Genomic DNA, 53,787 nt, shown 5'->3' with positions numbered 1-53,787 from the left:
GCGGGAAGAACGCTTTGCCAAGAGCCCGCTGGGTGGCCGCGCCGCTGCACTGGTGTGGCTGCGCAAGGGCGTGGTCGCCACGCGCATCAGCACGACTTACGGCATCGCGATCACGTTCGAGGACACCGATCCCGCGCTTGCAGCCCGCGTCGCCAACACCTTCGCGCAGCAATACACCGTCGGCGCACTCGACGCGAAGCGGCAGGCTGCACGGGCGACCACGACCGCCATCGCCGAACGGCTCGAACAGCTGCGCCAGCAAGCGCTCGGCGATACGGCGGCGGTGCAGCGCTACCGCATCGCCAACAACCTGCTTTCGACCACGATGGGCACGCTGACCGAGCAGGAAATCTCCAGCTACAACCAGGCCGTCACCACCGCCCGCGCAGAAGCGAGCGAGGACGGCGCGCGGCTCGATGCAGCGCGGCGGCAGCTCGCGCTCGGCGTCAGTGCGGGCGGCGTCGGCGAAGTGGCGGTATCCCCTGCGATCGGCTCCCTGCGTGCACAGCAAGCGAGTGCGGCGACCGAACTGGCATCACTCACTGCGCGCTACGGCCCGCGGCATCCTGATGTGCTGCGCGCCAACGCGGCTCTCGGCGCGATCGACACGCGGATTGCGGACGAGACACGGCGGGTCATCTCCAGCCTTGAGGCGCGGGCGCACGTTTCGGAGCATCGGCTGGCGTCGCTTTCCGGATCGCTGCAGCAATCGCGCGGGATGCTGGTGCAAAACAATGCCGCAATGGTGGGCCTGCAAGATCTCGAAAAGCGCGCCGAAACTTCCAACGCGCTCTACGAAAGCTACCTCAATCGCTTCAAAGAACTGACCGCGCGCGAAGGCACGGAACAAGCCGACGCCGATCTGCTGCATCCTGCCGCCGTGCCGCTGCGGCCGACGAGCCCGAACGTGGCGCTCAACCTCGTGCTCTCGGTCGCGCTCGGGCTCGGGCTCGGCATTGCGGCGGCTTTCGCTGCGGAAATGACTTTCAGCGGCCTCACCACCGGCGATGATATCGAGCAGCGGCTGGGCGTGCGCTACCTCGGCTCGATCCCCACGCTCGGCTCGGTCTGGCGCGGGGAGGAGAAGGTGCCTATGGCGGCGCTGCTGGAAGATCCGCGCTCAGCCTTTGCCGAAAGCTTCCGCTCTCTGCGCGCCTCGATCGCGATGAACACCTCGCAGGCGCGGATCATCGCGCTGACTTCGGCCCTGCCGGACGAGGGCAAGACGACGACCTCGATCTGCCTCGCCCGCTCCATGGCGCTTTCCGGGGACCGCGTGCTGCTGATCGATGGCGATCTCAGGCGCCAGGGCGTCAGCCGGTTCCTGCGCGGCGATGCCGGCAGGCCGGGCCTGATGGATGTGCTGGGAGGCACGGCGCCGCTCGAAGCTGCACTGGTGGTGGACCCGGCAACCGGGCTCAACATCCTCCCGCTCGCTGAAGGCAGCGACAAGGCGCCCGAACTGCTGACCGGCGAGGAAATGGACCGGATGCTGGCAACTGCGCGCGAGATGTTCGACGCGATCATCATCGATACCGCGCCGGTGCTGCCCATTGCCGATGCGCGGCTGATGCTGCGCAAGGCCGACGCCTCGGTCTTCGTGGTGCGCTGGCGCAAGACGCCGGAGGCCGCCCTGCGGTCCGCATTGCGACTGCTTCCGGACGACCGGGTGCAGCTTGCCGGCGTCGCGCTCACCCGCGTCGACATGCGCAAGCAGGCCCGCTTCGGCTATGGCGACGATGCGTTCTACCACTCGTACAAGCGCTACTATGCCTGAGGCAGCGCCCCCCATGGAGGCACCTTCGCCGGCGGCCGAGAGCGGCTTCCTCCTGCAACGTGCCGATTTCGCCAGCCCGGCTCCGGTGCTCGAACGGCCACGCCGCCCTGCGCTGATCCGCCCCGGCGCCGTGCTGCCAGCCGATCCGCGCAAGCGCTTCAAGCGGGTTGCGATCATCCACTACTGGCTCGTCACCATGCGCGGCGGCGAGCGTGTGCTGGAGCGGCTGCTCGAGCTGTTTCCCCAGGCCGATATCTTCACCCATGTCTACGATCCCGCCGCGATGTCGGCCACGATCCGGGCGCACAAGGTGCGCACCAGCTTCATCCAGAAGCTGCCGGGCGCGAAGAAGCACTATCAGGCCTACCTCCCGCTGATGCCCATGGCGCTCGAGCAGCTGGACCTGCGCGGCTATGATCTTGTGATCTCCAGCGAGAGCGGCCCCGCCAAGGGAGTGATCCCCGCGCCCGATGCGCTGCACCTCTGCTACGTCCACTCGCCGATGCGGTACTTGTGGGATCACTACCATGATTACCGCGAAGAGGCGGGCTGGCTGCGCCGCGCGGTCATGCCTGTGCTGTGCCACGGCCTGCGCCAGTGGGACACGAGCTCCGCCGCGAGGGTGGACCGGGTGCTCGCCAATTCGAACTTCATCCGTGAGCGCGTGGCCAAGGCGTGGCGGCGCGAGGCCGATGTGGTTCATCCACCGGTCGATCCGGCCCTGTTCGCGCCTTCGGACGATATCGATCCGGGCTATCTCTGGGTCGGCCAACTCGTGCCCTACAAGCGCGCGGACCTCGCCATCGATGCGTTCAACGCGCTCGGCCTGCCGCTCACCGTGGTGGGCGATGGGCCGCAGGCTGCCATGCTCAAAAGGCGCGCCGGGCCGACGATCCGCATCATCCCCCGCCTCAGCTTCGACGAGCTGCGCCGAGCCTATGCCCGCTGCCGCGCGCTGGTGTTCACCGCGGAGGAGGACTTCGGCATCGTGCCTGTCGAAGTCATGGCGTCGGGCCGTCCAGTCATCGCCTATGGCCGGGGCGGCGCGCTTGATAGCGTCGTCGAAGGTCGCACCGGCCTGTTCTTTGCCCAGCAGACCACCGACGCGCTGATCGAGGCCGTGCAGCAACTGGAGCGCTGGCTCCCCCACTTCGATCCCGCCGCCGCAATCGCGCGCGCCCGCGATTTCGCGCCAGAGCGCTTCGATGCGGGCGTGCTGGAGGCGCTGGCATGAAGCTTCAACCGCTGAACCGCTTGCGCACCCTGCTCACCGCGCTGCGGCTGCGGCTGCGCGGCGATGCGCCGGGCAAGCGGTTCTTCGTCCACAGCGGATTGCCCCGCATCGAGGGCCGCGGCCGCATCTCCATTGCCGAACGCGTCAACTGGAACTGCCATGGCGCCCCCGTCGCGGTCGAAGTCGGCCCCGGCGCGCTGCTCGAAATCGGCGCCCGCGCGTTCCTCAATGCCGGGGTCGAGATCGTCTGCCACCATTCGGTGCGCATCGGCGAGAATTGCCGCATCGGCCCGCGCTGCGTCCTCGCCGATACGAACCACCACCCGGTGCACGAGGGCCAGCCCGTGCGCGTCGCGCCGGTAAGGCTCGGGCGCAATGTCTGGCTGGGGCGCGGCGTCACGGTCCTGCCCGGGGTCTCGATCGGCGATCATGCCGTGGTCGCGGCTGGTTCGGTGGTGTTCGCGGATGTGCCCCCGCGCGAGGTGTGGCGCGGCAATCCCGCCGCCTACGTCAAGCCAGTGCGCGCCGCAGACGGGTACGTCAGGCCATGAGCGGAACGGCCATCAGCACGGAGGCACAGCCGTGGAACTGACATTCATCGGCGCGGCACAGGTTCTCATCGGCCTCACGCTGTTCGTTGCGGGTTCGGTTGAGGCCATGTTCGCCTTCGCGCTCGTCTCGGCCATGTTTGGCGGGTCTGCGGCGCTCCAGTTGCCAGTGCTCGGCAACTCGTCGATCCCGCCGATCCAGTTCGCCCTGCTGTTCGTCGCCATGCGCCTGCTGGTGCCGGGCGCCGGGCAGATGGCCGCCGTGGGCCGCGCCCTGCGCGCCAATGGCTGGCTGGTATGCTTCGTCATTTACGGCGTCGCCATCGCCTTCATCGCGCCGCGCCTGTTCGCCGGGCAGCTTGAGGTCACCCCCCTGCGCGGCCGCGTCGAGGCGCGCTATGTTTCGACGTTTGCCTATGTCTACGCCGTCCGGCCACTGATGCAGAGCCCGCAGAACCTCACCACCGCCGTCTACCTTGTCGGCACGCTGATCGCCGGCATCGCCAGCTTCGTCGCCTGCGGGCGGGAGCGGGGCCGCGCGATGCTGGTGCGCACGCTGGCGGCAGTCGGCATCGCCCATGCGCTGACGGGCTTCGCATCGGTGGTCATCCGGGGCACACCCGCCGAAGTCGTCCTCGCGGTGTTCCGCAATGCGGCCTATGCGCAGCTCGATCAGTCGTACAACGGCTTCGTGCGGATGACGGGGCTCCTGCCCGAGGCCTCGACTTTCGCCAACTACGGCCTCGTCCTGTTCGTGTTCTCGTTCGAATGCTGGCTGCGGCGGATCGATCCGCGCTGGACGGGCCCCGCCGCCGCACTCCTCGCCACCGCCCTCGCGCTCAGCACATCGAGCAGCGCCTATGCCGGCCTCCCCGCCTATGGCGCAATCGTGGCGGTGCGCTCGTTGCTGTTTCCCGGCGCACTGCCCGCAGACCGCGCGCTGTGGATCGGCGGCGCGCTCCTCGCTCTCGTCTCCGCTGGCTGCGCGGTGATGATCTGGCAGCCGCACTTCGCCGATTCCTTTGCCGACATGATCCGTCACATGACCATCGAAAAGAGCGAGACGCTCTCCGCGCAGCAGCGCCGCTTCTGGGCGTGGCAGGGGCTCCATGCCTTTGCCGAAAGCGGCGGCATCGGCATTGGCCCCGGCAGCTTCCGCTCCTCCAGCCTTGCAACCGCCGTGCTTGGCTGCACCGGCGTGATCGGCGCGGTAACCTTGCTCCTGCACATCCTGTCCGCCTTCAGCCCGCTTCGCCATTCGACCTGGGCCCCGATCGAGGACAAGGCCCTTTCCACCGCAGCCGCTTGTAGCTGGGCCATGATAATGGGCGTGGCGATTGGCTCGATCGCCTCGCCCACCTGCGATCCGGGCACAGACTTTGCGATCATGAGCGGCGCCGCACTTGCGCTGCGCAGGATGCAGGCTTCAGCCGCCCTCACCGTTCCGGCTACGAGCCCAGCCACCGGCCCAGCCCCCGGCCCTATCGCCGAACCGCCCGTCGCGGCGCATGACAGGCCGGCCCCATTCCTCCTTGCCGGAGCAGAAGCCCCGCGCGGCTTCATGCTGCCAGAACCGCTCGTGCTCGACAGCGCGCTGGAACTGGCGTGATGGCGCGCCTCACCCGTTGTACTCCGGACCGACCGCCGCAAAGCGATAGCCCCCGCTTAGCAAGAAAGCCCGGATGGCCGGATCGGCGCTGAGCCCCGCTGCCGTCGCTGCGGCGCTGGCCGCGCCCTCTGTGTCCCCCGCCAGCCAGGAAACGCGAGCCAGCGCTGCCCACCACGGCTGATACCCCGCCGTGCCATCCATCGCGCGCAATTGACCTAGCGCTGCATCCCACGCCCCGTTTTCCGCATGGGCAACTGCGCGGGCGACCATCACCCCGGTCGTTGGCGCGAAGCCGGCAAGCACATCGTAAAGCCGGGCCAGCGGCGCGGTAAAGCGCTCACCCGTCATGCGCTGGTGCGCATGAAGCGATTGGATTGCGGCCTCGGTCTGGAACCGCCCCGGCGCGGCAAATGTCGCCGCCCGGCGGAGCGCAGTTTCCGCTTCAAGCACCATGTCCCGCGACCACAGCTGCGGATCCTGCGCATGGAGCGGTACGAAGCTGCCATCCGCCGTGCGGCGGGCTGGCTGGCGCGCTTCGCAATAGCAGATAAGTGAAAGCAGCCCCAGCGCCTCGGGCTGATCCGGCATCAGCTCAGCAATCAGCCGCGCAAGAAACAACGCCTCGCCGCGCAGGCCTGCGCGGCGGGAATCCGCACCAAGCGTATCGTCCCACGCCGTGCTATAGGCCGCATAGATCGCCGAAAGCACGCCATCGAGCCGCTTCGGAGCATCCTCCCGATCCGGCACTGCAAAGGCGATCCCGGCGTCGCGGATCTTGCGTTTGGCCCGCACCAGCCGCTGCCCCATCGTCGCGCCGCTGACCAGAAACGCCGCCGCAATCCGGGAAGCATCAAGCCCCAGCACTGTCTGCAACATGAGCGGCGCTTGTGCATCGGGATCGATCGCAGGATGTGCGCAGACGAACAGCAAGGCCAGACGCTCGTCGCCAAACGGGCTGGCGGCAAAGTCCTCCCGTTCCTCGGTCAGCAATGCAAGAACATCGGCCGCGCGGGAGGCCGTCTCCGCCCGCGCCCACTGATGGCCGGCGGCGCGGCGGGCCACGGTCAGCAGCCAGCCTTCGGGATTGGCAGGCACGCCTTGGTCTCCCCATTGAGCGAGAGCCGCCGCAAAGGCCTCCGCCAGCGCATCCTCCGCTGCCGCGATATCCCGCGTCCGCACCGAAACGAGCGCCAGCAACCGGCCATAGGACGCGCGCGCTGCCCGTTCGGCCACCAAGGCAGCAGAGGGGCGGCGCGCAGCGTCCATCCGATCAGGCCGTGGGCCCCGCCATGACCGGGCGGATCTCGACCGACCCGCCGCTGGCGCAAGGCGCGCGCGCTGCCCATTCGAGCGCGGCATCGAGATCGGAGGCCTCAAGCACGACATAGCCGCCAAAGGCTTCCTTGGTATCGGCAAAGGGGCCATCGACGACGTGGCGCGTGCCGTTCTCGATCCGCAAGGTCGTGGCGGTTTCGGGTGGCTGGAGGCCATTGCCGCCGACCATCACACCCGCCTGCGCCATTGCGCCCATATAGGCGTTCCAGGCACCCCAATAGGGCTCGGCAGCGACCGGATCATGGCGCTTGGCGCGCTCTTCGGCGGTTTCGTGGAAGAGGAGAACATACTGCATGACGGGTTCCTTCATCGGTCTGGCCGGATCATCCGGCAAGCAGCTGTGGCTGCCTGAAGGGGTGTGCGGCGAGGGAACGCAATTTCGACAGGCGAGTGAAGAAAAGTATGGGTGAAGCCCTCATGTGGGCAAGGGCCAACGCCTGAATCGATTTTCCTACACACCCCGTCTTGAGGCATCCTTTCTGCCGCCCCAGCGCATGCGGAGGTCTATGCCGTGTCCCGGATTATTTCGTATTTTCAATGCGAAGGCCGCCGTCGATGGGGTGGACAGTTTTGGCTCAGGACTGTGTCAACTGTGTCAACTTCTCCCATTCCGGGACAGGCGGGGTATGGCTTGACCGCTGGCGGGCGCGGTGCTGCACTGGGCAGAGAAGCAATCCGGCAGGAGGCAGCATGATCACGGTTACACGCATCGATCCGGTGGGCACGGCGCACCGCATTGCCGTGCGCGGGCACGAATTCGTGACGGACATGACGCCGGAAGCGGGAGAGGACAACGAAGGGCCCGATCCCCACGAGATCTATGATGCGGCGCTCGGCGCGTGCAAGGCGCTGACGGTGCTCTGGCTGGCGCAGCGCAAGGGGATGGCGCTGGAGGACATCGAAGTTGTCGTGACGCGCGATGCCAGCCGCGAGCGGGAAGGCGTCTACCGCCTCCGCACCGCGTTGATGCTGACCGGCGACTTGTCGCGCGAGGACCGCGACACGCTGCTGGCGGCGGCAAAGAAGTGCCCGGTGCACAAGCTGATGAGTGAAGTGACGACCGAAATCGAGACCGCGCTGGTCGAACTCTAGACCGTCTGCGCGCGGGCCAGGCGGCGCATGGCTTGCGGGGGCTGACCGAACGCACGCAGAAACGCGCGGCGCATCCGTTCGGGATCGTGGAAGCCGAGCGTGGCCGCGATGTGCTCGATGGGCTGAGGGCTGCCCTCGACCCGCTCACGGGCAACTTCAAGGCGCAGGCGCTCAACGACGCGGGCCGGGCTGACCCCCATTTCGCGGGTGAACGCGCGCGAGAAGTTGCGCGGACTCATCGCGCAGCGTTCGGCGAGGATTTCGACGGTAAGGCGTTGATCGAGGTGGCTGCGTATCCATTCGAGCAGCGGCGCGAACGGCGTCTGCTGCCCGCCGAGATCAGCAAGCGCGGAGAACTGGGATTGGCCGCCGGGGCGGCGGTAGTAGACGACCATTTCCTGCGCGACGCGGCGCGCGGTCTCCTCGCCAAGATCTTCGGCGATGAGCGCGAGCGCAAGGTCGATGCCGGCGGTGATCCCGGCAGAGGTCCAGACATGGCCGTCGCGGATGTGGATGCGATCAGGCTCGACAGCGATCGCTGGGAACAGGCGCGCAAGCTGCTCGGCCCGGCGCCAGTGTGTGGTGGCGCGGCGGCCATCGAGGAGACCGGCGGCGGCGAGGAGGAACGCACCCGAGCAGACGCTGCAAACGCGCCGCACTTCGACCACCCGGCGCAACCACGCGCTCGTGGCGCCGTGGTGCATGGCAGTACGGCTGCCATCGCCGCCCGAGACAATCAGCGTATCAAGCGCGGGCGCCTCGGCAATCGATATGGTTTCGAGTGGGACACCGGCCGAACTGCGCACCGCACCACCCTCGGCGGAGAGCAGAACAGTGCTGTAGGAACCGGAAACGAAACGCTCAGCAACCTCGAAGCTGGTCAGCGGGCCGACCACGTCGAGGATCTGGAAGTCAGCGAAGAGGAACAGACCGATTACGCGGAGCATGGCCTGAAATGAGGGATCATTGTCATTTCGTCAAGAAAGCCTGCGCGCGATGAAGGGGCAACTGAGAACGGAGATTGCCATGACCCAGACGCCATTCCGCATCGTGTTCGCCGTGTATCCGGGGATGACCCAGCTCGATTTCACTGGTCCGCACCAGTTCCTATCGCGCGTGCCGGGAAGCGAGACGGTGGTGGCCAGCCGCGATGGCGGCGATGTGCCCGCGGAAGGATTGGTGTTTGCAGGCACGAGCGTTTTGGCCGAGATCGAGGCCTGCGATCTGATCTGCGTACCGGGCGGGGTCAACGCGAGCGAGGTGGCGCTCGATGCGGCATTCGTGGGCGAAGTGCGCCGACTGGCACTCGGTGCACGGTATGTGACCTCGGTCTGCACGGGTTCGCTGATCCTCGGTGCGGCGGGTCTGCTCACGGGCAAGCGCGCGGCATGCCACTGGGCGTGGCGGCACCTGCTGCCGCTCTACGGCGCGGTGGCGGATGGCGGGCGCGTGGTGCGCGACGGCAATGTCATCACCGGCGGCGGTGTGACGGCCGGGATCGACTTCGCGCTTGCGGTGGTTGCCGAGATCGGCGGTGACGAGCTGGCACAGACACTGCAACTCGGCCTCGAATATGCCCCTGCCCCGCCGTTTGATGCGGGCCGTCCGGAGACGGCGCCAGCAGCTGTCCTCGCCGCCTATCGCGCGCGGATGGATCCGATGATGCCCCAGCGCGAGGCGCAGACCCTTAAGGCAGCGGCGCGACTGGGGATCGCCCTCGCCTGACAGGCCTTTCTTTCGTTACCCAAATCCCTTGCAATTCGTTGAGGTACAGTCGAGGGGCGGGGCATGGTCCCCCGCTCGCTCGATCGACTGCTTCATCCAATCATCGGCCCGACAGCACGCGGCAGGATCGCCGCCCTGCTTGGGGCTACGCTGCTTAGCCTGGTGGCGATTGCCTTCGCCAAGGCGGGTGAGGAAGCCCAACGCGCCTTTGGCTTGCTGGTGGCGGCCGCGTGGTGGGCGCCGCTGATCGTGACGCCGCTGGCCTTCGCCGGGATCGTGGCGCTGACACGCGCGCATTGGCCTGAAGCCAAGGGATCCGGCATTCCGCAAGTGATGGCAGCGGGTCGGGCACCAGGAGCGACATCGTCGGTGCGGCTGGTGTCGCTTCCCGTGGCAGGGGCGAAGTTCGCGTTCACGATCCTGATGCTTTTGGCTGGCGCCCCGGCAGGTCGCGAAGGGCCAACCGTGCAGATCAGTGCCGCGATCATGGCGGCGGTGCATCGCTGGATGCGTGTACCGGTGACGACGGGGGTAGTGATCGCGGGCGGCGCGGCGGGCGTGGCGGCGGCCTTCAACACACCGCTGGCCGGGGTCGCCTTCGCCATCGAGGAACTCGCCTCCGCCTTCGAGCAGCGCGTCGCGGCGCTGGTGATGGTGACGGTGATGGTATCCGGCCTCATCAGCCTCGGCGTGGCGGGTGACTACGTCTATTTCGGCGCGATGTCGCAGCAGTTGCCGCTCCGCGCGACAATACTGGCGGCACCGCTGGCAGGGATAACGGGCGGCCTGCTTGGAGGTGCATTTGCCAAGGCGCTGGTTGCAATGGCGTGGTCGCGGCACCGGGCGTTCACGGCGATCCGCGCGCGGCCAGTAAGCTGGGCGTTCGCCTGCGGCCTAACGGTTGCGGTGATCGGCATGGCAACCGGCGGTCAATCATGGGGCACCGGCTATGACGCAACGCGCAGCCTGCTCGGCGGCGAAGCTCATTCCTTGCTGTTCGGCCCGGCGCGGTTCGTCGCCACGCTGGCAACGGCGCTGAGCGGTGCGCCGGGCGGGATCTTTGCACCGACACTGTCGGTCGGCGCAGGACTTGGGCAATTGCTGGCGCAGATGTTCCCGCGCGACGAGGCTGGCGCCATCGCGCTGCTGGGGCTGATCGGCTATTTCGCAGGGGTGGTGCGTGCACCGCTGACCGCGGTCATCATCGTATCCGAAATGACCGCGGACCGTTCGATGATCCTGCCGCTCTTCGCGACAGCGCTTATCGCGGATCAGGTGAGCGCGATGGTGTGCCCGCAAAAGCTGTATCACGCACTCGCGCGGCAATTTGCCCCGCGGCGAGCCTAGGCACCCTTCTTCGCGGTGAGCGCATCCCAAGTGGCCCACGGGATATCGCGGCCAGGCCAGGCCACCTTCTTGAAGGGCCACTTCCTCGCGATCCAGCGGTGAGCCCAGGCTTCGAGTTCCTTGTCGAATCCGGCATCATATTCCGCCTTGGTGACCCAGATGCGGACGACGGCATCATAGCCGGCCGCGGGGCTCGGCGCGACATAGATGCAGCCCCGCTCGCGCGTTCCGTCAGGCGTTAAAACGGAATAGGCAAAGCTCTCACGGCGCTGGAAGCGACCGGCTTCGGTCTGCATGTCGAGCATGGCGTCCGCATCGCTGATGCCCGCGTGGGGCCATTCTGCGCTCCGCGTAAAGGTCTGCTGAAGGTGCTCTACCGAGGACATGTAGGCATCAAAGTCGATCTTCACGAGATCGGGGCCAAGTGGCTGAAGGCGGAAGCCGGGCCCCACCGCGCTGGTTGGCACGGCAAAGGTGGGGGCAACGAGCGGTGAAGCCGCTTGCACGGGCAGTGCAGAGAGCAGGAAGGCAGCAGCAGCGGCGGCGGCGATGGTAAGGCGCTTCATCGGATCGGATCCCCCTTGTTGCACCTGCGAAGGTTTCACGGGTTACTGCGGGGAGCAAGCGGCATTTGGGGTCAGGCAGGCCTTGGCGTCGCAGCAAGAAGCGCAGCGGCACGGCGCAAGGACGGAACGACACGCCAAGTCGCGAGGCACCAGCCGGCCGCCCCGCAGGCCAGCGGAAGTGCGAGCGCGGCGAACGGCGCGGCGGCTCCGAACAGGCGGTCTGCCGCGAGGGCCGCGCCGAATGCTCCGCCAAGCGGCAGGATCACGAGGCGCGCGGCTTCGGCCAGCGCGGGCCGATCGCGGCGCTGGAGCGCGGTGAAGGCCATCGCCGCAGCAGCCAGCAAAGCCACCAGAGTTGCCGCGACGGCCGCCCCCGGTGCGCCATAAGGGGCGGCGAGGATGGTGAGCCCGGCAGTCGCCAATGCGGCGGCAGACTGGACGGCGAGTACCTTGCCCTGCCTGTCCGTGACGATGAGTTCGGCGGTGGCGACCGCTGTCACCAAGGCGGCCATGCGCGCCACGCAGAATATCGCGACGACCGGCGCTGCAGCAGCCCATGCCGGGCCCAGCGCAAGCGGAACCACGCGGTGCGCGAAGAGGGCGAGGAGCGCGAGCGCCGGCCAGCCGAGCACCGCAAACAGGCCGGCCAACCGTGGCCAGGCACCGGGGCTGCCCTCCCCCTCCCCCCGCGCACGCTCTGCCGCGAGGGTGGTGAGCGCAAGCATCCCGGCAGGCTGGACGAACATGTCCGCCAGCGCGGTGACCATGCGGTTGGCCGCGCGATAGAGCCCGGAGGCAGCGGGGGACAGGACAATGCCGAGCACGAGATCGCCGCTGTAGTTGGCGAGGAACGTGACCAGCACCGAACCGAAGCGGCTGGCCGACCAGCGCAGCGCTTCGGCCACCAATCCGCGCTGCGGCATGGCGAGCGCAAGCCGCGGCCCCAGCGCGCCCAGCGCGAACGCCATCAGCAGCGTGCGCGCATAAATCTGCAGAACAAGCGCCCAGAGGCCCCAACCCGCTGCCAGCAAGGCAATCGCAGCAAGGCCCGCGCCAACTTCGGCAAGGACGGTGATCGCATAATAGCGCCGCACCGCGCCGGAACGCAGCATCAACGATTCCGCAAAGGCCGCGAGCGCGCCAAGCAGCACCGAAGGGGCGAGCGCGAGGATGACCGGCGCGACGCCGCCGCCCTTGAACACGAGCGGCGCGGCAAGCCCAAGCGAGGCCAGTAGTGCGATCCAGCCCAGCGCGACGAGCACTGTGGCGGCAAGACAGGCGCCCGCGCCGCGCCGCTGATCGGCATCGTGCGGGAGCTTGAGCAAGTATTCGAAGGGCCCGGTATAGAGCATCGTCCGCGCCAGCATGACCAATGCACCGGCAATCGCGAACACCCCGAAATCGGCAGGCTCGAGGTGGCGGGTGGCGACGAGCGTGACCGCAACCATCGCGAACTGCCCGCTGACACGCGCGGCCATGGCGATGACCGCCGTGCCGCCTCCAGCGCGGGCGAAGCGGAGCAGACGCGCCTTCATCAAATGGAGCTCATGTTTTCCGGGCGAGTTCGCGCAGGGAGGACAGCAGCATCCGCCCGGCACGAGCCCAGGTGTAGCGCGCAGCGCGGGCGTAGCCGGCGGCAACCAGCGCTTCGCGGGGCAGGCGGGTGATTGCGCGCCGCCAGGACTTGGGATCATCCGGATCGGCGTAGAGCGCCGCATCGCCGCAGATTTCCGGCACCGCGCCGCAGGGCGCTGCAATCACCGGACAGCCGCAGAGCATTGCCTCAACCGGTGGAAGGCCAAAGCCCTCGGTGCGCGAGGGGAACAGGAGAACGGCTGCGCCTTCGTACAGCGCACGCAGAGCGGCATCGTCACAAGGGCCGGCAAACACCGCATCGGTAGGCGGGACCAGCCCGGCATCCTCCAACGCGCAGCGCGGCGGACCGACCACGACGAGGCGCAAGGGAGCCAGCGCGCCATCGGCAAAGGCAGCAAAGACCACGGCGTTGTTCTTGTAGGCCTTGGGGCTGCCGAACATCACCGCATAATTGCGCGGGGAAAGGCCGAGGCGAGAGAGCGCGGCAGGATCCGGGGCGACCTCAAGGATATGATCCGCGCCATTATGGAGCACTTCGGCCCCTGCCTTGCCGGTCACACCGCCGCGTGCAAGTTCATCCGCCGAATAGGCCGAGACGGTGAGCACCCGCGCGCTGGAACGGGCCATCAGCGGAGTGAGCAGCCGATACCCCACGCGCTGGCGCCAGGGATAGGAACTGTCGCCCCGGAGGAACTGCGCATCGTGCAGCAGGGTCAGCTTGGGTCGGTGCGCAACGGGCGCGAGATTGGCGAGATTGACGAGGAGACCGCCCGCCGCGAGCCGGGGCAGGCGCAGTTGCTCCCATGCCTGCGACGCGGGCTGGTCATCCTCGATCAGCTGGATGGCGGAGAGCGGCAGGCCATCCGCGCAGCCCTTGGGCACGATCAGCGCGCAAAGCGGATCATCGGGCGCAGGGGTAGTCGCGAGGAGATCGTCCACCTCTGCGATCAGGCGCGCGGCGACACGGTGGACGCCGTTAAGCCCCCCGGCGCGGAACTTTCCATTAAAGACGACGCGGCGCAAGCTGGGCCTCACATCCGCTCGATCTTGCGCGGATCGATGCGGCCCAGTGCAAGATCGGCCAGCGCGCGCAGGTTTCCGGCGAGGCGACCTGCGCGATCGATATGCGGTTCGGGGAACGGCGCGCGCAGGAGATTGGCGGCAAGGTTCTGCCAGAACAGGCGCTTTGCCAGCCAGCGCGGGATCGTGCCCTTGCGCAGCAGGTACACGATGTTGGCGACCTGCGAATAGCCAAGGCGGCGGCCCGAAGTGCGCCCGCCGCGCACTCCCAGATGGACGCCGGTGACGCGGCCCGAGGATACCAGCCGCCCACGCCGGGCAAGCTGCATGGTGAGATCGATATCCTCCTGCCAGCCATAAAGCGGCAGCGCCTCGTCAAACCGCAGGCCGCGCATCAGCGACATGCGGAGCGCCATATTGCAGCCATAGAGCGCCTCACGCGGGATCACCGCAGGATCGAGCCCGGAGGCATCACTCTCGATCAGATCGAGCGCCTGCTGCGCCGTGAAGCCACCACGGCGCACCCCATCGGCGACGAGGTTGCCGGTGATGCCCGCTATTCCCGGATCGGAGGCAAACAGCGCTTCGATCGCGGCGCAGTAGTCCGCCGCCATGACGAAATCATCGTCGAGGAACAGGACCACATCGGTCCGCTCGTCCAGCACTTCGAGCGCGCGGTTGCGCTGGCGGCACAGGCCCTTGGGCGAGAGGATGAGTTCGGGGCGCATCGCGCTTTCGCCCGCATCGCCGAAATCCGCCTGCGAAGGCGCGACGATCACCACGCCATCCGGCAGGCGCGTCTGCCGCGCGATGAGATCGACCATTTCGCGCAGCAACGCAGGCCGGCCGACCGTGGCGATAGCGATATGGATACGCAGCATGTGCGGCTTGCCCCCGAGCCTTGCGCCACTCCCTCACGAGTGGCCCGGACGGTTTAGCCAAGGCCCCGCCGCTCGCCCACGAGGGTTGTCTCCGAACCCGACCCGTTAGCGGGCGCGGGGGAGCCGCCGGTGATGGTAGAAAGCGGCATCCCTACCGCAGGACCCCGCGCGCGCATGAACCAGCCGACCACCCGTCGCCCCGAAATCGTCATCAACGGCCGCTTCCTGATGCAGCCCGTCACGGGCGTGCAGCGCGTGGCGCGCGAACTGACGCGCGCGCTGGACCGGTTGGTGGCGGAGGACGGTCTGCCGGTAGCCCTGCGGCTGGTCTGCGAACCCAGCGCAGAAGTCGATGATCTGGGGCTGCGCGTGACGAAGGTGGAACGCGCAGGAAGCCGGTGGGGCGGACATGCGTGGGAGCAGCTGGTGCTGCCGGGCCGGGTGCGTGGTGGGCATCTGCTGTGCCTTGGCAATACCGCGCCGTTTGCCTCGCTGCATGCGGGGCAAGGCGTGACAGTAATGATCCACGATCTGTCGTATCGGCAGTTTCCCGGCGCCTATCGGCTGCACTACCGACTGGGGCACCGCTTCATGCTGCCATCCCTGCTGCGCCGCGCCCGGACGATAATCACCGTTTCGGAGCGGGAGAAGGCAATGCTGGCAGCGCTCCGTCCGGAAGCGCGTGGACGCATCCGCGTGGCGCAGAACGGCGGCTGGAGCAGCAGCGCAGCGTCTTCTCACGAAGCTGCACCAGGTGATGTCGCGCCGACACGCGGCTACATGCTGTTCGTCGGCTCGCTATCACGTAGGAAGAACATTCACGGCGTTCTCTCTGTGGCAGTGCAGCTGGCACGCGAGGACGGTGTTGGCACCCTGATCGTCGGCGGTGGAAGCGATATCCTGTCCCCCATTGCCGGAGAAATACCAGCGGATGTGGCGCATCTCGTGCGGTTCACCGGACCGGTGACGGAGCTTGATGCGCTCGGCCGGCTCTACCGCAATGCCGGGTGCCTGCTGTTCCCCTCGTTTTACGAAGCGAGCCCGCTGCCGCCGATCGAGGCGATGCATTTCGATTGCCCGGTGGTGGTCTCAGCGATCCCGGCCATGACCGAACGCTGCGGGACGGCGGCGGTCTATTGCGATCCGCACGATGTGGACGACATGCTCGCGGCGGTGCGCCGGGTGCTGGCAGATCCAGCTCCGCTCGCCGCCAAGGGCCGGCTCCATGCCGCGCACTGGACATGGCGGGATCAGGCGGCGGGCGTGCTGGATGCGGTGCTGGGTACAAATGCCCGCCGGAGCGCGATGGGCGATCCGGCGGGCGAGGCTCCGGGGGAAGGCGGTTTGATGCTGGCGGGCACGCCTCAGCAGGCACCCCGGCCGCGCAGCACCGAAGGCACAGTGAGCAACAGGATGGTGCAGTTGAGCGCCAACGAGCGCGAGCGAGCATAAGCGAGATCGAAGGCGACGCGGCGGCGGTAGCTCGTCTCGTCCTGCCGCTTGACCTGCCATAGGCCGGATATCCCCGGCTTGAGGCTGCAATAGACCGGAAAATGGCGGCCATAGCGCACCGCCTCCGCCGCCGTGATCGGGCGCGGACCGACGAGGCTCATCTCTCCGCGCAGCACATTGACGAGTTGCGGCAGCTCATCAAGGCAGTTGCGGCGCAGGAACCTGCCGATGGGGGTTATGCGCGGATCACTGCGCAGCTTGTGCGTTTCAGCCCATTCCGCACGCGCGGCGGGGTCCGCCTCGAGCAAGCGGGCAAGGCGGGCGTCGGCATCGACCTTCATCGAACGGAACTTGAGGCAGCCGAAAGCACGCCCGCCCTGCCCAAGCCGCTGATGCGCGAACAGCAGCGGGCCGGGATCGAAGAGCTTGATCGCGAGCGCGACCGCCACCAGCACTGGCAGCAGCAGCATGAGCGCCCCTCCGGCGACCACGAGATCAAGCAGCCGGATCGCCCGCGCATGCCGCGTCACCGGCGCCACATGGCGTGATGGCAACAGCGGCTTGGGTGGCCGCGGCACGACAGAGAGTGCGCGCGGAGGTGGAACAGGCCGCGCGGCAGGAGCAAACGCGGCAGAGGCGGTTTCGGATGCCCAGGGATCGGCCTGGGCTGGCATGAGGCTGTTCACTGCTCCGGTCTCCATCGAGGCCCGCACGCCGGAAGGGGGCGGCAGTCAGGGCATGATGCAGTGCAGCGCCGTATCGGTCAGGCGAGGATGCCCCCGGGACGGTTGGATAAGCGAGCAACGAAACGCTTGACGAAGTGCGCTCAGGCGAAGTGGCTGGCGCCCCACAGAATGGCCGCCCATAGGAATGCAGAGCTGGCGATCGGGAAGGCAAGTCGGAACCAGCCGGGGTACAGCTCTTCGGCCTGTGGCTCCTCAGGCTGGGTCAGCTGGAGCAGTTCGGCCTGCAGCTGGTGTACGGGCGAAGCCGCCGGAACTGCCAGTTCATCGATCAGTCGGGCGCTCGGCGGGGGCAAAGCCGATGCGTGCTGAGCTTCCGGCACAGCCATCCCCGGCGCGGTCGAAACGGCAGGATCGGCGATCTTACGGCGCGGCTGAGCAGCGGACATGGGGTACCTCCGCGCGGCAGAGTAGTGCGGGGAGGTGAAGCGAGCCCTTCGCGAATCTATGTATTTTTACTTAAGTATTTGCAGCGCAACGAAAAATCCATTGCGCTGCACAATCATCTCCATCTCGGAGCAGTCTACGCGCGGTCTGCCTGGCTGAGCAGTTCACCATCGACCGGGTAGCCCGCATCCGCAGGAATCACCAGCCAGCGCTCGCCATCGCGCAGTTCGATCCGCGGCGTGACGGTGACGATGGGCGTCGCCAGAGCATGTTCGCGCGCGGCGTGGAAATGGCTGAACTGAGCCAGTCGCTCGAGATTGCGCCGCGTCGGGAAGATGATCTTGATCGCCTTCTCATCGGCAAGGCGCAGTGCCTCGGCCGCGCTGGCCCAGAACAGGTGGCGATTCTCCGTGGTGTCGGCCGTAACGTCCACTGCGCCAGTGCCAAGATCGGCAAGATAGAAGCGCGTATCGAACACGCGCATGTTACGGTGCCGCGGCCACCACCGCGCAAAGGGGACGAGGGCGTCGAAATCGAGCTCCCAGTCGAACGCTTCAAGCACATCGGCAAGACGCCCCGTATCCAGCAGCAAGCGGCGCGCGGCAGCAGCCCGCTCCGCATCGATCGCACCGACGAGGCCGACAGCGAGGCCGGTTTCCTCCAGCGTCTCACGCACGGCGGTGATCCGTCCGGCCGCATCGGCGGGATCGAGGGCAAGGCCGGTGCGCGCCATGAAGGCTTCGGCGAGGTCACGGTCCGCCGGATCGACCTTGCCGCCAGGAAACACGGTCGCCCCGCCAGCAAAGGCAAGGCTGCCCGAGCGTTCGACCATCAGGATATGGGCTGGCCCGCCTGCCGGATCATGACGGAAAACCACAAGGGTGGCAGCCGGAGTGGCGGGGGCAGCATCCGCATGTTCGCCCATGTCGTCTAGTTCGTCCATTTACCGATCATGCTACAGCCTGCCGGGGCTTGCCAAGCGCCACGGCACACCTTTGCCGGGTTCTCCCCCAAAGTGAGAGGCCCCTGTCGGCAGTCTTTACAGGTGAGTCACTCGGCAGCGTGGCCATTGAGGCCGGATTGCTGCTTTCTTGAGGGCTTTGCGAGTTTGGCACGCCCTATGCATAGTACCTGTTGTCCTGAGAGTGTCTTCCCAGAGGCGGAACCGCCCCCCCGGTCTCCCGGTTCCGCCTCTCCAGGCTCCCCACCGCCTGACAACCCCGCGCGCGGCTCCACCCCCCACCCGCGCGCGGGGCCGGACCTCCTCCCCCACACCGGCTCCTGAAACGCAAAACGCGGCCCCGCTTGTGGCGGAGCCGCGCTTTCCATTTTTCAGCGGTGCTGGATCAGATGATCAGTTCAGGCCAGCGCAACCTGCGCGTCGACCATCAGCTGCTGGAGCTCACCAGCCTGATACATTTCCATCATGATGTCGGACCCGCCGACGAATTCGCCCTTAACATAGAGCTGCGGGATCGTCGGCCAATCAGAGAAAGACTTGATTCCCTGACGGATTTCCATGTCCTGCAGCACATCGACCGAGGCATATGCGACGCCGAGGTGATCGAGGATCGCAATTGCCTTGCTCGAAAAGCCGCACTGCGGAAACAGCGGCGTGCCCTTCATGAACAGGACGACGTCGTTGGTGCCGACGATTTCAGCGATGCGTTCGTTGGTGGACATGGGGATGGCCTGCTTTCGTATAGGGATTTGAAGATCAGGTGGGGACGCCGGTGGTCACTTGCAAGGCGTGAAGCACCCCGCCCATCCGCTCACCCAGTGCGCCATAGACGGCCTTGTGCCGCGCAACGCGGCTGAGGCCGGCGAACGAGGCTGCGACGACATGGGCGGCATAGTGATCGCCATCGCCGGCGAGATCGGTGATGGTGACTTCTGCATCGGGAATCGCGGCACGGATCAGCGCCTCGATATCAGCCGCGGGCATCGGCATCAGGCGTCACCCACGATTTGACGGCGCGCCTCGATCGCCTGCTCGGCGAGCGCTGCACGAATCTCGGACTCGTCAATCTCGACCTTGGCCATGGTCAGATCGCCGAGCAGCTTGCGCACGACGTCCTCGTCACCGGCTTCCTCGAACTCCGCCTGCACGACGGCACGGGCATAGGCCTCCGTTTCCGCAGCATCGAGCCCCATGCGCTGCGCAGCCCAGTGGCCGAGCAGCTTGTTGCGGCGGGCCTGAATGCGGAACAGGGTCTCTTCATCGTGGGCAAACTTGGCTTCTTCGGCGCGTTCACGGTCCTGGAACGAGGTCATGTCTGGTCTTTCCTGTGGCTCGCGCCCGCCTTGAGGGCGGGCTGCTTCACTCCCGAGGGATAGTGTCGCGCGCGCGGGGCCGCAAGGGTGCGTGGCGCGAAATCGGCGCGCTATTCCAGCGCAAGCCCTGTCCATTTGGCGAGGAACGCGAGCACGTCCGCCCCGCTGGCAATGACCTTGTCGATCGGCTTGCCCGGCCCGTGCCCCGCCTGCGCCTCGACCCGCAGGAGATGCGGGCGAAGCCCAAGATCCGCAGCCTGCAGCGCGGCGACGTACTTGAAGCTGTGCGCGGGCACCACGCGGTCATCAGTATCGGCCGTGGTAACGAGAATCGCCGGGTAATCCGCGCGGGGGCGGATATTGTGATAAGGCGAATAGGACCGGAGCACACGCCAGTCCGCTTCGCGCGAGGGGCTGCCATAGTCGTCAACCCAGAAGCGGCCCGAGGTGAAGCGATCAAAGCGCAGCATGTCCATTACCCCGACATCGGGATTGGCCGCCGCGAACAGATCGGGGCGCTGGTTGATGACTGCCGCGACAAGCATGCCGCCATTGGAGCCGCCCTGGATCGCCAGCCCGCCCTTGGCCGCGATGCCTTCCTTGATGAGGTATTCGCCCGCCGCAATGAAATCATCGAAGCTGTTCTGCTTGTTGGCGAGACGGCCGGCATCGTACCATGCCCGGCCGAATTCGCCGCCGCCGCGAATGTTGGCTAGCGCGAAGACACCGCCCGCCTCAAGCCAGGCCATGCGCACCGCCGAATAGCCGGGGGTGAGCGCGACATCGAAGCCACCATAACCATAGAGCAGCGCTGGTGCGGCCGTGCTCGAAGCGGCGAGGCTGCGCTTGCGCACGACGTACATCGGGACGCGTGTGCCATCCTTCGAAGGAAAGCTGCGCTGCTCGACCACATAGTCGTCCGGATTGAAGGACAGGTGCGGGACGGCGAATGGCGTGACCTCACCCGTGCGCGTATCGAGCCGAAAGATCGCGGGCGGCTGGTTGAAGCTGGAGAACTGATAGAACGTCTCCGGATCGCCCGGGCGGCCACCGAAACCGCTGGCAGAACCGATGGCGCCAACGGTGATCGCGCGCTTGGGCCGCCCCTTCAGATCGGTGACGACGGCGTAGCTGGCACCGTGCTGCAGATAGGAGAGGATCAACCGGTTACCGACGATGCGCCCTGCATCAAGCGTATCGTCCGTCTCGCCGATCACCACGTTGAGCGAAGGGCTGCTCTTCCCGCTGCGATCGAGATCGACACGAACAAGCCGGTAATGCGGTGCGCCGGCATTGGTGATGAACCACAAGTGATCGCCAAGGCCTTCGACGAACTTCCAGTCGTCGGTCATCTCGGGCGCGATAGAGATCGCAGTCAGGTCCTGAGCCTTGCCGCGCTCCAGCGGGATCACCCGGACTGTGCGTCGCGGCAGCGTGCTGGCTGAGGAAATGATGATCGCCCAGCGGCCGTCCGATGAGACGGTGACGCGGTGGTTCCAGTCGCGGTGATCCGGTGTTGCAAAGACCTTGATGTCCGCGCTCTGCGGGGTGCCGACGCGGTGAAACCAGATCGCCTTGTCGAAGACTTGCGCACGGTAGGCCTCGCCAGCGGGCGGCTCGGGATAGCGGGCATAAAGGAACCCGCTATCGCCGACCCAGCCGATCGCCGTATCATTGGCCCATTCAAGCCGTTCATCCAGCATCTTGCCGCTCGCCACATCGACGACGCGAACCGTGCGCCAATCGCTGCCATCGCGCTGCTGGGTGAACGCAACGAGCGAACCGCCCGGCGAAGGCACCCAGGCATCGAGCGTGCGCAGGCCCTGACCGGGCTCCGATCCCCAGGTGTTGGGGTCGACGAGAGTGCGCCCCTCGCCCTCCAGCCCCTCACGGACTTGCAACACGGCCTGATTTTGGAGCCCGCTGTTGCGCGTATAGAAGTATCGCCCGCCCGCCTTGCGCGGCAGACTGAAACGTTCGTAGGCGAACAGGCTGCGGATCTTGTCGCGCAGAGCGTCGCGGCCGGGCAGTTGCGCGAGATAGGCAGAACTCGCGGCGTTCTGCTGCGCCACCCACCCGGCGACTTCGGGACTGGACCGCACATCCGCCTCAAGCCAGCGGTAGGGATCGGCCAGATCCTCACCAAACTGGTGCTCGATCAGGGAATCGCGGCGGGTCGGGGGATAGCTCGGGAGAGAAAACGTCGTGATACCGGCCCGGTCCGGCATGCGCTCGGTTGCCGATGGCTGCACGGTCGTGGTGGCGGAATAGCTCGAGGGGCCGCGAACCGGCGCTGCCAGCGCCTCGGCCTCTTCACGGGCCATGGCCCCCGGCGCCGGCATGAGGATTGCCAGAACCAGGACCGCCCTTCCGATCCTTCCCACGATTTTCATCTTTATGGGAGTGGTTTAGCATCACCGGGGGGCAGTGGGCGAGAGCGAAATGATGCAGGTGGCGGGGGTAAGGAATTGGCAGGATTTCGGGATGCTTTTGGCCGGACGCATCCGTTGTGCAGTGCGGCCCCAACGAAGCCTGGCACCGTAATAACCGGCAAATGAAAAGGGCGGAGCCTCGCGGCTCCGCCCCAGTAAGTCCCTTGCGGGATCCGGCAGCCTTAGGCCGCTTCGTATTCGTCTTCGTCCGCAGTCATCACCGGGCCCGAGTCGAGACCCTTGGCGCTGGTGTCGCGGTCGACCAGCTCGATCACGGCCATCGGAGCGGCGTCCGAGGCGCGGTAACCGGCCTTGATGATGCGGGTGTAGCCACCGGCGCGGCCGGCATAGCGCTCGGCCAGGGTGGTGAAGAGCTTGGCGAGCTGCGCGTCGTCAAGCAGACGGGCGTGCGCGAGGCGGCGGTTGGAAAGACCACCATGCTTGCCCAGCGTGATCAGCTTTTCGATGTACGGGCGCAGTTCACGTGCCTTGGGCAGCGTGGTGGTGATCTGCTCGTGCTTGATGAGCGCGGCCGCCATGTTGCGCATCAGCGCGCGACGGTGCGAGGACGTACGACCCAGCTTGCGCTGGCCCAGCTTATGACGCATCGGTCTTCTCCGTTCGTTAGGGGCCCGTATCAGGTAGCCCGTACCAGGCGGTTTTCACGGGCACCGCCAGAAGCCCGAAGGGGCGTCTCCCGCAGGAAACGCCCCGGTATTCTATCAGCCCAGCAGTTCCTGCTCGAGCTTCTTTGCCATCTCTTCGATGTTCTCGGGCGGCCAGCCCGGGATGTCCATGCCAAGGCGCAGACCCATCGAGGAAAGCACTTCCTTGATTTCGTTGAGCGACTTGCGGCCGAAGTTCGGCGTGCGCAGCATCTCCGCTTCGGTCTTCTGCACGAGATCGCCGATGTAGATGATGTTGTCATTCTTGAGGCAGTTGGCCGAACGGACCGACAGCTCCAGTTCGTCCACCTTCTTGAGCAGGTAGCGGTTGAGCTGGTTCGCGTCGCTTTCCTCGGGCGTGTGGACAGCCATGCCGCCACCCATCGCCGGCACGTGGCCGGTGGGCAGCTGGTCGTCGAAGTGCACGAAGAGCGAGAGCTGGTCCTGCAGGATGCGCGCGGCGTAAGCAACCGCATCTTCCGGCGTAACGGTGCCGTCGGTTTCGACCGTGAGGCTCAGCTTGTCGTAGTCAAGCTCCTGACCGATACGGGCGTTGTCGATCTTGTAGGAGACCTGACGAACCGGCGAGTAGAGCGAATCGACCGGGATCAGCCCGATCGGCGCATCGACCGGACGGTTCGACACGGCGGGGACGTAGCCCTTGCCGGTGTCGGCAGTCAGTTCCATGTTGAACGTCGCGCCCTCGTCGAGGTTGCAGATCACGAGGTCCTTGTTCATTACCTCGATGTCGCCGCTGACTGCGATGTCGCCTGCCTTCACTTCACCCGGGCCAGTGGCCGAGAGCTGAAGCCGCTTCGGACCTTCGCCCTGCATGCGGATGGCGATCTGCTTCACGTTGAGCACGATGTCGGTCACGTCCTCGCGCACGCCGGAAAGCGACGAGAATTCGTGAAGCACGTTCTCGATCTTGATCGAGGTGACGGCCGCGCCCTGCAGCGAGGACAGCAGCACGCGGCGCAGCGCGTTGCCGAGGGTGAGACCGAAGCCACGTTCCAGCGGCTCGGCGACGAACGTCGCGCGGCGCTTGGCATCGTTGCCGGACTTGATCTCGAGGGAGTTGGGCTTCTTCAGTTCCTGCCAGTTCTTGATGTTGACAGTCATGGAATTCCCCTAGGGTTATCGGAGGATATCGGCGACTGGCCAATAAGGCCGCCGCCGATCAGAATCTTGGGGCGACTGGCGGTGCGGGACGCGCCCCGCACTGCCAGCACGCCAAAGGCAGGATCAGACGCGGCGACGCTTCGACGGGCGAACGCCGTTGTGCGGGATCGGCGTCACGTCGCGGATTGCAGTGATGGTGAAACCAACTGCCTGCAGTGCGCGAAGCGCGCTTTCGCGGCCCGAACCAGGGCCCTTCACTTCGACTTCGAGCGTGCGGACGCCGTGTTCGGCGGCCTTCTTGCCCGCGTCGTCAGCCGCAACCTGCGCGGCATAGGGCGTCGACTTGCGGCTGCCCTTGAAGCCCATCATGCCGGCAGACGACCACGAAATGGCGTTGCCCTGTGCATCGGTGATGGTGATCATGGTGTTGTTGAAGCTGGCATTGACGTGCGCGACACCACTGGTGATGTTCTTGCGCTCCCGCCGCTTGATACGCTGAGGTTCCCGGGCCATTGTCTTGAATTCCTGTAGAAAGAAGTGCCTGGAAGTCGGGGCCGAAAGGCCGCCTTACTTCTTCTTGCCGGCGATCGCCTTGGCCTTGCCCTTGCGGGTGCGGGCGTTGGTGTGGGTGCGCTGGCCGCGAACGGGCAGACCCTTGCGGTGACGCAGGCCGCGGTAGCAGGCCAGATCCATCAGGCGCTTGATGTTCATCGCGGTCTCGCGACGAAGATCGCCTTCCACGGTGTGTTCAGCGTCAATCGCTTCGCGGATCTGGAGCACTTCGGCGTCCGAAAGATCCTGCACGCGGCGAGCGTGATCGATACCGAGCTTGTCGGCGATCAGCTTGGCCTTGTGTGCACCGATACCGTGAATGTAGGTCAGCGCAATGATCACGCGCTTGTTGGTGGGGATATTGACCCCGGCAATACGAGCCACTTGTTTCTCCATGCTCCACAGGGTGATGGCGGTAACGCATCAATGCGCCGGGCCAGACCCCATCTCATCGCGATTCGCCCGATACACAAAGGCCTCATCGCCAGAAGGAACCCTGTAAAAACGGGGATTCCCAACCGACGCTATTGCCCCTGACGTATCGAGTGAATGGCGCGCTTAGGACGATTCGAATGGTGCGTCAACCGTTAAGACACGCGAAAGCGAGGCCCTCGCGCCTCGGGGGCACGGCCGCTTTGGATGATCTCAAGATCATACCGTATTGGGGTGAAAAGGTCAAAGGTGTCTGCCACATCCGACGGCACGGGCAGGCGAGGCGCTTGTCGTTTGGCCCTCGCCTGCTAGCGTGACCCGTGCAAAGCTGGGGGCAAGCGAGGATGGGGTCAGGGGTAAATGAGCGCGCGCTGATCAGGAAGATCGCGTGGCGAACCCTGCCCTTGATCCTGCTGAGCTACTTCGTGGCGCTGGTCGACCGGGCGAATATCAGCTTTGCCGCCACGACCATGAATGCCGACCTCGGCTTCAGCGAAACAATCTACGGGATCGGCGCCTCGGCCTTCTTTCTTGGCTATTCGCTGCTCGAAGTGCCGTCCAACCTGCTCCTTGCAAAATTCGGCGCCCGCATCTGGCTTGCGCGGATCATGCTGACATGGGGCCTGATCTCGATCCTCACTGCCTTCGTCCACACGCCGTGGCAATTCTACGCGATGCGCTTTGCCCTGGGGGTGGCAGAGGCCGGGTTCTATCCCGGCGTGATTTTCTATCTCTCAAGTTGGTTTCCGGGCGAGCACCGCGCCTGGGCCGTGAGCCGATTCTACATCGCGCTGCCGCTTTCCTACATCGTAATGGGCAGCATCGCCGCGCCGCTGCTGGCGATGCATGGCTGGCTGGGGCTGCACGGCTGGCAATGGCTGTTGGTGGTGGAAGGCCTTCCTTCGGTGCTCCTCGCCATGGTGCTGCTAACCGCCCTGCCCGATCGCCCCGCCTCCGCACGCTGGTTGGATGATGCTGAGCGCAGGTGGCTCGAAGGCGTGCTGACGCGCGAGGCAGAGGCTGCCGGTCCGGCTTCGCACAATGTCCTGCGCGCGCTGGCCAATCGTTTTGTGCTGATGCTCGGCCTCGCCAATGCGCTGCTCTATCTTGCGGTAAACGCAGTGGCATTTTCCGCGCCAAAGCTGCTGGCGCATGGAACCGGGTTCGACGTCGCCGGTGTTGGCAGGATCGTCTCGGCAGGCGGGGTCACCATGGCCGCAGCGCTGCTGTCCGTGAGCCTGCTGGCGGGCCGGACCGTGCCTCGCTCGCTGCTGGCCTATGCGGGGCTGATGTTCGCGGCCGCTGCGGGCCTCGCTGTGCTCTGGCTGGGCGGAACCGCAGCGAGCACAATCTGCGGCTATATTGTGTTCCTCGCCGCCGGGCAAACTGCCGGGATGCTGCCGCTGGCCATCGTCAGCCGCCTCGTTCCGGCGGCAGACCGTGCCGCGGGTCTTGCGATGACCAACACCATCGCGCAGGCGGGTGCCTTTTTCGGGCCCCTGCTGTGGGGCGTACTGGCAGACTGGACCGGCAGCTATGCGCTGGGTGTGGCGCTGCTGATCCCGGTGGCTGCCAGTTCCGGATTGATGGGGCTGGTTGTGCGCCGGGCCAGCCTGAAGCTGACCCCAGGCTGACCCGGCGCGCCAGTTCAGACCACGCCGAAAGCCAGCATCGCGTCGGCCACTTTCTTGAAGCCGGCGATGTTCGCCCCCTTGACGTAGTCGGTATAGCCGCCGCCCTGATCGCCATATTCGAGGCAGGACTGATGGATGCCGAGCATGATGTCCTTCAGCATCTGCTGGAGTTCCTCTTCCTTCCACGAGCGGCGTTCGGAATTCTGGCTCATTTCCAGGCCCGAAACCGCGACGCCGCCGGCGTTGCTCGCCTTGCCCGGAGCGTAGAGGATCTTGGCGGCCTTGAAGATGTGCACGCCGTCCAGATCGGTCGGCATGTTGGCGCCTTCGGCCACGGCCTTGCAGCCATTTGCCACCAGCACCTTCGCGTCCTCACCCAGCAGTTCGTTCTGCGTGGCGCAGGGCAGCGCGACATCGCAGGGGACGCCCCACGGGGTTTTACCGGCAACAAAGGTCGCATTCGGATAGGCGGCGACATAGTCCTCGATCCGGCCGCGGCGCACAGTCTTGTGCGCCTTGACCCAGTCGATCTTCTCCTGATCGATGCCGTCCGGATCGTGGATGAACCCGCCCGAATCCGAGAGCGTGAGCACCTTGCCGCCCAGTTGGACGATCTTTTCGGCTGCATGCGTCGCCACGTTGCCTGAGCCCGAGATGACCGCCGTCTTGCCGGTCAGGTCCTCGCCCTTGGTCGCCAGCATGTTGGCAAGGAAATAAACCGCACCATAGCCGGTCGCCTCGGTGCGGATCAGCGAACCGCCCCATTCGAGGCCCTTGCCGGTAAGCACACCGGTGAACTGGTTGGTGATGCGCTTGTACTGGCCGAACATGTAGCCAATCTCGCGCCCGCCCACGCCGATGTCGCCCGCCGGCACGTCGACGTCGGCTCCGATGTGGCGGTAGAGCTCGGTCATGAAGGACTGGCAGAAGCGCATGATCTCGCGCACGCTCTTGCCCTTGGGGTTGAAGTTGGAGCCGCCCTTGCCGCCGCCCATGGGCAGGCCGGTCAGCGCGTTCTTGAAAGTCTGCTCGAAGGCGAGGAACTTGAGCACGCTTTCGGTGACGCTGGGATGGAAGCGGATGCCGCCCTTGTAGGGGCCGATCGCGTTGTTGTTCTGCACGCGCCAGCCGCGCTGCACGCGGATGTTGCCGGCATCGTCTTCCCAGCAGACGCGGAAGGACACGACGCGGTCCGGTTCGGCAATGCGGCGCAGGATCTGCTGCGCGTGATACTGCTCCTTGTCTGCCATGAAATCGAAGATGTCTTCAGCGACTTCCTGAACCGCCTGGACGAATTCCGGCTGGTACGGATTGCGCTTCTTCACACCTTCCATGAAGGTCGGCAGGTCGACGTGATCGGATACGGCCACAGCATTCTCCCCCTTGCACGAAGCCGGTGATCGGCTTCGGGTTAGCGTGCGACCCACATGAGGACAGTTCGCCCGCCCGGTCGTGCCCGGCGAGTCGCGCTTGTCCTCTTCGACGTTCTATCCGGTTTTGTTACCGCCGTCAGTGCGCCTGCGCACTGTGCCGCAAATCACGGATTGGGTTTTGAGCCGAGGGCCGCGTCAAAGGCGGTATTGGCATCGCGGTGCGCATCAGCTTCCGGATCGGGGGCCTTGGGCGCAGGCTTTTTGGCTGGCTTCGGCGCGGCCTTGGTGGCCGTCTTGGTCGGTGCAGTGGCGGCTGACTTGGCCGGCGCCATATAGGCCGCCTTGATCGGAGCCTTGGCCGGAGCCTTGTCGGTGCTCGCAGGCGCCGCGGCCGCCTTGGGCGGAACCGGCGCCGCGTCGGGCTTGGGCTCCGGTTCAGGCTTGGGCTTGGCGGCAGGCTTGGGTGCAAGCTTGCCTCCCTTGGGCGGCAGGCTGAAACTCTCGGCGCCCTTGAGCGGCACGACCGCTGGCGCGGGCTCCTCTGTCGTCGTGGCGGTACCACCCTCAACCGCCGGTTTCGGCGCAGGTTCAGCAACCGGGCCGAGCTTTGCGGAAAGGCTGGTGAGCTGAGCCGTCAGCATGCGGTCGACCGCGGGTGCGATCTCGTCGACCTTGTAGCGCATGAAACCGCCGACGACATACTCGAAGAGGATGCGCGAGCCCTTTTCGGTGGGCTTGACCGTGATCGTCATCGTCGCGGCGAGCGCCTCACTCTGCAGCGGTCCGAGCGCACCGGCAAGGCGCAGCGCGCGAGGTGGCTCGATGTAGATCACGCGCATGTGCTGCACGCCGCCGGGCTTCTGGGTCACGGGCGCGCCATCAGGACGCGGGAGGACTTCGCAGAAGCAGCCGCCCACCTGCGGGTCGAGCGTCAGGTTGGCGGAATCGCCGGAAAAGGTGTGCTGGCTCTGCCACCACTGGGCAGGCGTGAGGATCGTTTTCCACGCTTCGGCGGGCGGTGCGGTGACTTCGCTGGCGAGGCGGACGACAAAGCCCGACTCGCTGCGGTTCACGATTTCCGCCCGGGCGGCAGGCGCGGACATGGCGATCGATGCCATGATGAGGCCCGCGCTCCATAGCCAACGCCCGTTGTCCCGCATGTCGTTAACCCCCACCTGCGCACCCTCAGGTGCCCCGACGTAGGTCTTTATACGAGAATGGCCTCGATCGCACCTGTCACGGCATCCATATCCGCCATTCCGTCAACACGGCTGACGATACCGCGCGCTTCGTAGATCGGCAGGATCGGCGCGGTCTTCGCGCGGTACTCGGCCATGCGCGTGCGCACGGTGTCCTCGTTGTCGTCCGGACGACGCTTGAACTCGTGGCTCCCGCACTTGTCGCAGGTGCCTTCGACGGCGGGCTTCTCGAAATGATCGTGATAGCCCTTGCCGCAGTTGGCACAGGTGTAGCGGCCGGTGATGCGCTCGACGAGCGCGTCTTCGTCAACCTCGAGTTCAATCACATGATCGAGCGCGCGGCCACGTGAAGCAAGAATGGTATCAAGCGATTCCGCCTGCGGAGCCGTGCGCGGGTAGCCATCGAAGATGGCGCCCATGCCCGCGGGCATTGCATCGAGCTCATCGCCGATCAGGGCCGATACGATCTCGTCAGAAACGAGTTCGCCCGCATCCATGACGGCTTTGGCCTTGAGACCGACCGGCGTGCCAGCCTTGACCGCGGCGCGCAGCATGTCGCCGGTCGAGAGCTGCTTCATACCGTGCCGCTCTACGAGCCGCTGCGCCTGGGTGCCCTTGCCGGCTCCCGGCGGTCCCAACAGGATGATGTTCACGCCTGCAATCCCCTCATAACCCGCTCGCTGGTTTCCGACCGGCCACCCGACCCCCGGGCGGCCAGCGCTCAGCGCATGCGGCCTTTCAGTTTGGCCTTCTTGATAAGGTCGCCATACTGGTGCGCCAGCAGGTGCGACTGGATCTGCGTGATGGTATCTACCGTCACGTTGACCACGATGAGCAGGCTGGTGCCGCCGAAGAACAGCGAACCCATGCCGGTTTCGGCCATGATCGCCTCAGGCACCACGCAGACCACGGTGATGTAGGCCGCACCCAGCACGGTGATGCGCGTCAGCACATAGTCGAGATACTTCTCGGTGTTCTTGCCCGGACGGATGCCGGGAATGAAACCACCATTGCGCTTGAGGTTGTCCGCCGTTTCTTCCGGATTGAACACGATCGCCGTGTAGAAGAAGCTGAAGAACAGGATCCCCGCCGCGTAGAGCACCATGTAGACCGGCTTGCCGTGGCCGAGGTACTGGTTCAGCACGACGATGAACTGGCCCATCGTGCTGTCGGGCGAAACCGAGCGACCGGCGAACTGCGTGATCGTCAGCGGAAGCAGCAGCAGCGACGATGCGAAGATCGGCGGGATCACGCCAGCGGTGTTGAGCTTCAGCGGCAGGTGGCTGCGGTCTGCAGCCATCATCCCGCGCTGGGTCACGCGCTTGGGATACTGGATCAGCAGGCGGCGCGAAGCACGCTCGAAGAAACAGATGCCGATCACGACGGCAACGAGCAGCAGGACGATACCGGCGATAAGCAAGGGGCTCGTTGCGCCGGTGCGGCCCTGTTCGAACAGGTTGCCGAAGAACGTCGGCATCTGCGCCACGATGCCGGCCATGATGATCAGCGAAGTGCCGTTGCCGATGCCACGGCTGGTGATCTGTTCGCCCAGCCAGAGCAGGAACATGGTGCCGCCGATAAGGCTGATTACCGCACCGACGCGGAAGATGTAGCCCGGATCGACCACTGCCTGCAGCCCGCTCGATGCGCTGAACGCCTCAAGCCCCACGGCGAGGAAATAGCCCTGGATAGCGGTCAGGAACACCGCGCCGTAGCGGGTATACTGGTTGAGCTTCTTGCGCCCGCTCTCGCCTTCCTTCTTCAGCGCAGCGAGCGCCGGATGGAGCGAAGATGCCAGCTGCACCACGATCGAGGCGGTGATGTAGGGCATCACGCCGAGCGCGATGAGGCTCATGCGCTGGAGCGAACCGCCCGAGAACGCGTTGAAGATATCGAGCACGCCGCCCTGGGTGCGCTTGTAAAGCTCGGCCAGGATCATCGGGTTGACGCCGGGCAGCGGCACAAAGCTCATGAAGCGGAACACGACAAGCGCGCCCACCGTGAACCAGATGCGCGACTTGAGTTCGGTCGCCTTCGAGAAATTGGCCAGATTGAGCGTGCTGGCGATATTGTCGGCGCGGGATGCCATGTTCGGGTTTCAAGCCTTGTGCTGGGCTGACTGCGGCCGTTCGGAGAACTGAGCGGGCGCAATGCCTATGTGGCTAGCCCATATAGGGAGGGTTCGGCAATGTCGAACCCCCGGCCTCTCGATTTATCGAAAGAGAAGCAGGCAGAACCGCAAACGGGGGGCAGTTATCCACCAGCCCCCCGCGCGTGTTCCTTACTTGGCCTTGTTCGCCTCGCGGCGGGCCGTCTTCTTCTCGTGCTCGCTGGGCTGGGCTTCGGGCAGCGCGACCGAGCCGCCGAGCGCCTCGACAGCAGCGCGGGCACCGGCGCTGACGCCGGCGACGAGGAAGCTGACCTTGGTGGTCAGTTCACCCTTGGCGAGGAGGCGCACGCCGTCCTTGCCGCCGCGGGCAAGACCAGCAGCCTGCAGCGCGGCGTGATCGATAACGCCGTCGATCGCCAGCTTGCCGGAATCGATCGCCTTCTGGATCATGCCGAGGTTCACTTCGGCGTAGTCCTTGGCGAAGATGTTGTTGAAGCCGCGCTTCGGGATGCGCATGTGGAGCGGCATCTGGCCGCCTTCGAACCCGTTGACCGAAACGCCCGAGCGTGCCTTGGCACCCTTCTGGCCGCGACCGGCGGTCTTGCCCTTGCCCGAGCCGATGCCGCGGCCCACGCGCATGCGGCCCTTGCGGGCGCCATAGTTGTCGGAGAGTTCGTTAAGCTTGGTCATGGTGGAGCACTCGCTTTCGCTTTGAGTCGCGCTGATAGGAGGGCGGCCCTTAGGCGATGCGGGCGCGAATGTCACCCCCTCAGCGGCCCGGTGATCGGGCGAGTGCCCGCCGGGCAGCTTGCCAGCGTGTTGGCCGCAGCCATCTGGTCCATGCCCCGCCCCTCGCGTGGTCTGGAAGGCTACAGAAGCGGCGGACACGGATACGCCCGCACCAGACCAGACCGGATCGGCGGCTGTGCCGCTTTCCAACGGAGGATGGAGCCGATAGGCTGCGCAGCGGAGCGGATGAACAGCAAGGCGAGGTTGGCGCATGAACACGTTTGGGCAGTTTCCCGCATTCGGCCTCATGCTGGGCCTTGCAGCAGCCCTCCCTGCTCCCCTTTGGGCGCAAGGCGCGCCATCTTCAGCACCAGCATCAGGTCAGGGCGATGTCTCGCTGACCATCTACAACAACGATCTCGCGCTGGTGCAGGACAAGCGGCAGATCACGCTCCAGAGGGGCATGAACCGGCAGGAGTTTCCCGACGTTTCGGCGATGATCCGTCCCGAGACGGTGACGCTGGGCAGCGGCGATGCCGGGATCGTCGAACAGAACTTCGATTATGACCTGCTTTCGCCGGAAAAGCTGCTGGACAAGGCGGTGGGTCAGACTGTCACGCTGGTACGCACGAATCCCGCCACCGGCGTCGAAACGCGTGAGCAGGCATTGGTGCTGGCCAACAACGGCGGCACGATTGTGCGGATCGGAGACCGCATCGAAGTGCTCGAAAGCTATGGCGCGCGGATCCTGTTTTCCGGTCTGCCGCCGAGCCTGCGCGCGCGGCCGACGCTCTCGATCACGCTCGATGCCGCCAGTGCCGGTTCGCGCCCGGTAACGCTGAGCTATCTCTCGTCGGGCTTCGGCTGGAAAGCAGACTATGTCGCACTGTTTGACGAGGCGGCGGGCAAGATGGACCTGCAGGGCTGGATTACGCTGACGAACAACACCGGCACGAGCTTCCCCAATGCGCGCGTACTGCTGGTCGCCGGGCGGCCCGGGCAGGACAACAACAGCGGCATGGGCGGCGGCGGACGCCGCTATGTCGAGCGGCAGGTTGCCTACAACCCAGGCACGCAGAGCGCGAACCGCGAGCAACTGGGGGACTTCTACGTCTATCCCATCGCCGCGCGGACCACGGTAGCCAACGCGCAGCAGAAGCAGGTGAGCTTCCTTGATGTGGCAGGGGCCCCGGCCAGCAAGGGCTACTACTTCCGCAATGATTGGCTGGGCGCATCGGACGAGGCGCAGAGCTTTGCCACCGTGCTCAAGCTATCGACCGCGAAAGAGAGCGGCGTGGGCGATGCGCTCCCGGCGGGCACCGTGCGCGTCTACATGCGCGATGCCCGCGGGGCGCCGCAATTCATCGGCGAAAAGGGGATCGACCACACGCCGATGGGATCGACGCTTTCGCTCAGGACCGGCGAAGCGTTCGACGTGAAAGTTCAGCCCACCGTGCAGAAGCGCGAGACGATCACGGCGGACGAGTGGGAGAAGACCGGGCGCTGGCGGATCACCGTAAACGGCAAGACCGACGATGTGACGGTGGAACGCCAGAAGGTCTATTGGCGCACGACGATGACCTACAAGGTGACCAACGCGCGGCCAGCGCCGGTCAAGGTCGAACTGGTGCAGGCCGGGCTCGACAACTGGTGGAGCGATACGCGAGTGCCGTCCGAAAGCGTGAAGGGCACGCAGCGCACGCTGGATGAGCGGGTCTGGGCGCTGGATGTGCCGGCCAACGGCGAAACCACCCTCACCGTCCAGTTCGACACCCGCTACTGAGCGCCGAGGCGGTGCCGCGCGCGCTCTCATTGTGGGCCCCAATGGCCTTTGCATTGGCGCTTGTGCCGGGCGCCGCCGCAGCGAGTGAGCCTGTGGTCACATCAATCGCGCCCGATGCGGTTGCCGTGACGATCTATCGAGCACCGGATCGCGCCGCAGACAGCGCAATGAACCTCGACTGGCTCGAAGGTTACGCGCTCATCACCGAGACACGCAGCGTGGACATTCCGGCGGGCGCCGCGACGATCCGCTTCGAGAGCGTGGCGGGCGGTATGCTGCCCGAATCCGCACTCGTCACCGGACTGCCTTCCGGTGTGCGCGAGAAGAACCTCGATGCCGATCTGCTTTCCGCCCGGAACCTCTATGCCCGCGCCTATGGGCGCCCGGTGATCCTGCGCCGCCAACGCGGCAAGGATGGCAAGGGTACAGTGAGCGAGGAACGCGCGGTGATCCGCTCCGGCCCGGACGGCGCGGCGATCGTGCAGACAAGAGACGGGTTCGAAGTCGCCGATTGCGGACGCGGGATCTCCGACGCACTGATTTATAGCGAAATGCCGGAAGGGCTCAGCGCGCGGCCGACGCTATCGGTGCGCACAGAAAGCACGGCGGCCAAGCGCGCGACGATCACGCTCTCCTACCTTGCGTGGGGGTTCGATTGGCAGACCAACTACGTCGTCCGGCTCAATCCGGTGACGGGCAAGGCTGACCTGACGGCGTGGGTAACTCTGGCGAGCAGCGACCCCACCAGTTTCCCCGCTGCGAGCACGGCAGTGGTCGGCGGCAAGCTGGACCGCGAGGATTCGCGCGAGACGCGCGATGTGCAGGACGGCGATCTGGTGCTGCATTGCTATCTCCAGCCGCGCGTGTGGGCGCCGCAAGTCATCCCCCCACCCGCGCCCCCGCCGCCTCCCATGATGATGGAGGGCATGATGGCGGCAGACATCGTCGTGACGGCGCAGCGGCGATCTGCCCCCATCATGAATGCTCCCGTCAAGGTCACCGAGGAAGGCCTCGGCGATCTCAAGCTCTACCGCGTGCCGATGCCGACCACCGTCGCCGCCAATGCGCAGAAGCAGGTGGCGATGCACGACCTCAAGTCGGTAAAGTTCAAGACTTGGCACACCGCCGATCTTTGGGACGGCATCGACGGGAATGCCACGATCAAGCTGCGCACACGCAACCGCAAGGAGGATGGCCTTGGCGTGTCGCTGCCGGGTGGTCCGGTGGCAGTGTTCGAGCCACACGAGGCCGATCTGCTCCTCGTCGGCCAAGGCGGCATGCGCGATTATGCGGTGAATGAGGACGTCGAAGTGACGCTCAGCTCCTCGCCGCAAGTCCATGTAAAAGTGAGGAAAACGGCATCGGCTGCGCGGTGGGCCGATTTTGAAGCCAAGGTCAGCAATGCCAATCCCTGGCCGATCATGTTCGAGGGCATGGTCCGCCTGGACGATGGGGCAAAGCTGCTGCGCCCCTCAACGCCCCTCACGCGCAAATTTGGCCGGCCGACGTGGACGGTGTCCGTGCCTGCCAATGGCGAAGCCTTACTCCGCTACCGGGTGACCGACCCGGACTGAGCGCAATGCTCATTTCCGGGCCGAAGGCACCACAGGATCAAAAACCGATCACAAGCGTTCCGCTGACCGTGCGCGGGGCGCCGATCTGGGCGAAATAGGTCGCTGTGTGCAGCAACGTGCCGCCAACGCCGCCAACATAGAATTCGTCGAACAGATTGTAGACGTTGAGCTGGATGTAGCTGCTGCGGCCGATCCCCTTGAGATTAAACCGCGCATCGAGATTGACGAGGTTGTAAGCCGGAATCTGCGCCGGGTAGACTTCGGTGCCACCCACGACGACCGGCAGGTTCTCGTCATTGTAATAGCGCGGCCCGGTGCGCTTGAACGTCACCCCAAGATCGAACGGACCGACAGAGCCGCGCACCGCGCCGCCGTACGAATAGGTCGGAATGCCGGATTCGCGCTTGCCGGTCGTCGCGGCAAACGTGGTGGCATTGATCTGCACGTCGTTCTGGATTTCGGACTTGAGCGCGCTGGCGAAGGCATAGAGGCTGAGCGCAGGGATCGGCTGGTACGAGACATAGCCGTCAAAGCCGTACTTCTTCACGTCACCGAGGTTGCGGTAGACGTTGACGTCGAGTTCGGGATCATAAGCGCTCGCCAGGCGGTTCTGGAACTTGTTGTAGAAACCCGAAATCTCGCCCTGCACCTTGCCGGAGCGATAGCGCACGCCGCCATCGAAGTTGTCCGTCGTCTCGGGCTTGGGCAGCGCCTGCTCGGTGCCGAGCGGGAACACGAAGGCGTTGTAGAGGCTGTCCGTACCCGGAACCGAAAGGCCCTTCGAGTAGTTGGCGAAGAGGCTGACGCCGCTACCCAGCTTGTAGACGAAGCCGACGTTGGGCAGGACCCTGTTGAAGTTGAACAAGCGCTGCTGCGGGGCAGCGTAGCCGGTGAACTTGTTGGTCGTGCTGCTGTAGGAATAGGGATTGGCCGCAGCGTATCCCGCGTTGAGCGCCGCATCCTGGCCGAAGCAATCGACGTTGCCACTGGCAGAGGTGGCAAAGCAGTAGTTCGTCAGGTTGCGCTTGAAGAACGGCGCGCGCACCCCGGCGTTGACCACAAGATTGCCGCCGAAAAACTCGCCGCGATATTCGCCCGCCACCTGGTGGAGGATCGCATAGGACAGGCGGTCGCGCTTCTGCACGACGACGCCATTGGCTGCTCTCAGCGGGTTGTTGATCGGGAACACATCGGTCGGCTCGCCGTTGAACTGCAGCGTGCCCACTTCGCCGGTCTGCCGGTGGCGCGCACCATCGTAGGTATAGGCAATGCGCACAGTGTTCTCGGGGTTGATGTCCCACTTCAAGCTGGCAATCAGACCATAGCGCCGCGTCTGGGTGTGGCTGGGCGCGAGCAGCGAAACCGCATCGAGCGCATCGCCATCGCCATTCAGGTCCTTGCCGAAGTAGTACTTGCCGCCGACGAAGCCGGTATAGGCGGTGCCGGCAATCGTCCGCACGCCTTCAAGCCCGGTGACGGTGCCGCCGCCGTTGGCCTTAACCCACTGGTAACTCGGATCGACCGTCAGGACGAGATGATCGGCCAGAGTGAAGCGCGAGGAAATGCGCACGTTGCCGGTATTCGAAGGGTTGTAGCGGCGATCGAATTCGGTGCCGCAGGTGTTGGCGGAATCCGCCACGCCAGTCACGCCCAGCGCGACCGTGCACGGAACGTTGACGGTATACCCGCGCTCGTCGGAATTGCCCGGAAAACGGTTGCTGGACGCCGAACCGACGGTGCGGGTGGGATCATTGCGCAGCGGCAGTGAGCCGAAGAAGTTGTTGCGGTTCTGGTTGTAGTGCGCCGCGATGGCGATGAAATCATCCCCGGCGAGCGGCTGATAGATCTTGCCGTTGTACTGCTGCTTGCTGATCTTGCCGTAGTTGTTGAACGGATTGTCGTTCTTCGCGGTGCTGGCGGAAAACCACGCCCGTGTGCCGCTCGCGGTCAGATCGCCGGTTTCCACCTTCACGATGCCACGGCGAAAATTGTACTCGCCCACCGAACCCGAAACGAGCAGCCCAAGATCATGATCCGGGGTCTTGCTGCGATAGTTGATCGTGCCGCCCACCGCCGAGGCCGTGGGGCTGTCCACATCGGTCGTGCCGAGGTTCACGTTCACTTCCGAGATGATCTCAGGATCAAGCTGCTGGTTCGAATAGATCGCATAGTTGCCCGAATCGTTGAGCGGCACGCCGTCGAACGTGAGGCTGATCCGGCTCGCATCGAAGCCACGGATGCTGAGCGTGCCGCCGGCCGAGCCATAGGCGTCGTTATTCTGGAAGCTGACGCCCGGGATCAGGTTGATCGTATCGAGAATGGTCTGGCCGGGATTCTGGCGCTGAATCGTCTCCTGCGTCAGCACGGCCCTCGCCTTCGGCGTATCGGGCGAAGCGACACCGGCAACTTGCTGCGTACCGCGCGTGCCAGTGACCACGATCTCCTTGTCAAACTCGACCGAACCGGTCGACTGAGCGAAGGCGGGCGAATTCAGCGCGGTAACGCAAAACGCGATCGGGCTGGCTGCCGCGAGAAACTTGGAGGGGAAGCGCATCTTGTTATCTCCGATTGTGGATCGATTGATCCGGCGCGGAGAAAAGCACCAACCGTTTGGCCACCGGGATGGTGGCCGGGGGCGAACCGTAGGCCTCCGCGCGTGACCCGCTCAGAGCACGCAAACGTGACAGGACTGCTACGAGAACCTTGCCCTCAAGACATATTTTGCTTCCCTTTCATTTACTTATGACAATTACGTTGCAAGCCTCGCATAACGAAAAAGGCCCCGGCATCGCTGCCGGGGCCCTTTCCAAATTAGCTATACTAGTCGGCCTTGAGGCCAGCCAGCAGTCAGTCGACCACGGCCACCATGTGCGGAAGCTTGGCGATCGCGCCGCGCACTTCAGCGGTGTCCTCAAGCTCGACCACACGGTGCATCTTGCCCAGGCCCAGACCGATAAGGATCTGCTTCTGGCTTTCGGGGCGCCGAATCGGCGAGCCGATCTGCTTGATCTTGATCTTTGCCATGTCTGATTACTCCACGATGGCCGCGGCTTCCGCCTCGGCCTCAACCGGAGCAGCACCGCCACGACCGAGCAGGTCGGCAATCTTCTTGCCGCGGCGCTGCGCAACCGACTTGGGGCTGGTCTGATCGGTGAGCGCGTCAAATGTCGCGCGGATCATGTTGTAGGGGTTCGAGGTGCCGACCGACTTGGTCACCACGTCGGCAACACCGAGGCTCTCGAAAACGGCGCGCATCGGGCCACCGGCGATGATGCCAGTACCGGCAGGCGCCGAACGGAGGTTGACCTTGCCAGCGCCGAAACGGCCCTTGCCGTCATGGTGCAGGGTGCGGCCTTCCTTGAGCGGAATGCGAACCATGGTCTTCTTGGCCGAAGCGGTCGCCTTGGTGATCGCTTCCGGCACTTCGCGTGCCTTGCCATGGCCGAAGCCAACGCGGCCCTTGCCATCACCGACCACAACAAGCGCGGCAAAACCAAAGCGCTTGCCGCCCTTCACGGTCTTGGAAACGCGGTTGATGTGAACGAGCTTCTCGATCAGCTCCTCGCCACCTTCCTCGTCACGGTTGCCACGACCACGGTCGTCACGGCGGCCACGGCCACCACGATCACCGCCGCGGTCATTGCCGCCACGGCCACGACCACGATCGCCTCCGCGACCACCACGACCCTCGCGGGGGGCGTCGGTACCGGCTGCTTCGGGAGCCACTGCGGCTTCCAGGTTGGTTTCATCAGCCATCTTAGAACTCCAGCCCGTTTTCGCGGGCAGCGTCAGCCAGCGCCTTGACGCGGCCGTGGAACAGGAAGCCGCCGCGATCGAACACGACAGTGGTGATGCCGGCAGCCTTGGCGCGCTCGGCAATGTCCTTGCCAACCTGCGCGGCGGCATCAACCGTGGCACCGATCGCCTTCTGGCCCTTGACGAGGCTGGAGGCGGCAGCGAGCGTCTTGCCCGCAGCGTCGTCGATGATCTGCGCGTAGATGTGCCGGCCGGAACGGTGAACCGAAAGCCGCGGACGGCCACCGGAACGAGCCTTGAGCGCGGTACGGACGCGCTGACGGCGGCGGTCGAAGAGCGAGAGCTTGGCCATTACTTCTTCTTCCCTTCCTTGCGGAAGATGAACTCGCCAGCGTACTTGATACCCTTGCCCTTGTAAGGCTCGGGCTTGCGCCAGCGACGGATCTCGGCGGCCACCTGGCCAACCTTCTGCTTGTCGATACCCGAGATCAACACCGTGGTGTTGTCAGGGGTCTTGATCTCGATACCCTCGGGAATCGCGTAATCGACATCGTGGCTGTAGCCGAGCTGCAGCTTTAGATTGCTGCCCTGCGAGTTGGCACGATAGCCAACGCCGGTGATGTTCAGGGTCTTGGTGTACCCTTCCGTCACGCCGACAACCAGGTTGTCGACCAGCGTACGCTGCATGCCCCAGAACGCCCGGGCAGCCTTGGTGTCGTTCGCCGGCTTCACGATGATCGCGTTGCCGTCCACGGTGTAGCTGATCTCGTCGCGCATGCTGAGCGTGAGCGTGCCCTTGGGGCCCTTCACGGTCAGAACGCCATTCGCGATATCCGCGGTGACGCCGCTCGGGATCGTCACCGGCTTCTTGCCGATGCGGCTCATCAGAACACCTCCGCCAGCACTTCGCCACCGACGTTGGCAGCGCGCGCTTCGGCATCCGAGAGCACGCCCTTCGGCGTCGAGACGATGGTGATGCCGAGGCCGTTGCGCACAACCGGGAGTTCCTTGGAACCCGAGTAGACGCGGCGGCCCGGCTTCGAGACGCGGGCCACGTGCTTGATCGCCGGCTGGCCCTCGAAATACTTCAGCTCGATGCGCAGCTGCGGGTGGGCGCCAGTGGCGTCCTCGCTGAAGCCGCGGATGTAGCCCTCACGCTGGAGAACTTCGAGCACGTGGAGACGCAGCTTCGAAGCGGGCGAAAGGACCGAGTCCTTCTTCGCCTGCTGGCCGTTGCGGATGCGGGTGAGCATATCACCCAGGGGGTCGGTCAGTGCCATCTCGTGATCCTTACCAGCTCGACTTGGTCACGCCGGGGATCATCCCCTTGTTGGCGAGATCGCGCAGCTCGATGCGGCAAAGGCCGAACTTGCGGTAGTAGCCGCGCGGACGACCGGTGGTGTTGCAGCGGTTGCGCACGCGGGTCGGGTTCGCGTTGCGCGGCAGTTCGGCCATCTTGAGGCGGGCGATGAGGCGCTCGGTTTCGTCGAGCTTCTCGTCGGCCGCGACGGCCTTCAGCGAAGCGTACTTCGCCGCGTACTTCTGAACGAGCTTCTTGCGGCGCTCATTCTTGTTGATGGAACTCAGTTTCGCCATGGACTTAAGCTCTCTTCTTCAAAACCATTGGCGAGCCAGTTGGCTCGAGCCGGGAAATCCTCAGGCGGCCTTCTGCTCTTCAGCAGCGTCGCGCGGGAACGGGAAACCGAAGAGACGGAGCAGCTCGCGCGCTTCCTCGTCGGTCTTGGCGGTGGTGGTGACGATGATGTCCATGCCGCGCACCTTCTCGATCTGATCGTAGCTGATCTCCGGGAAGATGATCTGCTCCTTCAGACCCATCGCGTAGTTGCCGCGCCCGTCGAACGACTTCGGGTTCAGACCACGAAAGTCACGGATGCGGGGCATCGCGATAGTGATGAGACGGTCGAGGAACTCGTACATGCGTTCGCGGCGCAGCGTAACCTTGCAACCGATCGGCATGCCTTCACGCAGCTTAAACTGCGCGATAGACTTCTTCGCCTTGGTGATCACCGGCTTCTGGCCCGAGATGAGTTCCATCTCGGCAGCGGCGGTCGTCACCTTCTTCTTGTCCTGGCTCGCCTCGCCCACGCCCATGTTGAGCGTGATCTTGTCGATCTTCGGAATCTCCATGTGGTTCGCATAGCCGAACTTGGCCTGCATCGCGGCAGCGACCTCAGCCTCGTACTTGGCCTTCATGCGGGGCACGTACTTATCAGCCATCGATCGTCTCCCCGGACTTGACGGCCACGCGGACCTTCTTGCCGTCCTTCGTTTCGAAGCGCACGCGGGTCGGCTTGCCGTCCTTGTCAGCAATGCCCACCTTCGAGATGTGCAGCGGAGCCTCACGGCGGTCGATGCCGCCCTGCGGGTTCTCCTGAGTGGGCTTGCGGTGGCGCGCGGCAATATTGATGCCGGCGACGATCACCTTGTCGTCCTTCGGGAGAACCTGGAGCACCGTTCCGGTACGGCCCTTGTCCTTGCCCGAACGGACGACAACAGCGTCACCCTTCTTGATCTTGGCAGCCGACATTACAGCACCTCCGGCGCAAGGCTGATGATCTTCATGAAGCCGCGGGCGCGCAGTTCACGCACCACCGGGCCGAAGATACGGGTGCCGATCGGCTCTTCGTTCTTGCCGACGAGCACAGCGGCATTGGTGTCGAAGCGGATCACGCTGCCATCGGCGCGGCGGACATCCTTGCGGGTACGCACGATCACCGCACGGTGCACGTCGCCCTTTTTGACACGGGCGCGCGGCTGCGCTTCCTTGATCGACACGACGATCACATCGCCGACGCTGGCGAAACGACGCTTCGACCCGCCCAGCACCTTGATGCACTGGACGCGCTTCGCGCCGCTGTTGTCAGCGACTTCGAGATTGGACTGCATCTGGATCATTGATCCGGTTCCTTCTCACTGGCTTGCCGGAACCAGTCCGGCAGTTCCAAAATGGATTGCGACTTAGACGTCGGCTTCGATCGCAGCCGTCTTGCCGGCCTGCACGCGGTCGATCACCTTCCACGTCTTCAGCTTGGAGATCGGCGCAGTCTCTTCGATGCGAACGGTCTCGCCAGCCTTGAACGAGTTGCTCTCGTCGTGGGCGTGGTACTTCTTCGAGCGACGGATGATTTTCCCGTAGAGCGGGTGCTTCACCTTGCGCTCGACCTTGACCACCACGGTCTTGTCAGTCTTGTCCGAGACGATCGTCCCGATCAGAATACGCTTGGGCATAGTCTTTTCCTTACGCCTTGGCCGACTGAGAACGCTCAGTCTGCAGCGTCTTGATACGGGCGATGTCGCGACGGACTTCGCGGATGCGGGCCGGACGCTCGAGCTGGTTGGTCGCCGCCTGGAACCGCAGGTTGAATGCCTCGCGCTTCAGCTCGGCAAGATCCGCCTGAAGTTGATCGTCGGACTTGACGCGCATGTCTTCAAACTTGGCCATCATTCGCCTCCGAGGTGCGAGGTGTCGCCGAGGCGGGCAACGACCTTGGTCTTAATCGGCAGCTTCATCGCAGCGCGGCTGAAAGCCTCAGCCGCGAGCGGGCCGGCAACGCCGTCGAGCTCGAACAGGATGCGACCCGGCTTCACGCGGGCTGCCCAGTATTCGATCGAACCCTTGCCCTTGCCCTGGCGGACTTCAGCAGGCTTCTTCGAAACCGGCACATCCGGGAACACGCGGATCCAGAGACGACCCTGGCGCTTGATGTGGCGGGTGATCGCACGGCGAGCGGCTTCGATCTGGCGAGCGGTAACCCGCTCCGGCTCGAGTGCCTTGAGGCCGTACGAACCGAAGTTCAGGTCGGTGCCACCCTTGGCATCGCCCTTGATCCGGCCCTTGAAGGCCTTGCGGAACTTGGTCTTTTTCGGTTGCAGCATGGTGCTTACTCTACCTTAGCGAGCCGGACGGACGCCGGAGGTTTGAGCCTCCATCATCAGCCGGTCCTGCGCCATGGGATCATGACCAAGGATTTCACCCTTGAAGATCCAGGTCTTGATGCCGATCACGCCATACGCGGTGTGCGCCACAGCTTCGGCATAATCGATGTTCGCGCGCAGCGTATGGAGCGGCACGCGACCCTCGCGGTACCACTCGACGCGGGCGATTTCCGCACCGCCGAGACGACCGCCGCAGGTGATCTTGATGCCTTCGGCACCCAGACGGAGCGCCGACTGGACCGCACGCTTCATCGCGCGGCGGAAAGCCACACGGCGAACGAGCTGATCGGCAATGCCCTGCGCAACGAGCTTGGAATCGATTTCCGGCTTGCGGATCTCGACGATGTTCAGCTTCACATCGCTCGCGGTCATCTTGGCAAGCTGGCTACGCAGCTTCTCGATGTCCGCGCCCTTCTTGCCGATGATGACGCCCGGACGAGCGGCATAGATCGAAACGCGGCACAGCTTCGCGGGACGCTCGATCACGACCTTCGAGATCGCGGCCTGCGGCAGGTGTTCCATGATGAACTTGCGCATGGCAAGGTCTTCACGAAGCAGGTTCTGATAGCTGCGACCTTCCGCGTACCAGCGGCTATCCCAGGTGCGGTTGATCTGCAGACGCAGACCGATGGGGTTCGACTTGTGACCCATGATCAGGCCTCCTCACCAGTAGCCGCTTCGCGAACCACGATCCGCAGGCGCGAGATCGGCTTCAGGATGCGGGTGGACTTGCCGCGACCACGAGTGTGGAAGCGCTTCATCGTGATCGACTTGCCGACCGAAGCCTCAGCGACGACGAGTGCGTCGACATCAAGATTGTGGTTGTTCTCGGCGTTGGCGATCGCCGAGGCGAGCACCTTGCGCGCATCCACAGCCATCGCCTTCTTCGAGAAGGCGAGGATGTTCATGGCGTCTTCAGCGCGCTGGCCGCGGATGAGTGCGGCAACGAGGTTCAGCTTCTGGGCCGAACCGCGGATCTGCGTGCCAACCGAGAGCGCTTCGTTGTCCGCAACGCGGCGCGGGGACTTAGGCTTGCCCATTAGCGCTTGCCCTTCTTGTCAGCGGCGTGGCCGGGGAACGTGCGCGTCGGCGCGAATTCACCAAGCTTGTGGCCGACCATCTCTTCGTTGACCGAGACGGGAATGAACTTGTGCCCGTTGTAGACGTTGAACGTCAGACCAACGAACTGCGGGAGAATGGTCGAACGACGCGACCAGGTCTTGATCGGACCTGCACGCGAACCAACATCCTGAGCCACTTCGGCCTTCTTCAGGAGGTGGAGGTCGACGAAGGGTCCCTTCCAGACGGAACGTGCCATGGGGTGTTACCTCTTCTTCTTCGCGTGACGCGAACGGATGATCATCTTGTCCGTCTGCTTGTTGTGACGGGTACGGGCGCCCTTGGTCGGCTTGCCCCACGGCGTGACCGGATGACGGCCACCCGAGGTGCGGCCTTCACCACCACCGTGCGGGTGATCGACCGGGTTCTTGGCGACACCACGGGTCAGCGGGCGACGACCAAGCCAGCGGCCGCGACCGGCCTTGGCAAGGTTCTGGTTCGAGTTGTCGGGGTTCGAGACCGCGCCAACCGTGCCCATGCAATCGCCGCGCAGGTAGCGCTGCTCGCCCGAGTTCAGGCGAACGATGACCATGCCGCGGTCACGACCGACGAGCTGGACATACGTACCGGCCGAACGAGCGATCTGACCGCCCTTGCCCGGCTTCATCTCCACGTTGTGGATGATGGTGCCGACCGGCATCTGGCTGAGCAGCATCGCGTTGCCCGGCTTCACGTCGGTCTTCTCGCCGGCGACGACAGAGTCGCCGACTGCGAGGCGCTGCGGCGCGAGAATGTAGGTCTGCTCACCGTCCTCGTACTTGACGAGCGCAATGAACGCGGTGCGGTTGGGATCATATTCCAGACGCTCGACGGTCGCGGGCATGTCCCACTTCCGGCGCTTGAAATCGATGAACCGGTAGCGCTGCTTATGACCGCCCGCGATACCGCGGCTGGTCACGTGGCCCTTGTTGTTGCGGCCGCCGGTCTTGCTCTTGCCCTCGGTCAGCGCCTTGACGGGCTTGCCCTTCCACAGCGACGACTTGTCGACGAGGATCAGGCCGCGCCGGGCGGGGCTGGTCGGGTTATAGTTCTTGAGTGCCATGGTCTATGCGCCTCAGATACCGCTGGTGACGTCGATCGACTGGCCGGGAGCCAGCGTCACAACCGCCTTCTTGAAGTCCGAACGCTTGTAAGGTGAACCCTTCCAGCGCTTGGTCTTGCCCTCCTGGTTCAGCGTGTTCACCTTGGTGACCTTCACGTCGAACAGGGCTTCAACCGCAGCCTTGATCTCCGTCTTGGTGGCCTTGCCGGCAACCTTGAAGACCACGGCGTTATGCTCGCTGAGCAGCGTCGCCTTTTCGGTGATGTGGGGAGCCACGATCACGTCGTAGTGACGCGTGTCGATTGCGTCCTTAGCCATTGAAACGCGCCTCCAGCTTTTCGACCGCAGCGCGCGTCAGCACCAGCGTATCATGCTTCAGGATGTCGTAGACGTTGGCGCCCATCGCCGGGAGCACGTTGACCCCGATGATGTTGCGAGCGGCACGGGCGAAGTTGTCGTTCACCGCTTCGCCGTCGATCACCAGCACCTTCTTGCCGAAGCCTGCCTTGGCAAGCGTCGCAGCAAGCGTGGCGGTCTTGCCATCGGTGTCGAGAGTGTCGACCACGACGAGGCTGCGACCGTCGGCCAGAGCCTTGGTCGAGAGCGCCATCTTCAGACCGAGTGCGCGCAGCTTCTTGTTGAGCGAGGGGTTGAAGTCACGGACGCGGGGACCGTGCGCCTTACCACCGCCGATGAAGATCGGAGCAGCACGATCGCCGTGACGAGCGCCACCGCCGCCCTTCTGGTTGCCCAGCTTCTTACCGGTGCGAGCCACTTCCGAACGCTCACGAGCAGCACGGGCAGTGCCGCGACGCTTTTCGAGCTGCCAGGTGACAACGCGGTGCATGATGTCGGCGCGCGGAGCGACACCGAACACGGCATCCGAAAGCTCGGCTTCGCCGGCTGCGGTGCCATCGAGATTGAGGACCTGAACCTTCACGACTTAGCCCTCCTGACCATCGACGGTGGTGCTGGCAGCCGCGGTGTCTTCCGCGGGAGTGTCGGCAGCCGCCGTGGTGTCGTTGCTGTTGGCAGCCTGCTTGAGGCCGGCCGGATACGGCGCTTCAGCGTGACGGTCGAGCTTCACCGCATCGCGGACGAGCAGCCAGCCATTCTTCGAACCAGGGACCGAGCCCTTGACGAAGATCAGGCCGCGCTCGTCGTCGGTGCGGACGATCTCGAGGTTCTGCTGGGTGCGCTGACGGTCGCCCATGTGGCCGGCCATCTTCTTGTTCTTGAACACGCGACCCGGATCCTGGCGGTTACCCGTCGAACCGTGGGCACGGTGAGTGATCGACACACCGTGGGTGGCGCGCATACCACCGAAGCCCCAACGCTTCATGGCGCCGGCAAAGCCCTTGCCCTGCGTGTGACCGGTGATGTCGACATACTGGCCGGGCACGAAGTGCGAGGCAGCGATGGTCGAGCCGACTTCGAGCAGCGCGTCTTCGGCGACGCGGAACTCGGCGACTTCCATCTTCAGTTCGACCTCAGCCTTGGCGAAGTGCTCGCGCTGCGGCTTGGCGACGTTCTTCTGCTTGGCCTGACCAGCGCCGAGCTGAACCGCGACGTAACCGTCACGTTCTTCGGTGCGGACCGAGACCACCTGGCAATTTTCAAGCGCCAGAACGGTAACCGGCACGTGCCGTCCGTCGTCCTGGAACACTCGGGTCATCCCGAGCTTTTTAACGATCACGCCGGTGCGCATGACCATACTCCTTACAGAGGCCTTGCGAGGACCATCCCCGCGAGGCGTGTTCAGCCCGTATGTGAAACGCGCCCCGTCCGGGCTGAGTGCTTCTGCCCGGAGGGCGGAAGCGAACGGGGGACGCTTGCCCGGCTCAGTGCTCCCTAGGGAAGCGGCGCCGGAGGTATCCCATTGTCCGAGAGGCTCAATACCTCTTAAACTCTGGTGCTTCCGCCTTGCAGCGGCAGCGAATTCTTACGCGAGCTTGATCTCGACGTTGACGCCAGCGGCGAGATCGAGCTTCATCAGCGCGTCCACGGTGGCGGCATTGGGCTGCACGATGTCGAGCAGCCGCTTGTAGGTGCGAACCTCGAACTGCTCGCGCGACTTCTTGTCGACGTGCGGACCGCGGTTGACGCAGAACTTCTCGATGCGCGTAGGCAGCGGAATGGGGCCCCGGATCAGCGCGCCGGTGCGGCGAGCGGTGTCAGCGATTTCGCCGGTTGCCTGATCGAGCACGCGATGATCGAAGGCTTTGAGGCGAATGCGGATATTCTGGGCGTCCATGTCCGTTTACCGATGCGAAAGAGCTAAAACAAAAAGACCAGCCGCTCCACCCTCTCACCCTGCCCCAGCTGTTGAAGCGAGGAGAAAGCGGGCCGCTGATCCGTAAAAACCGGACCGGCGGGAGAGCGAATCTCCCGCCGGTGCGCGGCCTATATTACTTCGTGATCTTGCTGACAACCCCCGAACCGACGGTACGGCCACCTTCGCGGATCGCGAAGCGCAGACCTTCGTCCATCGCGATCGGCGCGATGAGACGGACCGACAGGGTCAGGTTGTCGCCGGGCATCACCATCTCGGTGCCCTCGGGAAGGATCACTTCGCCGGTGACGTCGGTGGTGCGGAAGTAGAACTGCGGGCGGTAGTTGGCGAAGAACGGCGTGTGACGGCCACCTTCATCCTTCGACAGCACGTAGACCTCAGCCGAGAACTCGGTGTGCGGCGTGACCGAACCGGGCTTGGCCAGAACCTGGCCGCGCTCGACGTCTTCACGCTTCACGCCGCGGACCAGCGCACCGATGTTGTCGCCAGCTTCGCCCTGATCGAGCAGCTTGCGGAACATTTCGACGCCGGTGACCACGGTCTTGGCGGTGTCCTTGAGGCCGACGATCTCGACTTCTTCACCAACCTTGACGATGCCGGTCTCGACGCGGCCGGTCACAACCGTACCACGGCCCGAGATCGAGAACACGTCTTCGACGGGCATCAGGAAGGGCTTGTCGGTCGGGCGCGGCGGCTGCGGGATGTAGCTGTCGACAGCGGCCATGAGCTCGTTGATCGAGTTCTTGCCGATGTTGTCGTCACGGCCTTCGAGAGCGGCCAGAGCCGAACCCTTGACGATCGGAATATCGTCGCCCGGGAAGTCGTACGACGAGAGCAGCTCGCGCACTTCCAGCTCGACGAGCTCGAGGATTTCCTCGTCGTCAACCTGATCGACCTTGTTCATGTACACGACCAGCGCCGGCACGCCGACCTGGCGGGCAAGCAGGATGTGCTCGCGGGTCTGCGGCATCGGGCCGTCAGCAGCGTTCACGACCAGGATCGCGCCGTCCATCTGGGCGGCACCGGTGATCATGTTCTTCACGTAGTCGGCGTGACCCGGGCAGTCGACGTGCGCGTAGTGACGGTTGGCAGTCTCGTACTCGACGTGGGCAGTCGAGATGGTGATGCCGCGCTCGCGCTCTTCCGGAGCCTTGTCGATGTTCGCGTAGTCGGTGAACGTCGCGCCGCCGGTCTCGGCGAGCACCTTGGTGATCGCCGCCGTCAGGGTGGTCTTGCCATGGTCGACGTGACCGATGGTGCCGATGTTGCAGTGCGGCTTGGTCCGCTCAAACTTAGCCTTGGCCATTGCTCAAACCTTCTTCTTTGAAATTGCAGATACTGCGGGAAAGAGACGGCGCCCGCTGAATCAGGCGCCGCCCGTAGATTGATCCGCTTGCTTATGCAAGCCCGCCGTCCTCCTGAAATTCGCCCGAGGGACGAATTGCCGGAGAAGAGCGCTTACGCCATCTTCGCCTTGATCTCGGTCGCGACGTTCGGCGGGACCTCGTCGTAGTGATCGAAGAACATCGAGTAGTTCGCACGTCCCTGGGTGAACGAGCGCAGTTGGTTCACGTAGCCGAACATGTTCGCCAGCGGGACCATGGCGACCACAGTCTGGGCATTGCCCCGGCTGTCGGTACCCTGGATCTGGCCGCGCCGCGAGTTGATGTCGCCGATCACGTCGCCGAGGTATTCCTCCGGCGTGATCACCTCGACCTTCATGATCGGCTCGAGCAGCTTGATCCCCGACTTCTGAGCCACTTCGCGCATTGCGGCGCGGGCGCAGATTTCGAAGGCCAGTGCCGACGAGTCGACGTCGTGGTAGGCGCCGTCGTAAAGCAGGACTTCGAAGTCGATGATCGGGAAGCCGATCAGCGAGCCGGTTTCAGCGGTTTCGCGGAAGCCCTTTTCGATCGCGGGGATGTATTCCTTCGGAATGTTGCCGCCCTTGATCTCGTCCTTGAAGACGAAGCCCGAACCGCGCTCGCCCGGCGTGACCTTGACCTTCACGCGGCCGAACTGGCCCGTACCGCCCGACTGCTTCTTGTGGGTGTAGTCCACGTCCACCGGCTTGCCGAGGTATTCACGGTAGGCCACCTGCGGCGCGCCGACGTTGGCCTCGACCTTGAACTCGCGCTTCATGCGATCGACGATGATGTCGAGGTGCAGTTCGCCCATGCCCTTGATGATGGTCTGGCCCGATTCATGGTCGGTCGACACGCGGAACGAGGGATCCTCAGCCGAGAGACGGTTGAGCGCGATGCCCATCTTCTCCTGGTCGGCCTTGGTCTTGGGTTCCACCGAAAGCTCGATGACAGGCTCGGGGAATTCCATGCGCTCGAGCACGATCGGGAACCGCTCGGCGCACAGCGTGTCACCGGTGGTGGTTTCCTTCATGCCCGCCAGAGCCACGATGTCGCCCGCGAAGGCTTCGTCGATGTCCTTGCGGTCATTGGCGTGCATTTCGAGAATGCGGCCGACCTTCTCCTTCTTGTCCTTCACCGAGTTCAGGTAGGTGCCCTTGGTGAGCGAACCCGAATAGATGCGGATGAAGGTGAGGCTGCCGACGAACGGATCGTTCATCACCTTGAACGCGAGCGCCGAGAACGGTGCGTCGTCCTTGGCCGGACGGCTGTCCTTCTCGTCGCTGTCCATCTTGACGCCCTGGACGTCTTCGATGTCGAGCGGCGAAGGCAAATAGTCGACCACGGCGTCGAGCAGGGGCTGGACACCCTTGTTCTTGAACGCCGAACCGCAGACCACCGGCACGAAGGCATGGCCCAGCGTACCCTTGCGGATGCAGGCCTTGAGTGTCGCGACGTCAGGCTCGTTGCCTTCGAGATAGGCTTCCATCGCCTCGTCGTCCTGCTCGACCGCGAGTTCGATCAGTTCCTGACGATAGATCGCGGCTTCATCAGCCAGATCAGCCGGAATGTCCTCGTAGAAGAACTCGGCGCCGAGCGATTCGTCCTTCCAGATGATCGCGCGGTTGTGAACGAGGTCGACCAGACCGCGCAGTTCCGATTCCATGCCGATCGGAATGTAGAGCACGGCAGGCTTCGCACCGAGGCGATCGATGATCGACTGCACGCAGTACTTGAAGTTCGCACCGGTGCGGTCGAGCTTGTTGATGAAGCACATGCGCGGCACGCCGTACTTGTCAGCCTGGCGCCACACCGTTTCCGACTGCGGCTCAACGCCGGCGACGCCGTCAAAGCAGGCCACCGCGCCGTCGAGCACGCGCAGCGAACGCTCGACTTCAATGGTGAAGTCGACGTGCCCGGGGGTGTCGATGATGTTGATGCGGTATTCCTGGCCCTTGCCGCTGTCCGCCTTCCAGAAGCAGGTTGTTGCGGCGGACGTGATCGTGATGCCGCGCTCCTGCTCCTGCTCCATCCAGTCCATGGTTGCGGCGCCGTCGTGGACTTCGCCGATCTTGTAGGACTTGCCGGTGTAGTAGAGGATGCGCTCTGTCGTCGTGGTCTTGCCGGCGTCGATGTGCGCCATGATGCCAATGTTGCGATAGAGCTCGAGCGGATGGCTGCGGGCCATGGGAGGTTCCTTGGGTTCGGGAGGGGCCGGATGGTTCCGGCCCGCCCCATAGTGCTTTTAGCGTGACCGTTTCAAGACGACCGCTTTACGAGCGGCCCCCTTGGGCAACGCGCCTCTTACCAGCGATAGTGGCTGAAGGCGCGGTTGGCGTCGGCCATGCGGTGAGTATCTTCACGCTTCTTGACAGCGTTGCCGCGGTTGTTGGCAGCATCGAGCAGCTCGGCCGAAAGGCGGGCAGCCATCGTGGTTTCGCTGCGGTTGCGCGCGGCGGTGATGAGCCAGCGGATGGCCAGCGCCTGGGCGCGCTCGGTGCGCACTTCGACGGGGACCTGATAGGTCGCACCACCAACGCGGCGGCTGCGGACTTCGATCTGCGGCTTCACGTTGTTCAGCGCATCGTGGAACAGCTGCAGCGGATCCGCCTTGGCGCGGGTCTGCATGGTTTCCATGGCACCGTAGACGATGCTTTCAGCGACCGACTTCTTCCCGTCGAGCATGAGGTTGTTCATGAACTTCGAGAGGATCTGATCGTTGAACTTCGGATCAGGCAGGATTTCCCGCTTTTCGGGACGACGACGACGAGACATATTCTGTACTCCTGCGGAGCGGAGCGCCCCTCACGGGATGCGCTCTGCGGCTCCGACCCAGATGAGACTTACTTCGGACGCTTGGCGCCGTACTTCGAACGCGACTGCTTGCGATCCTTGACACCCTGGGTATCGAGAACGCCGCGCAGGACGTGGTAGCGCACGCCCGGAAGGTCGCGCACACGGCCGCCGCGGATAAGCACGACCGAGTGCTCCTGCAGGTTGTGGCCTTCGCCCGGGATGTACGAGATGACTTCGCGGCTGTTCGTCAGGCGGATCTTGGCCACCTTGCGCAGCGCCGAGTTCGGCTTCTTCGGGGTCGTCGTGTAGACGCGGGTGCAAACACCGCGCTTCTGCGGGTTCTGCTCCATCGCAGGGACCTTGGACTTGGTCTTCTGCGGTTCGCGGCCCTTGCGGACCAGCTGGTTGATCGTAGGCATGAAGTACTCTTCACCTTGGTTGCGGGCGCGGCAGGAACCAGGTGAAGGCTTGCGGAAAATCTCATCCAGCCCTGGGCAAGGCCGAAAAGGCCTCGCACCGAAGTGCTGCATGAGCCGAAAACGCTCCACCCGAAGCAAGTCGCCACCGGGTTACTTTGACGGCTGACGGCGTAGCTTGAGCCTCAGCCCTCGATTCGGGGGCTTGGGACCAAACACAAGAGGGACCCGCGAATGGCAGCAAAACCGCCCTCGAGGCCCCACTTGCCGCGCACCGGCAATGTTCAGCTCTGTTGAACCGATTGGCCATAGGGCCGCTCGAGACGTCGCGCCCTTAGGCCGGAACCGCCCGCTGGTCAAGCATCAAGCCGCCAGCGGACGGGAAACCGGGCCTATTCCGCCGCCTCGGCAAGGGGTGGCATGGTGCGCCGGAGGATCGCCCCAACCGAGTGATCGAGCATGGCGAGCGCCACATGCAGCCAGTCATCCATCGCGGCAAGTCCGCGCGCCGAAAGTCTCACGAAGGTGCGACGCCCGTCGCGCCCATCCTCCTCGCGCTCGACAAGCCCGCGAGCCTCGAGGATGCGGAGCCAGCGCAGCGCGGTCGTCGGGGGGACATTGGCCCCGATGCAGGCGCTGGTCGTGGGCACGGGTCGATCCTCACGGGTCGCGACATAAAGATCGAGCAGGATGTCCCAGGTCGGTTCCCCGAACAGGTCGCCGGGCAAATGGCGGTCTCGTCTGCGTCGGATCGCGTATGTCTCTCGCGCAAAGCAGAGCAGCGCTTCGGGCGTGATCCGCGCCGACGCTGCATGCAGACCGGCCGCCAATGAAGACGTCATCTCCGGCACGGCAGCACGGCGAACGTCGGCAGCCGGGTCCTGCGCTGCAATCGCCTCGGCATGCACGGCAGGATTGGCGCGGCGCAACGCGGCGCGGCGGCGGCCACGGTCGTGGCGGCGAATGAGGCGCCCGCTCATGCAAGCCGCCACGAATGATAGCGGCCAATGCGGCGCTGGCGCTCGACGTGCGCGCCCGTGCCGATTGCCAGCACGGCCAACTGGAACAGGAAAGGCATTTGCGTCATCGTCCAGTAGGCTCGGCGGACCATGTCCACTTCCCAGAGTTTTGCGACGTGGCCGAGCACGACGAGGACCTGCGAGGCAGAAACCCACAGTGGCCAGCCGCGATTGGCGTAGAGCGCAACCCAGAGCAGCGTGAAGAAAGCCCAGGAATCGATCACCAGGTGTCCCGGGTTGACCGTGTACCAGGCCGGATCGCCGAACAGCATATGATTGCCCACATCCAGTGCGAATGTGGAAAGCAGCACAGTCGCCACCAGTTGTTCCGGTTCGTCACCCTTGCGGGCCGCGAACAGCACGGTAGCGATCAGCGCAATACGAAGGATCCAGAGCCACGCCATGACCGGTCAGGATCCCCAAGTGACGGTCAGGGCTGACATCACGCCACCTCGGGCACGGCTGCCAATTCCGCGGCATCAAGGCCGGTACCTTCAAGCAGAGCAGCCGGCGGGCAGGCATCGTTGCCGCCGCAGGTCTCGAGCGAGATCGTGCTGAGCCGGCCATGGACGCGGGCGAGTTCGCCACCGGCATCGAGCATCGCCTGCTGGCTCTTGAGCAAGCGCATCAGCGCATCCTGGCCGAGGAAGGGCGCAACGCCGGTCTCGCGCCGGGCGCCGACCATGGTCTGCAGCAGCTGCGCCTGGCGCACCAGCGCCTCGTCGAGCGCGGCTTCAGCCTGATGCAGATCGCGGGCAATCCGCAACTGCGCCACGGCAAGTGGCATTTCAGGCGCAATTCGATTAGAAAAAGCAGTCATCAAAGTCTCTCCAT

The 53,787-nt window shown here is 64.9% G+C and carries 62 protein-coding genes (1 of these 62 only partly in view); 11 read left to right on the top strand and 51 right to left on the bottom strand.

The window, feature by feature from the left end; all coding sequences use genetic code 11:
- The 4 genes from NSE01_RS08405 to NSE01_RS08390 all read left to right on the top strand — a co-directional run.
- On the top strand, window positions 1-1,777 hold the 3' portion of the coding sequence (locus NSE01_RS08405; RefSeq protein WP_246135107.1) for a GumC family protein. It extends 392 nt beyond the left edge of the window; 1,777 of the gene's 2,169 nt are visible here — the last part of the coding sequence; its start codon lies off the left edge, out of view; the stop codon is at window positions 1,775-1,777.
- A 196-nt stretch (window positions 1,778-1,973) separates the two neighbouring features.
- The gene (locus NSE01_RS08400; protein ID WP_147159170.1) at window positions 1,974-3,011 is read left to right on the top strand and encodes a glycosyltransferase; all 1,038 of its coding nucleotides are present in this window, start codon (window positions 1,974-1,976) and stop codon (window positions 3,009-3,011) included.
- Entirely contained in the window at window positions 3,008-3,562 is a 555-nt protein-coding gene (locus NSE01_RS21870; protein ID WP_147159147.1) for an acyltransferase, read from the top strand. Before NSE01_RS08400 ends, NSE01_RS21870 begins: the two co-directional genes overlap by 4 nt.
- Before the next feature lie 31 nt (window positions 3,563-3,593).
- Window positions 3,594-5,168, top strand: coding sequence for a hypothetical protein (locus tag NSE01_RS08390; RefSeq protein WP_147159146.1), 1,575 nt, complete (start codon window positions 3,594-3,596; stop codon window positions 5,166-5,168).
- A gap of 9 nt (window positions 5,169-5,177) precedes the next feature.
- On the opposite strand, the gene NSE01_RS08385 is transcribed toward NSE01_RS08390, so the two are convergent.
- Both NSE01_RS08385 and NSE01_RS08380 read right to left on the bottom strand, forming a co-directional pair.
- The gene (locus NSE01_RS08385) at window positions 5,178-6,434 is read right to left on the bottom strand and encodes an RNA polymerase sigma factor (RefSeq protein WP_147159145.1); all 1,257 of its coding nucleotides are present in this window, start codon (window positions 6,432-6,434) and stop codon (window positions 5,178-5,180) included.
- 4 nt (window positions 6,435-6,438) lie between these two features.
- Window positions 6,439-6,798: a YciI family protein gene (locus NSE01_RS08380; protein ID WP_147159144.1), complete on the bottom strand. Its 360-nt coding sequence runs from the start codon at window positions 6,796-6,798 to the stop codon at window positions 6,439-6,441.
- A 395-nt stretch (window positions 6,799-7,193) separates the two neighbouring features.
- On the opposite strand from NSE01_RS08380, the gene NSE01_RS08375 reads away from it, so the two are divergent.
- A complete protein-coding gene (locus NSE01_RS08375; RefSeq protein WP_147159143.1) occupies window positions 7,194-7,595 on the top strand; it encodes an OsmC family protein in 402 nt (133 codons plus the stop codon).
- Here NSE01_RS08375 and NSE01_RS08370 read toward each other — a convergent pair.
- A complete protein-coding gene (locus NSE01_RS08370; RefSeq protein ID WP_147159142.1) occupies window positions 7,592-8,542 on the bottom strand; it encodes a GlxA family transcriptional regulator in 951 nt (316 codons plus the stop codon). The two genes, NSE01_RS08375 and NSE01_RS08370, sit on opposite strands and share 4 nt — an antisense overlap.
- 79 nt (window positions 8,543-8,621) lie before the next feature.
- On the opposite strand from NSE01_RS08370, the gene NSE01_RS08365 reads away from it, so the two are divergent.
- Both NSE01_RS08365 and NSE01_RS08360 read left to right on the top strand, forming a co-directional pair.
- Window positions 8,622-9,320, top strand: coding sequence for a DJ-1/PfpI family protein (locus NSE01_RS08365; RefSeq protein ID WP_147159141.1), 699 nt, complete (start codon window positions 8,622-8,624; stop codon window positions 9,318-9,320).
- 63 nt (window positions 9,321-9,383) lie between these two features.
- The gene (locus NSE01_RS08360; RefSeq protein WP_147159140.1) at window positions 9,384-10,667 is read left to right on the top strand and encodes a chloride channel protein; all 1,284 of its coding nucleotides are present in this window, start codon (window positions 9,384-9,386) and stop codon (window positions 10,665-10,667) included.
- Here NSE01_RS08360 and NSE01_RS08355 read toward each other — a convergent pair.
- The 4 genes from NSE01_RS08355 to NSE01_RS08340 all read right to left on the bottom strand — a co-directional run bounded on the left by NSE01_RS08355 (window position 10,664) and on the right by NSE01_RS08340 (window position 14,730).
- Entirely contained in the window at window positions 10,664-11,233 is a 570-nt protein-coding gene (locus NSE01_RS08355; protein ID WP_147159139.1) for a twin-arginine translocation pathway signal protein, read from the bottom strand. The two genes, NSE01_RS08360 and NSE01_RS08355, sit on opposite strands and share 4 nt — an antisense overlap.
- A 71-nt stretch (window positions 11,234-11,304) precedes the next feature.
- Window positions 11,305-12,768 (bottom strand): oligosaccharide flippase family protein, encoded by a 1,464-nt coding sequence (locus NSE01_RS08350; RefSeq protein WP_170233792.1) that lies wholly within the window; start codon window positions 12,766-12,768, stop codon window positions 11,305-11,307.
- A 10-nt stretch (window positions 12,769-12,778) separates the two neighbouring features.
- Complete coding sequence (locus NSE01_RS21725) at window positions 12,779-13,864, bottom strand: glycosyltransferase family 4 protein (RefSeq protein WP_170233791.1); 1,086 nt, start codon at window positions 13,862-13,864, stop codon at window positions 12,779-12,781.
- Window positions 13,861-14,730, bottom strand: a complete 870-nt coding sequence (locus NSE01_RS08340) for a glycosyltransferase family 2 protein (RefSeq protein WP_246135106.1) — start codon at window positions 14,728-14,730, stop codon at window positions 13,861-13,863. The genes NSE01_RS21725 and NSE01_RS08340 overlap by 4 nt, the downstream gene beginning before the upstream one ends.
- A gap of 174 nt (window positions 14,731-14,904) precedes the next feature.
- Between NSE01_RS08340 and NSE01_RS08335 the strand changes: the two genes are divergently transcribed.
- Window positions 14,905-16,182 (top strand): glycosyltransferase family 4 protein, encoded by a 1,278-nt coding sequence (locus NSE01_RS08335; protein WP_246135105.1) that lies wholly within the window; start codon window positions 14,905-14,907, stop codon window positions 16,180-16,182.
- Here the strand turns inward: NSE01_RS08335 and NSE01_RS08330 are convergent.
- From NSE01_RS08330 to rpsM, 11 genes are all read right to left on the bottom strand, one after another.
- On the bottom strand, window positions 16,095-16,868 hold the full coding sequence (locus NSE01_RS08330; RefSeq protein WP_307725970.1) for a sugar transferase: 774 nt from the start codon (window positions 16,866-16,868) through the stop codon (window positions 16,095-16,097). The two genes, NSE01_RS08335 and NSE01_RS08330, sit on opposite strands and share 88 nt — an antisense overlap.
- A 140-nt stretch (window positions 16,869-17,008) precedes the next feature.
- Window positions 17,009-17,314 (bottom strand): hypothetical protein, encoded by a 306-nt coding sequence (locus NSE01_RS08325; RefSeq protein ID WP_147159136.1) that lies wholly within the window; start codon window positions 17,312-17,314, stop codon window positions 17,009-17,011.
- Window positions 17,315-17,448: 134 nt separating this feature from the next.
- Window positions 17,449-18,255, bottom strand: coding sequence for an NUDIX hydrolase (locus NSE01_RS08320; protein WP_246135104.1), 807 nt, complete (start codon window positions 18,253-18,255; stop codon window positions 17,449-17,451).
- Window positions 18,256-18,671: 416 nt separating this feature from the next.
- A complete protein-coding gene (grxD, locus tag NSE01_RS08315; RefSeq protein WP_147159135.1) occupies window positions 18,672-18,995 on the bottom strand; it encodes a Grx4 family monothiol glutaredoxin in 324 nt (107 codons plus the stop codon).
- Window positions 18,996-19,029: 34 nt separating this feature from the next.
- Window positions 19,030-19,263 carry a BolA/IbaG family iron-sulfur metabolism protein gene (locus NSE01_RS08310; protein WP_147159134.1) on the bottom strand — a complete coding sequence of 78 codons (234 nt, stop codon included), beginning with the start codon at window positions 19,261-19,263 and terminating at the stop codon, window positions 19,030-19,032.
- On the bottom strand, window positions 19,263-19,586 hold the full coding sequence (locus NSE01_RS08305) for a DUF1476 domain-containing protein (RefSeq protein WP_147159133.1): 324 nt from the start codon (window positions 19,584-19,586) through the stop codon (window positions 19,263-19,265). Before NSE01_RS08305 ends, NSE01_RS08310 begins: the two co-directional genes overlap by 1 nt.
- 110 nt (window positions 19,587-19,696) lie before the next feature.
- Window positions 19,697-21,910 carry a prolyl oligopeptidase family serine peptidase gene (locus tag NSE01_RS08300; protein ID WP_246135103.1) on the bottom strand — a complete coding sequence of 738 codons (2,214 nt, stop codon included), beginning with the start codon at window positions 21,908-21,910 and terminating at the stop codon, window positions 19,697-19,699.
- Window positions 21,911-22,200: 290 nt separating this feature from the next.
- A complete protein-coding gene (gene rplQ, locus NSE01_RS08295) occupies window positions 22,201-22,626 on the bottom strand; it encodes a 50S ribosomal protein L17 (protein WP_147159132.1) in 426 nt (141 codons plus the stop codon).
- Window positions 22,627-22,740: 114 nt separating this feature from the next.
- Window positions 22,741-23,805, bottom strand: a complete 1,065-nt coding sequence (locus tag NSE01_RS08290; protein WP_147159131.1) for a DNA-directed RNA polymerase subunit alpha — start codon at window positions 23,803-23,805, stop codon at window positions 22,741-22,743.
- 123 nt (window positions 23,806-23,928) lie between these two features.
- Entirely contained in the window at window positions 23,929-24,318 is a 390-nt protein-coding gene (rpsK, locus tag NSE01_RS08285; RefSeq protein WP_008065643.1) for a 30S ribosomal protein S11, read from the bottom strand.
- Between the two features lie 54 nt (window positions 24,319-24,372).
- Window positions 24,373-24,741 (bottom strand): 30S ribosomal protein S13, encoded by a 369-nt coding sequence (gene rpsM / locus NSE01_RS08280; protein WP_147159130.1) that lies wholly within the window; start codon window positions 24,739-24,741, stop codon window positions 24,373-24,375.
- A gap of 392 nt (window positions 24,742-25,133) precedes the next feature.
- Between rpsM and NSE01_RS08275 the strand changes: the two genes are divergently transcribed.
- Window positions 25,134-26,423 carry an MFS transporter gene (locus tag NSE01_RS08275; protein ID WP_147159129.1) on the top strand — a complete coding sequence of 430 codons (1,290 nt, stop codon included), beginning with the start codon at window positions 25,134-25,136 and terminating at the stop codon, window positions 26,421-26,423.
- Window positions 26,424-26,437: 14 nt separating this feature from the next.
- Here the strand turns inward: NSE01_RS08275 and gdhA are convergent, their stop codons facing one another.
- The 5 genes from gdhA to rplO all read right to left on the bottom strand — a co-directional run bounded on the left by gdhA (window position 26,438) and on the right by rplO (window position 31,795).
- A complete protein-coding gene (gene gdhA / locus NSE01_RS08270) occupies window positions 26,438-27,793 on the bottom strand; it encodes an NADP-specific glutamate dehydrogenase (protein ID WP_147159128.1) in 1,356 nt (451 codons plus the stop codon).
- 167 nt (window positions 27,794-27,960) lie between these two features.
- Complete coding sequence (locus tag NSE01_RS21720) at window positions 27,961-28,914, bottom strand: SRPBCC family protein (protein WP_176590046.1); 954 nt, start codon at window positions 28,912-28,914, stop codon at window positions 27,961-27,963.
- 89 nt (window positions 28,915-29,003) lie between these two features.
- Entirely contained in the window at window positions 29,004-29,648 is a 645-nt protein-coding gene (locus NSE01_RS08260; RefSeq protein WP_147159127.1) for an adenylate kinase, read from the bottom strand.
- 68 nt (window positions 29,649-29,716) lie between these two features.
- Window positions 29,717-31,084: a preprotein translocase subunit SecY gene (gene secY, locus NSE01_RS08255; RefSeq protein ID WP_147159126.1), complete on the bottom strand. Its 1,368-nt coding sequence runs from the start codon at window positions 31,082-31,084 to the stop codon at window positions 29,717-29,719.
- A 192-nt stretch (window positions 31,085-31,276) separates the two neighbouring features.
- Window positions 31,277-31,795 carry a 50S ribosomal protein L15 gene (gene rplO / locus NSE01_RS08250; RefSeq protein ID WP_147159125.1) on the bottom strand — a complete coding sequence of 173 codons (519 nt, stop codon included), beginning with the start codon at window positions 31,793-31,795 and terminating at the stop codon, window positions 31,277-31,279.
- A gap of 310 nt (window positions 31,796-32,105) precedes the next feature.
- Here rplO and NSE01_RS08245 point away from each other — a divergent pair, with 310 nt between their 5' ends.
- Both NSE01_RS08245 and NSE01_RS08240 read left to right on the top strand, forming a co-directional pair.
- Window positions 32,106-33,617, top strand: a complete 1,512-nt coding sequence (locus NSE01_RS08245; protein WP_147159124.1) for a DUF4139 domain-containing protein — start codon at window positions 32,106-32,108, stop codon at window positions 33,615-33,617.
- Between the two features lie 41 nt (window positions 33,618-33,658).
- A complete protein-coding gene (locus tag NSE01_RS08240) occupies window positions 33,659-35,191 on the top strand; it encodes a DUF4139 domain-containing protein (protein WP_246135102.1) in 1,533 nt (510 codons plus the stop codon).
- A gap of 37 nt (window positions 35,192-35,228) precedes the next feature.
- On the opposite strand, the gene NSE01_RS08235 is transcribed toward NSE01_RS08240, so the two are convergent.
- From NSE01_RS08235 to NSE01_RS08100, 28 genes are all read right to left on the bottom strand, one after another.
- On the bottom strand, window positions 35,229-37,745 hold the full coding sequence (locus NSE01_RS08235; RefSeq protein ID WP_147159123.1) for a TonB-dependent receptor: 2,517 nt from the start codon (window positions 37,743-37,745) through the stop codon (window positions 35,229-35,231).
- A gap of 293 nt (window positions 37,746-38,038) precedes the next feature.
- Entirely contained in the window at window positions 38,039-38,215 is a 177-nt protein-coding gene (gene rpmD / locus NSE01_RS08230) for a 50S ribosomal protein L30 (RefSeq protein ID WP_147159122.1), read from the bottom strand.
- A 6-nt stretch (window positions 38,216-38,221) separates the two neighbouring features.
- A complete protein-coding gene (rpsE, locus tag NSE01_RS08225) occupies window positions 38,222-38,947 on the bottom strand; it encodes a 30S ribosomal protein S5 (protein ID WP_147159121.1) in 726 nt (241 codons plus the stop codon).
- Window position 38,948: 1 nt separating this feature from the next.
- Window positions 38,949-39,299: a 50S ribosomal protein L18 gene (gene rplR, locus NSE01_RS08220; RefSeq protein WP_054121085.1), complete on the bottom strand. Its 351-nt coding sequence runs from the start codon at window positions 39,297-39,299 to the stop codon at window positions 38,949-38,951.
- On the bottom strand, window positions 39,299-39,832 hold the full coding sequence (rplF, locus tag NSE01_RS08215; protein WP_147159120.1) for a 50S ribosomal protein L6: 534 nt from the start codon (window positions 39,830-39,832) through the stop codon (window positions 39,299-39,301). Before rplF ends, rplR begins: the two co-directional genes overlap by 1 nt.
- Window positions 39,832-40,227 (bottom strand): 30S ribosomal protein S8, encoded by a 396-nt coding sequence (gene rpsH, locus NSE01_RS08210; RefSeq protein WP_054121083.1) that lies wholly within the window; start codon window positions 40,225-40,227, stop codon window positions 39,832-39,834. Before rpsH ends, rplF begins: the two co-directional genes overlap by 1 nt.
- Before the next feature lie 10 nt (window positions 40,228-40,237).
- A complete protein-coding gene (gene rpsN, locus NSE01_RS08205; protein WP_147159119.1) occupies window positions 40,238-40,543 on the bottom strand; it encodes a 30S ribosomal protein S14 in 306 nt (101 codons plus the stop codon).
- Window positions 40,544-40,603: 60 nt separating this feature from the next.
- Window positions 40,604-41,185 carry a 50S ribosomal protein L5 gene (gene rplE, locus NSE01_RS08200; RefSeq protein ID WP_147159118.1) on the bottom strand — a complete coding sequence of 194 codons (582 nt, stop codon included), beginning with the start codon at window positions 41,183-41,185 and terminating at the stop codon, window positions 40,604-40,606.
- The gene (gene rplX / locus NSE01_RS08195; protein ID WP_147159117.1) at window positions 41,178-41,495 is read right to left on the bottom strand and encodes a 50S ribosomal protein L24; all 318 of its coding nucleotides are present in this window, start codon (window positions 41,493-41,495) and stop codon (window positions 41,178-41,180) included. Before rplX ends, rplE begins: the two co-directional genes overlap by 8 nt.
- Window positions 41,495-41,863: a 50S ribosomal protein L14 gene (rplN, locus tag NSE01_RS08190; RefSeq protein WP_054121079.1), complete on the bottom strand. Its 369-nt coding sequence runs from the start codon at window positions 41,861-41,863 to the stop codon at window positions 41,495-41,497. The genes rplX and rplN overlap by 1 nt, the downstream gene beginning before the upstream one ends.
- A gap of 63 nt (window positions 41,864-41,926) precedes the next feature.
- Window positions 41,927-42,196, bottom strand: a complete 270-nt coding sequence (gene rpsQ / locus NSE01_RS08185) for a 30S ribosomal protein S17 (RefSeq protein WP_147159116.1) — start codon at window positions 42,194-42,196, stop codon at window positions 41,927-41,929.
- A gap of 10 nt (window positions 42,197-42,206) precedes the next feature.
- Window positions 42,207-42,413, bottom strand: a complete 207-nt coding sequence (gene rpmC / locus NSE01_RS08180; RefSeq protein ID WP_067913299.1) for a 50S ribosomal protein L29 — start codon at window positions 42,411-42,413, stop codon at window positions 42,207-42,209.
- Entirely contained in the window at window positions 42,410-42,844 is a 435-nt protein-coding gene (gene rplP / locus NSE01_RS08175) for a 50S ribosomal protein L16 (protein ID WP_054121077.1), read from the bottom strand. The genes rpmC and rplP overlap by 4 nt, the downstream gene beginning before the upstream one ends.
- 15 nt (window positions 42,845-42,859) lie before the next feature.
- Window positions 42,860-43,555: a 30S ribosomal protein S3 gene (gene rpsC / locus NSE01_RS08170; protein ID WP_147159115.1), complete on the bottom strand. Its 696-nt coding sequence runs from the start codon at window positions 43,553-43,555 to the stop codon at window positions 42,860-42,862.
- 2 nt (window positions 43,556-43,557) lie between these two features.
- Window positions 43,558-43,944, bottom strand: coding sequence for a 50S ribosomal protein L22 (rplV, locus tag NSE01_RS08165; RefSeq protein ID WP_147159114.1), 387 nt, complete (start codon window positions 43,942-43,944; stop codon window positions 43,558-43,560).
- Window positions 43,944-44,222 (bottom strand): 30S ribosomal protein S19, encoded by a 279-nt coding sequence (gene rpsS / locus NSE01_RS08160; protein ID WP_067913284.1) that lies wholly within the window; start codon window positions 44,220-44,222, stop codon window positions 43,944-43,946. The genes rplV and rpsS overlap by 1 nt, the downstream gene beginning before the upstream one ends.
- A 6-nt stretch (window positions 44,223-44,228) precedes the next feature.
- Window positions 44,229-45,065, bottom strand: a complete 837-nt coding sequence (rplB, locus tag NSE01_RS08155; RefSeq protein WP_147159113.1) for a 50S ribosomal protein L2 — start codon at window positions 45,063-45,065, stop codon at window positions 44,229-44,231.
- Between the two features lie 12 nt (window positions 45,066-45,077).
- Window positions 45,078-45,383, bottom strand: coding sequence for a 50S ribosomal protein L23 (locus NSE01_RS08150; protein WP_147159112.1), 306 nt, complete (start codon window positions 45,381-45,383; stop codon window positions 45,078-45,080).
- On the bottom strand, window positions 45,376-46,005 hold the full coding sequence (gene rplD, locus NSE01_RS08145) for a 50S ribosomal protein L4 (protein WP_147159111.1): 630 nt from the start codon (window positions 46,003-46,005) through the stop codon (window positions 45,376-45,378). The genes NSE01_RS08150 and rplD overlap by 8 nt, the downstream gene beginning before the upstream one ends.
- A 3-nt stretch (window positions 46,006-46,008) precedes the next feature.
- Window positions 46,009-46,773: a 50S ribosomal protein L3 gene (gene rplC / locus NSE01_RS08140; protein ID WP_147159110.1), complete on the bottom strand. Its 765-nt coding sequence runs from the start codon at window positions 46,771-46,773 to the stop codon at window positions 46,009-46,011.
- Between the two features lie 234 nt (window positions 46,774-47,007).
- Window positions 47,008-47,319 carry a 30S ribosomal protein S10 gene (gene rpsJ / locus NSE01_RS08135; RefSeq protein ID WP_028639306.1) on the bottom strand — a complete coding sequence of 104 codons (312 nt, stop codon included), beginning with the start codon at window positions 47,317-47,319 and terminating at the stop codon, window positions 47,008-47,010.
- 154 nt (window positions 47,320-47,473) lie between these two features.
- Window positions 47,474-48,664, bottom strand: coding sequence for an elongation factor Tu (tuf, locus tag NSE01_RS08130; protein ID WP_147159109.1), 1,191 nt, complete (start codon window positions 48,662-48,664; stop codon window positions 47,474-47,476).
- 152 nt (window positions 48,665-48,816) lie between these two features.
- Window positions 48,817-50,910: an elongation factor G gene (fusA, locus tag NSE01_RS08125; RefSeq protein ID WP_147159108.1), complete on the bottom strand. Its 2,094-nt coding sequence runs from the start codon at window positions 50,908-50,910 to the stop codon at window positions 48,817-48,819.
- Between the two features lie 116 nt (window positions 50,911-51,026).
- Window positions 51,027-51,497: a 30S ribosomal protein S7 gene (rpsG, locus tag NSE01_RS08120; RefSeq protein WP_147159107.1), complete on the bottom strand. Its 471-nt coding sequence runs from the start codon at window positions 51,495-51,497 to the stop codon at window positions 51,027-51,029.
- A 68-nt stretch (window positions 51,498-51,565) separates the two neighbouring features.
- Window positions 51,566-51,937, bottom strand: a complete 372-nt coding sequence (gene rpsL / locus NSE01_RS08115; protein ID WP_054121067.1) for a 30S ribosomal protein S12 — start codon at window positions 51,935-51,937, stop codon at window positions 51,566-51,568.
- Between the two features lie 389 nt (window positions 51,938-52,326).
- Window positions 52,327-52,914, bottom strand: a complete 588-nt coding sequence (locus tag NSE01_RS08110; protein ID WP_246135101.1) for a winged helix DNA-binding protein — start codon at window positions 52,912-52,914, stop codon at window positions 52,327-52,329.
- Complete coding sequence (locus NSE01_RS08105) at window positions 52,911-53,357, bottom strand: hypothetical protein (RefSeq protein WP_147159106.1); 447 nt, start codon at window positions 53,355-53,357, stop codon at window positions 52,911-52,913. The genes NSE01_RS08110 and NSE01_RS08105 overlap by 4 nt, the downstream gene beginning before the upstream one ends.
- 38 nt (window positions 53,358-53,395) lie before the next feature.
- Window positions 53,396-53,773 (bottom strand): hypothetical protein, encoded by a 378-nt coding sequence (locus tag NSE01_RS08100; protein ID WP_246135100.1) that lies wholly within the window; start codon window positions 53,771-53,773, stop codon window positions 53,396-53,398.
- Window positions 53,774-53,787 lie beyond the last annotated feature (14 nt).

It is taken from the genome of Novosphingobium sediminis (genome assembly GCF_007991615.1).
GTDB classification, from domain to species: Bacteria; Pseudomonadota; Alphaproteobacteria; order Sphingomonadales; family Sphingomonadaceae; genus Novosphingobium; species Novosphingobium sediminis.
The sequence above is the reverse complement of the archived record's forward strand: the minus strand, read 5'-3'. Positions and strand labels throughout refer to the sequence as shown.

Coding starts and splice junctions, on each gene's coding strand:
- NSE01_RS08320 (WP_246135104.1), bottom strand. CDS start 18,255: ATGGACGAACTAGACGACATGGGCGAACATGCGGATGCTGCCCCCGCC.
- NSE01_RS21720 (WP_176590046.1), bottom strand. CDS start 28,914: ATGGCATCGATCGCCATGTCCGCGCCTGCCGCCCGGGCGGAAATCGTG.
- secY (WP_147159126.1), bottom strand. CDS start 31,084: ATGGCATCCCGCGCCGACAATATCGCCAGCACGCTCAATCTGGCCAAT.
- NSE01_RS08335 (WP_246135105.1), top strand. CDS start 14,905: ATGAACCAGCCGACCACCCGTCGCCCCGAAATCGTCATCAACGGCCGC.
- rpsH (WP_054121083.1), bottom strand. CDS start 40,227: ATGGCACTGACCGACCCCCTGGGTGATATGCTCACCCGCATCCGCAAC.
- rplN (WP_054121079.1), bottom strand. CDS start 41,863: ATGATCCAGATGCAGTCCAATCTCGAAGTCGCTGACAACAGCGGCGCG.
- NSE01_RS21870 (WP_147159147.1), top strand. CDS start 3,008: ATGAAGCTTCAACCGCTGAACCGCTTGCGCACCCTGCTCACCGCGCTG.
- NSE01_RS08380 (WP_147159144.1), bottom strand. CDS start 6,798: ATGCAGTATGTTCTCCTCTTCCACGAAACCGCCGAAGAGCGCGCCAAG.
- NSE01_RS08105 (WP_147159106.1), bottom strand. CDS start 53,357: ATGGCGTGGCTCTGGATCCTTCGTATTGCGCTGATCGCTACCGTGCTG.
- NSE01_RS08235 (WP_147159123.1), bottom strand. CDS start 37,745: ATGCGCTTCCCCTCCAAGTTTCTCGCGGCAGCCAGCCCGATCGCGTTT.
- rplE (WP_147159118.1), bottom strand. CDS start 41,185: ATGGCTGATAAGTACGTGCCCCGCATGAAGGCCAAGTACGAGGCTGAG.
- NSE01_RS08245 (WP_147159124.1), top strand. CDS start 32,106: ATGAACACGTTTGGGCAGTTTCCCGCATTCGGCCTCATGCTGGGCCTT.
- NSE01_RS08240 (WP_246135102.1), top strand. CDS start 33,659: ATGGCCTTTGCATTGGCGCTTGTGCCGGGCGCCGCCGCAGCGAGTGAG.
- rpsK (WP_008065643.1), bottom strand. CDS start 24,318: ATGGCCCGGGAACCTCAGCGTATCAAGCGGCGGGAGCGCAAGAACATC.
- rpmC (WP_067913299.1), bottom strand. CDS start 42,413: ATGATGGCCAAGTTTGAAGACATGCGCGTCAAGTCCGACGATCAACTT.
- rpsG (WP_147159107.1), bottom strand. CDS start 51,497: ATGTCTCGTCGTCGTCGTCCCGAAAAGCGGGAAATCCTGCCTGATCCG.
- rplX (WP_147159117.1), bottom strand. CDS start 41,495: ATGTCGGCTGCCAAGATCAAGAAGGGTGACGCTGTTGTCGTCCGTTCG.
- NSE01_RS08355 (WP_147159139.1), bottom strand. CDS start 11,233: ATGAAGCGCCTTACCATCGCCGCCGCCGCTGCTGCTGCCTTCCTGCTC.
- grxD (WP_147159135.1), bottom strand. CDS start 18,995: ATGTCCACCAACGAACGCATCGCTGAAATCGTCGGCACCAACGACGTC.
- NSE01_RS08150 (WP_147159112.1), bottom strand. CDS start 45,383: ATGGCTAAGGACGCAATCGACACGCGTCACTACGACGTGATCGTGGCT.
- NSE01_RS08310 (WP_147159134.1), bottom strand. CDS start 19,263: ATGCCGATGCCCGCGGCTGATATCGAGGCGCTGATCCGTGCCGCGATT.
- NSE01_RS08360 (WP_147159140.1), top strand. CDS start 9,384: ATGGTCCCCCGCTCGCTCGATCGACTGCTTCATCCAATCATCGGCCCG.
- rplQ (WP_147159132.1), bottom strand. CDS start 22,626: ATGCGTCATAAGCTGGGCCAGCGCAAGCTGGGTCGTACGTCCTCGCAC.
- NSE01_RS08350 (WP_170233792.1), bottom strand. CDS start 12,768: ATGAAGGCGCGTCTGCTCCGCTTCGCCCGCGCTGGAGGCGGCACGGCG.
- NSE01_RS08300 (WP_246135103.1), bottom strand. CDS start 21,910: ATGGCCCGTGAAGAGGCCGAGGCGCTGGCAGCGCCGGTTCGCGGCCCC.
- NSE01_RS08400 (WP_147159170.1), top strand. CDS start 1,974: ATGCGCGGCGGCGAGCGTGTGCTGGAGCGGCTGCTCGAGCTGTTTCCC.
- rplF (WP_147159120.1), bottom strand. CDS start 39,832: ATGAGCCGCATCGGCAAGAAGCCGGTGACGATCCCGAGCGGCGTCACC.
- rpsS (WP_067913284.1), bottom strand. CDS start 44,222: ATGGCACGTTCCGTCTGGAAGGGACCCTTCGTCGACCTCCACCTCCTG.
- rplC (WP_147159110.1), bottom strand. CDS start 46,773: ATGCGCACCGGCGTGATCGTTAAAAAGCTCGGGATGACCCGAGTGTTC.
- rplB (WP_147159113.1), bottom strand. CDS start 45,065: ATGGCACTCAAGAACTATAACCCGACCAGCCCCGCCCGGCGCGGCCTG.
- NSE01_RS08305 (WP_147159133.1), bottom strand. CDS start 19,586: ATGACCTCGTTCCAGGACCGTGAACGCGCCGAAGAAGCCAAGTTTGCC.
- rpsL (WP_054121067.1), bottom strand. CDS start 51,937: ATGCCTACGATCAACCAGCTGGTCCGCAAGGGCCGCGAACCGCAGAAG.
- NSE01_RS08110 (WP_246135101.1), bottom strand. CDS start 52,914: ATGAGCGGGCGCCTCATTCGCCGCCACGACCGTGGCCGCCGCCGCGCC.
- rplO (WP_147159125.1), bottom strand. CDS start 31,795: ATGACCAAGCTTAACGAACTCTCCGACAACTATGGCGCCCGCAAGGGC.
- rplP (WP_054121077.1), bottom strand. CDS start 42,844: ATGCTGCAACCGAAAAAGACCAAGTTCCGCAAGGCCTTCAAGGGCCGG.
- tuf (WP_147159109.1), bottom strand. CDS start 48,664: ATGGCCAAGGCTAAGTTTGAGCGGACCAAGCCGCACTGCAACATCGGC.
- NSE01_RS08100 (WP_246135100.1), bottom strand. CDS start 53,773: ATGACTGCTTTTTCTAATCGAATTGCGCCTGAAATGCCACTTGCCGTG.
- NSE01_RS08275 (WP_147159129.1), top strand. CDS start 25,134: ATGGGGTCAGGGGTAAATGAGCGCGCGCTGATCAGGAAGATCGCGTGG.
- rplR (WP_054121085.1), bottom strand. CDS start 39,299: ATGGCCAAGCTCTCGCTCTTCGACCGCCGCCGTCAGCGCGTCCGTACC.
- rpsQ (WP_147159116.1), bottom strand. CDS start 42,196: ATGCCCAAGCGTATTCTGATCGGGACGATCGTCTCGGACAAGACTGAC.
- NSE01_RS08375 (WP_147159143.1), top strand. CDS start 7,194: ATGATCACGGTTACACGCATCGATCCGGTGGGCACGGCGCACCGCATT.
- NSE01_RS08290 (WP_147159131.1), bottom strand. CDS start 23,805: ATGACTGTCAACATCAAGAACTGGCAGGAACTGAAGAAGCCCAACTCC.
- rpsE (WP_147159121.1), bottom strand. CDS start 38,947: ATGGCTGATGAAACCAACCTGGAAGCCGCAGTGGCTCCCGAAGCAGCC.
- NSE01_RS08340 (WP_246135106.1), bottom strand. CDS start 14,730: ATGCTGCGTATCCATATCGCTATCGCCACGGTCGGCCGGCCTGCGTTG.
- fusA (WP_147159108.1), bottom strand. CDS start 50,910: ATGGCCCGCAGCCATCCGCTCGAGCTCTATCGCAACATTGGCATCATG.
- NSE01_RS08385 (WP_147159145.1), bottom strand. CDS start 6,434: ATGGACGCTGCGCGCCGCCCCTCTGCTGCCTTGGTGGCCGAACGGGCA.
- rpsN (WP_147159119.1), bottom strand. CDS start 40,543: ATGGCGAAACTGAGTTCCATCAACAAGAATGAGCGCCGCAAGAAGCTC.
- NSE01_RS08370 (WP_147159142.1), bottom strand. CDS start 8,542: ATGCTCCGCGTAATCGGTCTGTTCCTCTTCGCTGACTTCCAGATCCTC.
- rpmD (WP_147159122.1), bottom strand. CDS start 38,215: ATGGCAAAGATCAAGATCAAGCAGATCGGCTCGCCGATTCGGCGCCCC.
- rpsC (WP_147159115.1), bottom strand. CDS start 43,555: ATGGGTCACAAGTCGAACCCCATCGGTCTGCGTCTGCAGATCAACCGC.
- rpsJ (WP_028639306.1), bottom strand. CDS start 47,319: ATGGACGCCCAGAATATCCGCATTCGCCTCAAAGCCTTCGATCATCGC.
- rplV (WP_147159114.1), bottom strand. CDS start 43,944: ATGGGCAAGCCTAAGTCCCCGCGCCGCGTTGCGGACAACGAAGCGCTC.
- NSE01_RS08365 (WP_147159141.1), top strand. CDS start 8,622: ATGACCCAGACGCCATTCCGCATCGTGTTCGCCGTGTATCCGGGGATG.
- NSE01_RS08325 (WP_147159136.1), bottom strand. CDS start 17,314: ATGTCCGCTGCTCAGCCGCGCCGTAAGATCGCCGATCCTGCCGTTTCG.